The organism is Polyangium fumosum, assembly GCF_005144585.1.
Taxonomy (GTDB): domain Bacteria; phylum Myxococcota_A; class Polyangia; order Polyangiales; family Polyangiaceae; genus Polyangium; species Polyangium fumosum.
Window position 1 is genome coordinate 56443 of the sequence record NZ_SSMQ01000047.1, and the last position, 42666, is coordinate 99108.

Genomic DNA, 42666 nt, shown 5'->3' on the forward strand with positions numbered 1-42666 from the left:
CATTGGGTGCAAGCAAGGCAAGACGGAGGGCGGCGCAGCGCCGGCCCCGAGCGCATCGGTCGCCCCGAGCGCGTCGGCGGCGACGAGCGCGGCCGCGGCTCCGCCCGCGACCTCGGCGAGCGTCGCGCAAGCGCCTCCGCCGAGCGAGCCAGTGGGCTCGGGCGTGTCGTCGTTCGTCGCGGCCGCGCAGACCGAGGGGTGCAAGGCGCAGAGCGGGGACATCGCGACGTACCTGCAGCGCGGCGAGGTGACGGTCGCGGGGAGCGAGGGGTCGCTCGCCGCCGCCTGGCTCATCAAGCTCGCCGCGAACAAGCCGGGCGCGCAGCTCGCGTTCGCTGGGTTCGCCCTCGACGCGAAGCAGGTGGCGCGCGCGCGTGGCATCGGGACGGCCAACGAGACGGCGCCGCGGATCTTCGCGAACGGGGCTGGCTGGACGCTCGTGTGGTTCGACGAAAACGGGCTGGCGTACACGAAGCCGCGCTGGGAGACGGCGCCGGCGCCCGTGATCGAGCACCTGAGCACGGTGAACGCCGCGAACGCGGACGACGTGGCCCTCGCCGCGACGCCCGCCGGAGCGATCGTCGCGGTGGCGCCGTTCAACATGGAGAAGGCGCAGCTCGGGCTGTTCCAGTTCGCCCCGACGGACGCAGCCGCGCCGGCCGTGCAGGCGCTCGGCGCGACGCACCACGCCCACGAGCCGCGCAGGCCCGCCGTCGCCGCCGATGGAACTGGCTACACGCTCGCCTGGCACGAGGGGGACGGGCGGATCGTCGTGTCGCGCTTCGATCTCGCGGGCAAGGAGATCGACGAAGCCTACACCCTCGCGGCGGCCCCGCCGGCCGGCGCGCCCGCGCGCGAACGCGTGAACCTCGTGGCCACGACGAAAGGCGCGATGGCCGTGTGGATCGAGGGCGACAAGATCCTCGCGCGCGCCGTCGACGCCGCGGCGCGCCCCGGCGAAAAGACGTGGCTGGTCGGGCGCGGTCGGGCTCCGGCGCTTGCGCCGATCGGCGACGGCGCGCTCGTCGTGTTCCTTGGTCAAGAGGGCGGCAAGGACGATCAGGTCCTCGCGGTGAAGCTCTCGGAGAGCGGCGAGCCGTCGGCCACGGGCATGCGGATCAGCGACGGGACGGGCGCGGTGAAGGACGCGGCGGCGGTCACGTCGGCTGGCCCGCGGTTGGGCTTCCTGTGGGCCGAGCCCATGAGCAACGGCGTGAGCACGAAGCGCGCGATCCTGCGGACGCTCGAGTCGAGCTGCGTCCCCTGAGCGCGGAAGAACGTGTCGTTCGCGCACGCGCGCAGGGCGTGTCGTCTACGCGCGCGTGACGAGCGCTCGGCCTGTCGCGCCGCGTGATCAGGACGCGAGGAACGCCGACAGCTTGCCGCCGGCCGCGACGTGGGCCTGGGCCGCGCCGAGCTCGCTGAAGTCGAGGCTGCGCACGGAGAGATCCCGGTACCGGTTTTTTTCGACGAACCGGAGCTCGTCGGGGCGCGCCCAGTCGATCACGTGGGGCGACTTCGTCGAGACGATGAGCTGCCGGTGATCGGCGCAGGCCTCGATCACGTCGAGCAGCGCGACGATGCTGCCGGGGACCGCGGCGATCTCGGGCTCCTCGATGAGCAGCGCCGTCGCCTCCGGATCCACGAGCGCGACGAGGAGCTCGAGCCTTCGGATCACGGCATCGGACAAACGACCGAAGTCCACGCCCTCGAACGTGATGCTGGCGCGGTCCTGCGGCGCGACGTCCGCGCGCGCGGAGGTGTCGCGCGTGATCTGGACGGCGAGCTCGCCAGGCGCGCCGATGCGCTGGCAGAGCTCGACGACCTTGTTGTACCGATCGCGGTGGAGCTCGAACCAGATGACGAGCGTCGACGCGAGCGAGAGCAGGCGCGCGTCGAGGCCCCGCGACGTCCAGAGGACGCCTGATCGGCCGGTGAGCGTGACGCCTGTGCGATCCTCGATCGGGGGGCGCGCGAGGGCGAGGCCGAGCCAGCGGATGCCTTCGAGGTAGGCGCGGATGCGACGCAGGTCCTCGGGGACACGATCGGCGGAGTCCCCGGCGAGCGCGAGCGCGCCGACGCCCGAGGGGAGCGAGATGCGGCTGCCGTCGCCGAAGACGGCGCGTCGATCACGCACCGTCCAGAGATCCACGTTGGCCTCGTCGGTCCTCGCGGCGTGTTCTTCCCAGCGCATCGAGGGCGGGAAGGGCTCGTCGTCGTCCTCGAGATCTTGGAAACGCCGATCGTAGCCGTAGACGAGGTGCTCGCCGGCGTCGCCTTCGAACTCGCAGCGGAAGTGGCGCGGTTTTTCCGGGTCGCTCAGGGCGTGGACCGCGATATGCGCGCCTTCGGCGATGCCCTGGACGAGGAGCGACGCGAGGGTCCCGCCCTTCGCGACGAGCACGGTGCGACGCGGGGCGATGGCGAGCTCGATCGTGCTGCTCCCGATCGCCTGGTAATCACCGATCGTCACGGACACGAGCCGGGCGGCCAGGGCTCGGGGAAAGACGGAGGTGCGGGCCGGTTCGATCATGAGAGGGCACCTTCCTCCTACCACGCTGCGTGGGGGGTTGGCGTATCCCTTCTGCACGGGCGGGACGCTTCATTCCGTCCATCCTTGGTTTGCGAGCGTAAGCGAGATTAGGCGCTAGAATTCGTGGGTGAGCGAGGCCATTTCCCCGAGGTCCGCGCTTTCGCGCGTCGCCCGAGCCGAGGGCCCGACGGAGCTCCCTCCTCTCTCGGACCCGTACCTGCGGGGGCCGAGGTCGCCGCACAAAAAGCCGCTCTCGACGCTGGCATTGACGTCGATCCTGGCGCCGTTCGTGGGCGGACCGCTGGGCTCGGTCGCCGCCATCGTCTTCGGCTGGGCCGCGCGTCGCGAGATCGACGGCGTAGGCACAGGACGCCGCGGGTATGTCCTGGCGACACTGGGGATGGGCCTCGGGATTTGCCTGACGGTGGCTTGGGGCGCGGCCATCGCGTTCGGGGTGTGGACGATGGAGCGGCGCCACGAGGCGCAGCTCGATTCGATCGCCAATGTCGTGACGGTCGGGGATACGCCGAGGCCGCTCGAGGGTTCGGTCGAGGCTGCGGAGCCTGCGTCGCCGCCTTCCAAGGCCGTGCCGGTTCTCCAGAAAGAGACGGCCGTTCACAAGGAGGGCAACGTCACGATCGTGGATGTTGGGATCTCGGTGTCGTCGCTCTCGCAGGAGCTCGCGAAGCAACGCGCGGCCGCAGCGGCGGCGGGCGAGACGATCGTCGTGATGACGACGAAGAGCGAGTGTGTCTCGTGCCGCAGCTTGTCGACGTCGCTCGAGCATCCGCTCATGCAGACGGCGCTCGCGCGGGTGCGGCTCGTGCGTGTGGACATCGACGCGTTCGACGAGGACCTCACGGGGCTGAAGATGCCGCACGAGCGGGTGCCGAGTTTTTTCCTCCTGGCGCCGGATCTCTATCCGCGCGACGCGATCGACGGCGGCGAGTGGGACGAGGACGTGCCCGCGAACATGGCGCCCGTGCTCGGCGCGTTCGTGCGCGGAAAATACGAGACGCGGCGGCAGAGCTTCGAGCCGATTCAAAACGGCGGGATCAAGCTCTGAGACAGGCGCGCGCTGCGGCTTCGGATCTCGGGCGCGAGGCTTCCCTCCGCTGCTAGGATGCGCCGCCATGAAGCGCGCCGGGCAGATCTCGATCTTCGTCCTCTGCGTCTTGTTCAGCGTCTCCGCCGCGGTGAACGTGATGTCGGACAACAGCGAGGTCGAGCGCGCAGCCGCGGCCGTGGCGTGTGGGGAGCAGGGGCCGAATTGCCGCGCGCAGGTGACGCGGCACGAGCGGACGCCGTTCGGGCAGACGTTCGAGATGGTGACGCCGAAGCGGACGGTGGACGTGGTCTGCCGGCGCGCATTCGTGATGGTGGGCGACTACGCCTGCAAGCTTCGCTGATGGGAAGGCCCTCGCTTCGGTCCTTGACCGGGCTCGTTTGCCCGCGCTGCCGCGACCCGAAGCCTGCGCCCGTCGAGACGACGGAGCCCGTGTTTTGCCCGCGCGACGGGCTCGCGCTCGTCGCCGCGGCGGTCCTCGCCGACGCGGATGGAGATCCGTTCCTCGGGACGACGATCGCGGGGCGGTACGTGGTGCTCGGTCGGATGGGCGCGGGCTCGATGGGGGCGGTGTACCGAGCGTGGGACGCGGCGCGGGGGCAGGACGTCGCGGTGAAGGTGTTTCGTGGGGATCGGGGGCTCGGCGCGCGGGCGCTCTCGCGGCTCGATCGGGAGGCGCGGGTCCTCGCGATGCTGCGATCCCCGCACACGGTGCAGGTGCTCGACGTGGGGGAGGTCGTGCACGGCGGGCAGGACGCGCTCGTCTCGCCCACGGTGTCGCGGTTCCTCGTGATGGAGATGCTCGAAGGCGAGCCGCTCGGCGTCCGGCTGCGGCGGGAAGGGCGGCTCTCGATCGTGGAGGCGACGCGGCTCGGGACGCATGCGCTCACGTCGCTCGCCGAGGCGCACGAGAAGGGGATCGTCCACCGGGATCTGAAGCCGGACAACGTGTTCATTGCCCGCCTCGGCGGAGGGGCCGAGGGGGCCAAGCTGCTCGATTTCGGGCTCGCCGACCTCGGGCCCTCGCCGCGCGACCCGAACGACGCGCTCGGGTGCGGGGGGGGTCCTGTCGGTACGCCTCGGTACATGTCGCCGGAGCAGGCGCTCGGGGAGCCGGTCGATGCGCGCAGCGATCTGTATGCGGTGGGCGCGCTCCTTTACCAGATGCTCGTGGGCAGGCCCCCGTTCGTCGAGCGGGACGCGGCGCGGGTGATGGCCAAACACGTGCACGAGCCGCCGATCGCGCCTCGCGAGGCTGCGCCGGAGGCGGGGATCCCGCGCGCCTTGTCGGACCTCGTGGTGCGGGCGCTCTGCAAGCGGCCGGAGGATCGGCCGGAGAGCGCGCGGGCGTTCATCGAGGCCCTCGAGGAGGCGTGCGCCCAAGGCGCGGGGCCCGGCGCGGCGCGGCATGCAGCGGACGGGCGCGAAGCGGTTGTACGGCGCCCGGAGAGCCGTGTACCTTCGCGCACGGACAACGATGGATCCTCGTGAAATCGAAATGCTCGTCCAGCGCCTGCTCGCGAACCCTCACGATCAGGAGGCGCTCGCGTACGCGCATCGTGCAGGCGCGCAGGACCCTCGCTCGTACGCCATGTTGCTCGAGCGCGTCGGCACGCAGACGCCGGATCCCGCCTACGGCGCACATTGGCTGAGCGAGGCCGCGAACGTCTGGCAAGCGGCGTTCGGCGACATGAACAACACCGTGCGCACGTTGATGCTCGCGGTCGACAAGGATCCGATGCATCGCTCGGCCGAGCGGCTCGTGCAGATGTTTCGCGAAAAGGGCGACGTCATGTCGCTCGTCCAGCTTTACGAGCGGCAAGCGAAGGGGCTCGCGCCCGCGGCAGCCAAGCCGGAGGTGCGCGCGATGCTCCTCAAGCTGCACGAGGAGCTTGGGCGGATGTGGAGCGAGCCGCAGCTCGCGCGGCCCGAGCGCGCGGTGGAGAACTGGCGCAAGGTCGCCGAGCTCGATCCGCGCAACGTGTATGCGATCTACGCGGCGCGCGAGATCTTGAAGGCGCAGCAGCAGTACGCGGAGGCGATCCCGTACTTCGCGATGGAGCAGGCCATCGCCGAGGATCCCGAGCGCAAGCTCGCGCTCTACCGAGACGAGGCCGACATCCGCAAGCGCGCGGGCGACATGCCGGGCGCGACGCAGGCGCTGCGCTCGGCGCGCGCGGTGCGTCCGACCGACGTTGCGTTGACGCAGGAGCTCGGCGTGAGCGTGCTCGAGCGCATCAACGCGGGCGAGAACGTGCCGCAGCCGGAGCGCGACGAGACGGCGGCGATCTTCGTGCAGCTCGCGGAGACGTACGACGGGGAGTACGGGCTCTCGTACTCGTTGTCGGCGCTCGGCGCGTCGCCGGGGCACGACCGCGCGATGCAGCTCGCGGATCACTTCGGGGCGCTGCTCGGTCGTACGGGGGAGCTCGGTCCGCAGTACGCGGCGTACTTGAAGGCGAACCCGAACGGGTTCATGGCGAACGTGGCGCGGATGAAGGTGGGCAACGCGCAACCGCCGCCGCCGCCGCAGCCCGCGGCGCAAGCCGCGCCCGCCGCGCCGCAGCCGGTGCAGCCGGTGCAACCCGCGCAGCCCGTGTCCGCCGCGCAGCCCTCGCAACCGCCCGCAGCCGCGCAGCCCGCGCAGCCCCCGCAATCTGCGCAACCCGCGCAGCCCCCGGCGGCCGCGCCCGCGTCCGAGGGGCGCGCGCCCTCGCCTTCGGTCGTCGCGATGCAAGCGCAGGCGGCGGTGCCGGCGGGGGATGTGCACGCGCTCCTGGAGGAGGCTTCGGCCGAGGCGCAGAAGGGCCGCAAGCCGCAGGCGTACACGAAGTACCGCGAGGCGCTGAAGATCGATCCGGCGAACTCCGAGGCGCTCTCGTGGGTCGAGGAGTACCTGCGGCAGAAGCGTATGTTCGCGGATCTCCGCGACGTGCTGCTCGCGGCGTCGCGCGTGCCGACGGTCTCGCCCGAGACGCGCAAGGCGCAGCTCCGCGACGTGGCCGGCATGTGCGAGTCGCAGCTCCGCGACATCGACACGGCGATCGCGGCGTGGAAGCAGCTCTGCCAGATCGATCGCGGCGACGAGCAGGCGCGTGATCAGCTCCGCAGGTTGCTCGAGCGCGCGACGAAGTGGGACGACCTCGCGACCGTGCTCGAGCAGGACGCGATGAGCACGCCCGACACGGAGCAGAAGCTCGCGATCGAGAAGAAGCTCGCGGGCCTGCACGAGGCGAAGCGCAAGGATCCGGTGGCCGCGGCCGAGGTGTGGACGCGGATCGCGTCGCTCGTGCCGGAGGACGAGGCGGCCGTGAACACGGCCGTCAAGCTCTACGAGAAGGGCGAGCGGCTCGACCTCGCGGCGCAGGCCATCGCGGACAACATGAGCGGGTTCACGGACCCGAACACGCGCGCCGGGCTCTTGCAAAAGCTAGGCGAGCTGCGGCTCAAGCTGAACGATGCCGGCGCCGCGGGCGACGCATTTGCCGAGGCCGCGGAGCTCGGCAAGCAGGCGAAGATTTGGGAGCAGGCCGAGAAGGCGTACACGGCTGCGGGCCGCATCGCCGATGCGGCGAACGCGATCGAGCAGCGCGCCGAGCTCGCCGACGGCAAGCAACAAGCGACGCTGCTCGCGCAGGCGGCGGATCTCTTCCTCAAGGCGGGGGATGCGCCGGGCGCGGTGATCCGGCTGGAGCGCGCCTCCGAGATCGACCCGACGAACGACGCGTACGTGCAGGGCCTCGAGGAGCAATACCGCGCGGCCGGGCGGCTGCCGGATCTCGTGCACCTCTTGCTCGGGCGCGCGGAAAAACTCTCCGATCGCGGCAAGCGCGTGGCGTCGCGGCGCGCGGCGGCCGAGGTGCAGCGCTCGCTCGGTGACAACGAGGGTGCGCGTGAGAGCCTCTTGCTCGTGCTGTCCGACGGTGACGACGAGGGCGCGCTCGCGCTGCTCGTCGAGGACGCGGCGCAGCGCGGCGATCACCAGGAGTGCGTGGAGCTGCTCCGGAGGCTCGGCGGGATCACGAAGGCGCCGGCCGACAAACTCAACCACGCGCTGCGTGAGGCGAGCATCCTGGCCGAAGGGCTCGACGACGTGGACGGCGCGATCGAGCGGTACGAGGGGATCCTGAAGTCGCTCGATCCCAAGAGCCGCGTCGCGCTCGCGGCGATCGCAAACCTCGAAGAGCGGCGGAACAACCCGCAAGGCGCGGCCGCGGCGCTCGAACGCGAGGTCGTGCTCGCCGAGGGCGAGCAGAAGGTCGAGCTCGCGCAGCGCCTCGCGCAGATCTACGAGGGCCAGCTCTCCGATCCGCGCGGCGCGATCCGCGCGCTCGAGATCGTGCACGCGGCCGACGCGGAGGACTTCGACGCGATCGGCCGGCTCGAGCGGCTCTGCGCCGAGGTCGAGGATTGGCCGCGCGTCGCGCACTTCCTGCAGATCCTGGTCGAGGTCGAGGGCGACGAGGAGGAGCTCTCCCGCATGACCCGGAGGGTCGCGGACATCCTCTTCGACAAACTCGGCCGCGGCGACGAGGCGCTCGCGGCGCTCGACAAGGTCGCCGAGACGGGCGACGAGCCGTGCCGGCGCGCGTACGTCGAGCTCGGTGACAAACTCGGATGGAAGGGGCTCGTCGCGTCGAAGCTCGTCTCGTGGAACGAGTCGGGCACGGGCCCGGCCCGGAACGAGGCGCTCCGCGGCGCGTTCGAACGGTTCGTCGAGGTCGGGCGTGAAGCGGACGCGGCGCGCGTGGCCATGGAGCTCGCGCGCTCGCGCGGCGCCGATCGCGGGCTCGCCGAGCAGCTCGAGCAGCTCGCGATCAAGCTGAAGGATCTCGACGCCCTCGGCGTCGCGCACGACCTGCTCGCGAAGGACGTCTCGGGCGCGGGCCGCGCGGCCGAGATGGTCCGGCAGGCCGAGGTGCAGATCGCCGCCTCCGTGCCCGCGAACGAGGCCATCCAGCACGGCGAGGGCGCGCTGGCCAGCGTCCCGCCGGGCGAGGTCGAGCCCTTGCTCGCGCGACTCGCGGCGCTCGCGCCCGACGTCACGCAGCTCATCGACGTGTACGAGCGTCAGGTCGGGCGTTGCCGTTTGCCGGCGGATCGGCTCACGGCGCTCGCGCGCGCGGCGCAGGTCGCCGCCGAGCGTGGCGCGAACGATCGCGCGCGCAGCTTCTTCGAGCTCGCGCTCAGCGCGGGCGTCCAGGAAGAGACGCTCGGCGCGCTCGAAGCGGCGGCGGCCGCGGGCGACGAGCGCGCGGGCGGCACGGGCCTGCGCCGCATCCTGGCCGAGGCGCTCGCCGGCGGCGGCCAGGGCTCGCGCGACGGCGGGCGCACGAAGAGCGCGCTCCTCCGGCGCGCCGCGACGATCGCGCACCGCGCGCTCGGCGACGTCGAGCGCGCCTTCAAATGGATCGGCGACGCGATCGTCACGCATGTCGACGACGCTTCGCTCGACGCGCTCGAAGCGCTCGGCCGCGAGCTCAATGATCTGCCGCGCGTCGAGGCGACGCTCACGCGCGCGCTCGAAGAGGTCTTCGACGGCCCGCTCGTCCGCAAGCTCCTGCAGCGCCGCGCGCGCCTCCGCCGCGACGCGCTGAACGACAAGAAGGGCGCGGGCGTCGACTTCAAGAAGCTCCACGACCTGTCGCCTGCCGATCAGGACGTGATGAACGAGCTCTCGAACCTGCTCACCGAGCTCGGTGATCACCGCGGCATGATCCAGCTCTACGAGGATCAGATCCTCCGCGGCCGTGATCCCGCCGTCCGCGCCGAGCTCGCGCGCAAGGTCGCGCGGATCTGGGAGGAAGAGCTCGGCGACGCGCGCGAGTCGGCCGACGCCTGGCGCCGTGTCCTGCGCATGAAGGCCGGCGACGCCGAGGCGACTGCGGGCCTCGAGCGCGCCAAGACCGGCAAGCTCAAGCGTACGCCGCCGCGCTCGACGATGGCCTCGGTGCCGCCGCCCGCCGGCGCAGGGCCCTCTGCGCCGCCGCCCGCGTACACCCGTACGTCCACGCCGCCGCCGCCCGCGTACGCCCGTGCGTCCACGCCGCCGCCGCCTGCATACGCGGCTCCGTCGGTCCCGCCGCCGGCTGCGGTCCCGCCGCCGTCTGCGCCGCCGCCTGCGGTCGCGACGCCGTCCGCGCCTCCGGCGTGGCAGGCCCCGACCGACAACGAGCCGACGCCCCTCGCGCCTGCGGCGGATCTGCCTGCGCCTCCGGCGATGGTCGCGCCTCCGGCGTACGTCCAGGCCGAGCAAGCCCCTGCATACGTCGATCCGCACGCGCAGCAGCAGGCCTACGCGCAGCAGCCCGCGCAGACGCCGGAGGCGTACGCGCAGCAGCAGGCGTACGCGGCGTACTACGCGCAGCAGCAGGCGTACGCGCAGCAGCAGGCCGCACAGCAGCAGCCCGCGCAGACGCCGGAAGAGGCGTACGCGCAGCAGCAGGCGTACGCGGCGTACTACGCGCAGCAGCAGGCGTACGCGCAGCAGCAGCAGGCGTACGCGCAGCAGGCGCAGCCGCCCGCCGCGCAGCCTGCTCCGGGCGAAGAGCTCGAAGAGGCCGAGCTGCTCGACGACGAATCCTGATCCACGCGAGGGGGCGGTCCCGCCGCCCCTGCCTCACCAGAAGACCGACTTCCGCTCCTTCAGCCCGCGGTTCAGCATCGACTGGATGGTCGCCTTCACGCGGAGGACCTTCTCCTCGATGATCGCGTCGTCGTCGTCGGGATCGCCGTCGAAGCGCATGGGCTCGCCGAACGAGAGCCTGTAGCGCGTGGGCAAGGGGAGGACTCCGCCGGGCAAGAGGAGCTGCGGCAGGATCGGGAAGCTCGGCAAGTGCAGCGTCTTCGCCACGCGGTGGAGGTTGCCGAGCGAGACGTACTGCTCCTCGGCGCCGATGACGGCCACGGGCACGATCGGCGTGTTCGTCTCGAGCGCGAGGCGCATGAAGCCGAGCCCGAAGTCCGTGAGCTTGTAGCGCTCGGCGAACGTCTTCGTCACGCCACGCACGCCCTCGGGGAACACGAGGATCGCCTCGCCGAGCTCGAGCAGCCGCCGCGCGTTCTCGGGCACGCCGACGACCTGCCCCACGCGCGAGAAGAACGTCGAGACGAACGGCAACGTCTGCGACCACTTCTCCACCATGCTCCGCACGATGCGCGGCGGCTCCGCGTCGAGGAACATCGAGGCCGCGATGATCACGCCGTCCATCGGGATCTGCCCCGAGTGGTTCGCGATGAGCAGCACGCGCGACGCGGGCACGCGCTCGATCCCGCTGACGATCGTGCGGAAGTAGAAACGGTGGAAGAACGCCGCGCCGCCGATCGCGTACTTCGCCCAGGAAGGATCGAGCCCGAAGGGATCGACGCCGCCGCCGCTCAAGGGGATCGGCACGCGACGCAGGCGCTCTTCGAAGTCGCGACCGAGCAGCTTGATGCCGAGCTCGTCGATTCCGTCTCGGGCGACGCCGAAGGCCGAACGCGCGATCGGCAGGGCCTCGCGTGTCGTGAAGGTCGAGAGCCTGCCGAGGGTGCGCGCTGCTCCATCCAGCATGCATGCGAACGTAGCAAACCGAGTGCATCGCAGCACGACGCGAAGTGCTTGACGTGACGTGCTCCCGAGCTTCACGGTGAACGTTGGGGATTGGGGGGATGCGTGTGACGAACGGGGGAGGCGAGGCGATACTCGTCGCGCCGCGGCTCACGATGCGGCCGCCGCGCAGGGCGAGCGTGAGCGTGGATGTGGACTCTTCGCGCGAGCCGAGCGTGGAGAGTGATCGTTCGCATTTGCCGGTGCTCATCACGGGCATCTGCGGGCGGCTCGGGCGCAGGCTCGCTCGGCACTTGCATCGCGAGCGGCCGGTGATCGGCATCGATCGTCGATCGTTCGAAGACAAACCAAAGGACATCGTCCACCACCAGGTCGACATCCGCCGCAAGAAGACGCAGGACGTCTTCCGCCACGAGCGCATCGCTGCGGTCGTGCACCTCGGCGTCATGCACGATCCGCGCGTGGACCAGGCCGAGCACCACAGTTGGAACGTCGTCGGCCTGCAGCGCCTGCTCGAGTACGTCGCGCACTACGACGTCCCCAAGCTCGTCGTGCTCTCGAGCGCCAACGTCTACGGCCCGCGCCCGGACAACCCCCAATTCCTCACGGAGGACGCGCCGCTGCTCGGCGGCGCTTCGTTCAGCGAGATCCGCGACCTCATCGAGGTCGACATGCTCGCGCAATCGTTCTTCTGGAAGAGGCCACGCACCGAGACCGTGATCCTCCGGCCGGTCCACATCCTCGGCGCCGTGCGAAACGCGCCTTCGAACTACCTGCGCCTGCCCGTCATCCCCACGTTGCTCGGCTTCGATCCGATGGTGCAGGTCATCCACCAGGACGACGTCGTCAGCGCCATCGCGCGCGCGCTCATGCCCGGCGCGCGCGGCATCTACAACATCGCGGGCCCGCCGCCTTTGCCCTTGTCGCGCCTCGTCGGCATGACCGGACGCACGCGCGTCGCCGTTCCCCACGGGATCGCGCAGGGCGTCGTCCGTAAGCTCTGGCAGTACCGGGCCACCTCGTTCCCCGCGCCCGAGATCGATCACATCCGTTACGTGTGCATGGTCGACGATACGCGCGCGCGAACCGATCTCGACTACGCGCACAGACACGACATCACGCAGACCGTCGCCGCGATCGACGACGTCTTCTGAGGCGCCGCGGATGCGTGCACGCTTCCGTCGTTCGTCCGGGTGTCACGCGGTGGTACGCTCGGCGTCCATCTCCCGCCATGTCTCTCTTGCCCGCGCTCCTCGCGGTGACCACCCAGGCGGCCACGCCGCACCTCACCGCGACGCGTGTCTCCACGCCGCCGGTCCTCGACGGCCGCCTCGACGAGCTCGCCTGGAAGCACGCCAAGGGCAGCGACGCCTTCACGCAGAAGCTCCCCACGCCCGGCGAGAAGCCGCGCCACCGCACGCTCGTGCGCGTCGTGTACGACGACGAGGCCGTCTACGTCGGCATCGACTGCGAGCAGACGAACGACGAGATCATCGCGCGCCTCACGCGGCGTGACAGGCAGGTCGAGGCCGACGCCGTCACGGTCACGCTCGACACGCGCGGCGATGGCAGGAGCGCGCTCGAGTTCGAGGTCAACGCGGCCGGCGTCCTCTCCGACGCGCTCCGCTTCAACGACACCGAGCTCTCGCGCGAGTGGGACGAGATCTGGGACGCGCGCACCACGCGCACCACGCACGGCTGGTCGGCCGAGTTCAAGATCCCGCTCCGTATCCTGCGCTTTCGCGACCTGCCCTCGCAGAGCTTCGGCCTGCAAGTCCGGCGCCGCGTGTCGATGCTCCAGGAGCTCGACGAGTGGACGTTCATCCCTCGCGACGCGGGCGGCGAGGTGTCGCGGTACGGCAAGCTCGACGGCCTCTCCGGCCTCCGACCCAAGGCCTCGCTCGAGCTCCGCCCCTTCCTCGTCGGCGCCCTCCGCTACAGCGAGAGCGAGGCCGAGATCCGCGGCGCGAGCGTCTTCCCCGCGGGCTCGGCGGGGCTCGATCTCAAGTGGCATCCTTCGCAGAGCCTCACGCTCGACGCCACGATCTTTCCGGACTTCGGCCAGGTCGAGGCCGATCAGGTCATCCTCAACCTCAGCAACTTCGAGCGGTTTTTCCCGGAGCGCAGGCCGTTTTTCCTGGAGGGCGCGGACAACCTCGCGACGCCCTTCAAGCTCGTCTACACGCGCAGGATCGGCCGCGCGCCGGGCATGCCGGCCGTACGAGACGACGAGGAGACCGTGGGCTCGTCGTCCCCGGCCACGGTGTACGCCGCAGCAAAACTCTCGGGCGAGCTCGCGGAGGGCGTGTCGGCGTTCGAGCTGCTCGGCGTCACCGCGCCCGTCCTCGTGAACGTGAAGCGCGCCGACGGCAGCTTCGCCTCGCGTGTCGCCGAGCCCCTCGCCGCGTTCAAGGTCCTCCGGCTCCGCAAGGATTTCGGCTCGCGCGCCTCGCTCGGCTTCATGGCCACCGCGAAGAGCCGCTTCGAAACACCAACCGTGTACCCCACCGTCGCGCCCGCTCCCGGCAGCGGCCGCGCGCGCGTGCTTTGCCCGAAGGAACAGGTCGTTGCGCACGGCGCTCGTTGCTTCCACGACGCCTACGTCGCAGGTGTCGACGGCCGCTTTCGTTCGCCGGGCGGCGACTACGTGATCAGCGGACAGGCCGTCGCCTCGCTCGTGCACGACGGCCCGCCGCGCACGCTGCCCGACGGCACCGTCGTCTCCTCCGGCGACATCGGCCCTGCGGTGCAGGCGCGTGTCGCGAAGGAGGGCGGCAAGCACTGGACCTTCAACGCCGAGTACGCCGGGCATGGCCGCAAGGTCGACTACAACGACGTCGGCTACATGCAGCGGCAGAACCTCCACGCGTTCACCGCGTCCGTCGGCTACCGGACGCTCGATCCGTGGTGGGTGACGCTCGAAACGCAGACGACCATCGACGTGGTCGAGCGCGACACGCTCGACTGGCTCACGCAGGAGCGCATGCTCTTGCTCGGCAACTACACGCGCTGGGCGAACTTCTGGGAGACCTTCGCCGGAATCCACGCCAAACCCTCGCGGTTCGACGATCGCGAGGTCGGCGACGGCACGGCGCTCGAACGCGCGCCGCTCTTCGGCGGCGAGCTCTGGATCGCGACCGACGGCCGGCGTGTCGTCAACGGCGAGGCGTGGGTGATGGTGCAGGGCATCGAGACCGGCCTCAACGTGGAGGCCGACGGCCGTTTGTCCCTGCGCATCCTGCCGCAGCTCGATCTCGATCTGATCCCGACCTTCCTCTACACGCGCGGCGAGCCGCGCTACGTCACGACGATCGGCGCGGGCCACGTCTTCGGCCGGCTGCGGGCGCAGAGCCTCGGGCTCACGATGCGCGCGACGTACACGTTCTCGCCACGGCTCTCGCTGCAGGCCTACGCGCAGGCCTTCCTCGAAGCGCAGAGCTTCCACGACCTCACCCTCTCGAAGGCGCGCGGGGCGGGCCGTGTCGCGCGCCTCGCAGAACTCTCGCCGCTCGGGACGCCACTCGACGACGATCCGGACTGGGAGGGCGGCTCGATCAACGCGAACATCGTCCTGCGCTGGGAGTACCGCCTCGGCTCGACCTTGTTCCTCGTCTACACGCACGCGCAAGGCGACGGACGCGCGCCCCTCGCTCGCCGCGGCGCGGGCTTCGACTTCGGCTGGCTCGGCCCACGCGCCTCCGAGGAGACGTTGCTGGCCAAACTATCGTACTGGTGGGGCTAGCTTTCACAGGCGCCCCGCGCCCGGGGCGCTGCCCCGGACCCCGCGGGGGGCTGTCCGCCCCCTCGACCCCGGACCAGCCAGGGGCTGGACCCAGGATCGATGAACTGCGCGGTGCGCAGTTCATCGAACAGGCCCGGTCAAGACCTGCAGCGGCATTGCCAACCAAGACAGCCGCGCTGCTGGTTCGATTGGCAACCCGGCTTCTTCGTCGGCCTGTTTGAAAAACTGCGCGGAGCGCAGTTTTTCAACCCTGGGTCCAGCGCCTCGCTGGTCCGGGTGCAGGGGCGGACAGCCCCTGCTGGGGCCTGGGGCAACGCCCCAGCGCTACGCCTCAGAGCCCCGTACAGGCCGTGGGCGTCGGGTTCGCCTTGCAGTATGCGGCATCGTTCGGCGCGCCCACGATGAGCATCGCGTCTTGCGACACGAGCCGCGGGCGCGCGTTCGTCACGGCCTTGCATGTCTTGCCGTCGGACGTCTGCGGCTCGGCCAGCGCGCACACGCCGGCCTCGTTCGGCACGCTCCACGCCTGTCCTGTCGGGTAGACGAGGTTCATCGAGTACTGCCCTTCCGGCAGGCAGCCGTAGACGATGTCGAAGGGGCGGCCGAAGCGCGCCGCGAGGCTCTGCTTCAAGGCCTCCTCGTCGGCGATGATCGCCGTCCCGTCCGCGGCCGTCTTGCGGCTCAGCACGAACACGCCCTTCTTCGACGGATCGACCGGATCGATGCACAACGCGGCTGGCCGCACTGCGACCGTCACCTCGGGCTCGGCCGATTGGAACGGCGGCACCGGGTTCATTGGGTCCGGCATCGCGGGCGGCAGCTTCGTCGACGTGAGCAGGAGGTTCTTGAGGAGCGTCAGACCCTGCATGATCACGCGCGGCCGCGACTGCGTCTCGATGCGCTTGTCGTTCGCGAGCCGGGGCGCGTTGATCTTCGAGAAGACCGAGGTCGGGTAGAGCTGCGGCACGTTCACCGACTCGACCACGTGATCCTCGTTGTTGAGCAGGCCGTCGCCGTTCACGTCCTCGACCGCCATGTAGAGCGTCGCCGCCGGGTCCTTCACGGGCAGGAAGAACGGCGTGAGCGCGGCGGCGTCGACCTCGGTCGGATCCACGCCGGCCGTGAGCGTGATGCGGATGAATGACGTGTCGGTCGGCGGGAACGTCGCGAACTCGAAGTCCGACGGCACCACCACCTTGCGCGGATCCGTGTTGCCCGCGACGCTGTCGGCCACGGCCGACGGGTAGAACACGGGGCGTTCGAGCGGGAGCACCTGCCCGAGCGTCACGCCCACGCCGAGCACACGCACGCCGACGGCCGGGATCACGAGGTTTCCGTTCCCGTCGGGCTCGCCGATGTTGACCTCCGTGTACCGCGGCGCTGCGCCCATGAGCACCTCGGCGGCGTTGTCGATCGCGCCGCCGCCCACGTCGCCGGCCGTCGGCAGGTTCGAGATGGAGAAGGCCGGGTTGAAATCGCCGTCGCGATCGTAGAACCCGCGGAACTGGTACGTCCCGCCGCTCAGCGGCGCGATCGTCCACGTCCCGCTCGCGGTGACGTTGGGCGCCGAGGCGTCGGGGCAGCGGAGCTTGCCGTCCTTGTCGAAGACGAGTTTGTCGCGGATGCTCGCGAAGAGCACGTCGCCCGGGATCGCGTCGAGGCTCGCGGCGCCCGTGCCGAGGCCTGAGGGCGGCGGCAGCAGGCGCTTGTCGAACGCGAGCACGAGGGCCGCGCCGACGACGTGGCCCTTCTCCGTGCACGGCGGCGGACCCGTGTAGGTCAGCGTTCCTTCGACGACGCCCGCCGGACCGCTGAACCCGGGGATATCCGGGACGAAGGTGTCGGGGTCACCGCACCCGGCGGCGAGCGCGAGGAGCAGGGCAGGGAAGGGAAGCGCGAGGGAGCGGCGCATCCGAGATAGGGGACCTCATCGACGCACGGCCGTCAAGCCGCGCCCCGTTTGTCGCTCGTGGCGTTCAGCCCGCCCTGCGCTTCGACATGGCGTCGAGCACCTCCTGGAGCTCGGGGAACCGGCCTGCCGACTGCTTCGAGAAGATCAACTCGCCGTCGACGATCACGTCGAACTGACTGGGCTTTCCGATCTCGAGCTTGCTGTCGACGTCGAACGCATCCTTGATGGCGGCCGCGAAACTCACGGCCCGGGGCTTGTAGTTTCAAACGTGGCAGTACTTGATCACGACGTTCATGGACGCCTCCTCGGAAATTCATGGAGGCCGGCGCGGCCGAGCGCAAGGGGCGCTTCACGCCGAGGGGCGTTCGTCCCGCGCGAGCCAGAGAGCAAGGGCGACCGTGAACACGAGGGCCGCGGCGGCCGCGATGGCGTTTTCCGTGCGCTTCGAGCGTGAACGGGCGCGCGGCTTCTCGCGTGGGCTCTCCGCCGCGGGACGAACCTCGGGCTTTCCGCTTGGAGCCGAGAGCGTTCCCGGCGCGCCGTCCGCGGGCAGATCCTCGCGATCGAAGAGCGCGTCCTCGGCGAGCGCGCGTCGCACGTCTCGGTCGAGCCAGTGCGAGATCCACAAGCGCTTCCCTTCGGGCAGCCCCATCCCGCGGCGGAGCTCGGGCGCCATGGCGCGCGCCACGTCCTCCGGTTTCGCCTCGAAATCGTGCAGGAGGCGCGCCGATGCGGGCGGATCTTTCCACACGTACCGCGAGGACCCGACGAGCACGAGGTGCGTGCGGCGCGCAGGCGTGCGCGGCGGCTTGAACGCGAGATCCGCGGAGAACTTCCAGCCCTCGTCCGTCCGCGGGAACTGCCGTGCGCGCAGGATCTTCACGACACACGTCGCGAACGCGCGTGTCGCCTCTTCGCCCTTCTCGCTCGGAGAGCGCAGCGACGCCGTGTCGCCCTTCGGCCGGATCGAAGCCTCGATCGTCACCTTCGTGGCCTCGCCGGGGCGGCGCTCCAGGAACGTCTCGTAGCAGTCGAGCAAGGGGCCACTGCGCGCCCGCAGCACACGCGCGATCGCTTCGCTGCTCGGCGCGATGGCCTTCGGCTCGGCGCGCACCGACTCCACCACGAGCGGGATCGCCGCGCCTTCCTGCGCTTCGTCCACGGGTGGCTCCGCGCGCGGCGGCTCGCGGCGCGCGACGATCACGCGCGGCGCATCAAACGAGATGTGCGCGGCCGGCGTCATGATCTCGAGAGGGCCTCCCGGCGGCGTGACCACGTCGAGCACGGCGAACGAAAAATTCCGATCGACGTAGCCCTTCGTCCACGACGCGTCGAAGGGCTGCTCGCCCGCGGAGGGGGCGACGACGAAGCCCGAGAGCGTCGATCGATCGAGCACCCACGCCGCCGGAGGCGCCGGCGCGCGGCCGCGGGTGCGTCGCTCGTACGGCTCGACGAGCGTGTGCACGAGCGCCGCGAGATCGAGCTTGGGCAGCGGCTCGATCGTCGGCGTGCTCGGCGTCGGCAGGCCCATGAGCACGCGCGGCGCGGCGGGCGCGAGGCGCGCGGCGAAGAGCACGTGCTGCCGCCCGCTCGCCTCGTCGTGGCTCACGATCAGGTAGTCCTCGTGCACCACCGGCGACGGCGTCGCGCCACCTAGGGCGACGGCGCCGGCCGGGGATACGAGCGCCCCGATCGAGAGCGCGACGAGCGGGCCGAGCGCCTTCATGAGGCCGGAAACCAGCCGTGGCGCCCTTGCTGCTTCAGCTCGTTCATCGTCCGCTGCATCGCGCTCCGTACACGTTCGAAGAGGTCCTCCACCGCCTCGGGATCATCGGCGGCGGAGGGCGGCAGATCGGTGTGGATCGGCGCGAGGATACGCGTGTGGATCTTCACGGGCGGCGGCAGGTGCGGCAGCGGGATGCCGGCGATGAGCCCCCAGGGCAACGCCACGCCGATCGGCGCCACGTTCGATCGCGCGAGCAGCGGCAGCCGGAGCGCCTCCGCGATGCGCCGCCCGTCGGTCCAGATGTAGAGCGAGTGATGCGCGCCCACGCTCACCACGGGCACGATCGGGACCTGGTGCCGCAGCGCCGTGCGCACGAAGCCGCGGCGCTTGCCGAACTCGATCTCGTACCTTCGCGAGAACGGCTTGCACGCGTCGATGTCGCCGCCCGGGAACACGAGCACCGCCGCGCCACGATCGAGCGCGCGCGCCGCGTTCTCGGGGCTCGCCGCGATCGCGCCCGCGGCGTTCAGCCACGCGCCCGCGCCGGGGAAGCGGAACGGCACGTCGTGCATGAGCCCGTACGAGATCCGATCGGGCGAGTAAAGCCTCCAGAACGCGAGCATGTGACAGAACATGTCCGGCGTTCCGGTCATCGCGTTGTGGTTGCCGACCACGAGCGCGGGCCCGTCCGTGAAGGGCGCTTCGAGCTCCGTCTCGGCGCGGAAGTAGTGGTCGTAGAACATCCCCAAGAGCGGCATCGCGCGCTTGATGAAGTGCGGATCACGGCTCGCGAGATCGTTCGGGCGCACCGTCACGCGCGCCTTCTCCGCGAGCGCGGCGAGCCCGTCTTTCAGCACGTCGACGGATGGGACTGGCTCGTGTGGAACGACGAAAGCAACCACGCATTCCTCGTATACCGAAACCAACAAAAGCGTGCCAAGCCCCGCGCCCTGTGGGGGGCTCGAAAGGCGTCGCGCGCCTCGCCCCTTCGTCCTTTTTTCCTCGAATTCATGCGACGATAGGTCGTCGATACCCCGGCGCCGCGCCCCATCGCGCGGCAGGAGGAGACATGATGTCCGCGCGTTCGATCTTCGTCATCGCTTGCTCGTTTCTCGCGCTCAACGTGTTCGCTTGCGCCACAGGCTCGACCGGCGGCGTGGGCGGCGGAGGCGGCGAGGGAGGCGATGACTGGGGAGGTCCAGGACCCAGCTCGAGCTCGAGCAGCAGCAGCAGCGGCTCGGGCGGCAGCGGTGGCAGCGGCGGCGGCGTCCCGACGACCATCTGCGACATGACCTCGAGCGACTGCTCCACGTGCTCGTCGTGTTCGCGCGAGACCGGTCTCTGCACGTCGGAGTACGCGGCCTGCGTCGACAGCTTCGATTGTGGTTACTTCCTCGACTGCGCCAACGGGTGCGCGAGCGGCGATTCGGCCTGTTACACGGACTGCGAGGCGAGCTACCCGACCGGGGCGAGCATCTTCAACGACTACGCCTCGTGCGTGATCTGCAACGACTGCTACGTGCTCTGCGACGGCGCGGGCTCCTGCAGCTAGCGCTAGATCCCTTCGAGACGCACCTTCTGGCCGGCGCGCACCCCATGCCGCCGGCAGTACCCCGCGTTCACCTCGATCACGTACCGCGACGCGCACGGCACCGAGAACGTCGAGTCGTTCATCGTCGGCGTGTTCTCCTCGATCCCCACGATCGTCCCGTCGTCGTCGACGAAGAGCATGTCGAGCGGGATGCACGTGTTGTGCATCCAGAACTGGTGCACCTCGCGCCGATCGAAGACGAAGATCATCCCGCGCGCCTCGTCCATCTGCTTGCGGTACATGAGCCCGCGGGCGCGATCGTGCTCCCGCTGCGCGATCTCCACGGCGACCGCCTCGTCCTTCGCGTCGACGAACACCACCTTGCCCTCGCGCAGCAAGGGCGGCTTCGCGAGATCGTCCGGCGGGCACGCCGGATCGGCGCCCGTCCGCGCCAGCGTGCGCTTGGGTTTGTCCTCCGTCGGGTGGATGCACCGCGCCTTGGCGTTGTGATTCTCCAGGGCCTCGGGTCCTTGCACGATCGGCGCGGGGCGCGCGTCTCGTGAGGGCGGCACCGGCTCCTCGACGCGCGGCTCGCAGGCGACGACCAGAAACCCGAGCGACAGGGCGACGGAGAGCTTCGTGGCGGGCATGGCTCGTGCCCCTTCGTAGCACGATGCGCGCCCGCGCTTGACCTTCGCCGCGCCTCGCCGCAAGGAGAAACATCTCCTATGAAACTTCCCTCGCTCCAAGGTCCTCGTTTCGCCGCGTTCACCGCGGCTTCTGCCCTGGTCGTCGCCGCCTTCGCGAGCGGCTGTGAGTCGAGCCCGCCCGAGCCCACGGCGGCGCCCGATCGCAAGCCCGAGGCGCAGACGCAGGCGAAGGACACGAACGGCCTCCTGACCGAGAAGACCTCGCGGCCGCGCATCCAGCTCCCGAAGCCCACGAAGAAGAAGGTCTCGGCCAAGCCCGTCGCCGAGGTCAAGCCGAGCGAGGACGACCCGGTCAAGGGCAAGTGGACCCTCGCCGACGCCACGAAGGGCCTGCCCGAGGGCAAAGCGCTCACGGCGACCCTCGAGACGGACCAGGGCACCCTCGAGTGCGCGCTCTTCGACGACAAATCCCCCATCACCGTCGCCAACTTCGTCGGCCTCGCGCGCGGCGTTCGCCCGTGGAAGACGCCCGAGGGCAAGTGGGAGAAGAAGCCGGCCTACGACGGGACGATCTTCCACCGCATCATCAAGGGCTTCATGATCCAGGGCGGCGACGCCAAGAAGAACGGCACGGGCGAGGCCGGGTACGTCATCCCCGACGAGGTATGGGAGGACGCGAACCACGATCGTCCGGGCCTCCTCTGCATGGCGAACCGCGGGCCGAACACGAACAGCGCGCAGTTCTTCATCACGGACGAGGCAGCCTTCCACCTCGACGGCGGCTACACGATCTTCGGCGAATGCGCGCCCGTGGACGTCGTCCACAAGATCGCCTCCGTTCCCACAGTCCGCGAGAAGCCGGAGACCGCGCCCGTCATCAAGAAGGTCACCATCACCCGGAAGTGATCTTTTCTGCGCGATCTCCCCCTCGTCCTCGCAGCACGCGCAAAAAAATTCGGTTACCCTTCGGGCATGCAGAAGCGGCTTATCTTGGTGGCCGCCGCGCTTGGCCTCGTCGTCCCGGCCGCGGGTCTCGGCGGGTGCGGCAGCTCGATCGTGCGAGAGACCGAAGGCCAAGGCGGGGGCGGCGGCGAGGGCGGGGATTCGTCGAGCAGCACCTCGACAGGCCCCCTCTGGGATGCAGGCAAGGACGCCTTCGACGAGTACATCGATCCCGGCTGTCCCTCCACGCCGCCACCCCTCGAAGACTTCCAGTGTGATCCCTTCGATCAACTGAACAGCGGCTGCTTCCCCGGCGAAGGCTGCTTCATCTTCGTCTCGTACCCGAGCGAGCCCTGCGGCCAGGAGGTCTACGGCGCATTCTGCTCGCCCGCAGGCTCCGGCGTGCAAGGCGATCCCTGCGGCAGCGGCTCGGGCCTCTGGTGCGCAGGAGGGTTCGCCTGCGTCGTGACCGGAGCAGGCACCCAGTGCGTGCAGCTCTGTCCGCTCGATGGCAACGACGGCTGCCCGTCCGGGCTCGTCTGCGAGCCCATCGACGTCGAAGGATTCGGCGGATGCCTGTGAAGCGTTTGCGGAAGGCGCAGGGCGGTCGAAGCCTGCTCGGACTCTCGCTCGCCGCGCTCTCGGGCACCCTCGTGGCCGCAGGAATCGTGGCGGGCGGCTGCGGCGCGCGAACGCCGCTCGACGTGGGCCCGCCCCAGCCCCCGTGTTTCGTCGACTCGGATTGCCCCGGCCACAAGAACCTCTGCGAGCCCGTCTACTGCGATCTCGCAGCAGGCGCAGAAGCAGGGGCCCCGCGGAACGGCGGGCTCTGCGTCGACCTGCCGCCCGTCACCTGCGACGACAACGATCCCTGCACGGACGACGCATGCGTCCCGAAGACAGGGCAGTGCACCTACGAGATCGCGACACGCGACAACGACGGCGACGGCTTCCGCGGTCCGCGGCCCGGGACGCTCCCAGGCGATCCCAACGCGTGCGGCGACGACTGCGACGACAAGAGCGATCTCGCATATCCAGGCGGCACCGAGGTCTGCGACGGCGTCGACAACGACTGCAACGGGATCGTCGACGACGGCGCGACATACATCCCGCTGCTGAACGAGCCCATCCGCCTCTCCGGCGACATCGCGCCCGCAGGCCCCGGCGGCATCGCGTGGAGCGGCTCCTCGTACGCAGCCGCCTACACAGGCACGATCTCCGGCTTCTCGATGCGCCTGAACATGCTCGCGCCGACAGGCCTGCCGCTCGGCCCCGAGTCGCCGATCGTCTTCCAGAACGGCGACAACGCCGGCGGCCCGATCGTATGGGTCGGCGATCGCTACGGCATCGCATGGCAAGATCGTCGCAGCGGCGACTACGAGGTGTACTTCACGCTGCTCGACGAGGCCGGCGCGAAGGTCCTCCCCGACACGCGTCTCTCCTTCGCCGAAGGCTTCTCGATCAACGTCTCCCTCGGCTGGACCGGCGGAGAGTTCATCGTCGCATGGCAAGACGAGCGGGAAGGTCTCTTCGACCTCTACGCGCAGCGCCTGACCATCGACGGCGCGCCCATCGGCGGGAACGTCAAGCTCACGCAAGCCTTCAACGTAGGCAACGAAGCGCCACAGATGGCCGCCGGCCTCTCGTCGATCGGCGTCGGCTGGGCACCCGGCGACGCCCTCCAGCACTTCATCCAGTTCCAGGTCTTCAACCAGGACCTGACGCCACGCTCCCAAGCCGTGTCCCTGACAGACGGCTTCTCCGACTCGGTCTACCCCACCGTCGTCTGGAACCAGAACCAGTACGTGATCGCCTGGTTCGACCGAACGGCGAACCCCAAAGCCATCTACGGCGCCGTCGTCGACGAGGACGGGAACATCCTCGTCCCCCCCAAACCCCTCACGAACCCCGGCTCCTTCCGCTCGCGCTACCCAAGCCTCAAAGCCCTCGGCGATCGCGTCCTGCTCGTCTACGCCGACGACCGAGACCAAAACGACGGCTACGAGCTCTACGCCCTCATGCTCGACCAGGAGCTCAAACCCTCCGGCCCCGAGCAACGCGTGACCTTCGCCAAGCGCGACAGCATCTACCCCATCGCCACCTTCGGCCCCGACGGCAACGTCGGCATCCTCTTCCGCGACGACCGCGAAGGCGAACAACACGTGTTCTTCACACGCCTCGGCTGCATCGTCCCGTAGGCGCGAAGCCCCGGGCCGTTGCGCTGGGGCGTTGTCCCAGACCCCAGCAGGGGCTATCCGCCCCTGCACCCGGACCAGCCAGGGGCTGGACCCAGGGTCGATGAACTGCGCGATGCGCAGTTCATCGAACGGAGAGGGGAAGACCGGAGAGGTGTTTGCTCGTCGAGGCCGCAGCGTTGGTGGTTCCACCGCTGACCGTGCCGGTTGCCGGCCTGCACCCGAGCGGTGAGCCGTGGTCGTTGCGTCGCGGCATGCTCGACAGGGGGCATCGGTTGTCGTCCTCGTTTGTTCGACGGCGCGACAAGTCACGTCGTCGTGCGTGGGACATCGGGCACGAGCCGAACAAGGTTCGTCCGCGCGACAGGGCAAGTGTCTCGCCGCCGAACACGTGGGGACGCGTGTTCCCAGGGGAAGGTCGAGCCCGAAGACACGGGCCGGAGGCGGCCGAGGGTCCTTGTCGCGCTGCCGAGCACGTACCTTCCGCCGTCGAAGGCGCTTGTCACGGGCGAGGACCGGCCAGAGCCCAGGCCAACGTCAGGAGGCGGGCAACGCCCCACGGTCGGTCCCCCACCGCGGACACCTGCCGCGCTGCTAAACACGCGCTGTCGACCCCCAAGGGCACGTGTCCGCCGCGCCAACGCGCCCCCAGCCGCGATCCCAGCGCCACTGTCGTGGTCGGCAACGTCGTCCCCGACCCTCCCCTGACGTGTCTCGATGAACTGCGCGCCTCGCGCAGTTCATCGACCCTGGGTCCAGCGCCTCGCTGGTCCGGGTCCAGGGGTGGACAACCCCTGGTCGGGGTCCGGGGTGAAACCCCGGCTCCGCGCCTCCAACCTCAGCTCGGCCGCCGCCGGAAGGCGCCTGCTTTGTGCACCTTGCCCGGCAACGGACGCCCGAGCACCCGCTCGGCCACGTTGCCTGCTTCGATGAGTTGGTCGAGGTCGATCCCTGTCTCGATCCCCATCCCTTGCAGCATGTAGACGAGGTCTTCCGTCGCCACGTTTCCTGCGGCGCCTGGCGCGTAGGGGCAACCTCCGAGACCTCCGACCGACGCGTCGAAATCTCGCACCCCGAGCTCGAGACCCACCAGGATGTTTGCCAGGGCTGTCCCGCGTGTGTCGTGCAGGTGCAGCGCGAACTGATCCACCCGCATCGCGTCGAGACATCGCAGCACGATGTCGCGTGTCTGCTTCGGCGTCCCCACGCCGATCGTGTCGCCCAGGGATACCTGGTAGCAGCCGAGCTCCAGGAGCTTCTTCGTGATCTCCACGCTCCGCTCGGCGGACACCGGGCCCTCGTACGGACATCCCCACACGGTCGACACGTACCCGCGCACGCGTAGACCTGCTTCGATCGCGGGTGGCACGATCTCCGAGAACACGCCCAGCGTTCGGTCGATCGACTTGTTGATGTTCTTCTGGTTGTGCGTCTCGCTCGCGCTCATGAAGACCGCGATCTCGGTGAGCCCTGTGGCGAGCGCGCGCTCCAGGCCTTTTGCGTTTGGACAGAGCGCGCTGAACGTCACGCCCTCGGGCGGGCGCATCCCGCGTGCCAGCTCCTCGGCGTCGGCGAGCTGCGGCACCCACTTCGGCGACACGAAGCTCGTGATCTCCAGCCGCTTCACGCCGGACGCGACGAGCGCTGCGACGAGCTGCTTCTTCGCTTCGAGGGGCACCACGACTGCCTCGTTTTGCAGGCCGTCGCGTGGGCTCACCTCGTAGATCGACACCCGATCGGGCGTGTGGGCGAACAGATCGTGCGGGGCGGCGCTCGGGCTCGAGGGGCGATCCGTCATGGGGTGACCATTGTTCGGCATGCGCGCGCATCGTCAACGCGCCGCGCGCGCGCCGTGATCTTAGCCGTGGACGAGCCGCAGATGCCGCGATTTCGGGCTCGGCGAGAAGGGCACCGGGTAGGTGCCCGAGAAGCACGCGGCGCAGTAGCCGTTCTCGGCCGCCTCCCCGTTCTTCGTCGAGGGCGGAGGGCTCGCGGATGCCGCTTGCTCGATGGTGCGCACCGATGTCACGAGCCCTTCGAGCGACAGGTATCCGAGCGAGTCGGCGGTCACGTACTTGCAGATTTCGTCGAGCGTGTGCGTCGCGGCGATGAGCTCCGCGCGTGTTGGCGTGTCGATCCCGTAGAAGCAGGGCCAGCGTGTCGGTGGGCTCGAGATCCGGAGGTGCACCTCGCGTGCCCCGGCGTCGCGCACCATCTTCACGATCTTCCGGCTCGTCGTGCCTCGGACGATCGAGTCGTCCACGACCACCACGCGTTTGTTCGCGAGTGCGGCGCGGTTCGGGGAGAGCTTCAGCCGCACCCCGAAGTGCCGGATCGACTGCTGCGGCTCGATGAACGTCCGGCCCACGTAGTGGCTGCGGATGAGGCCCATCTCGAACGGCGCGCCTGCGCGCTCGGCGAAGCCGATCGCCGCGGGCACCCCGGAGTCGGGCACGGGCACCACGACGACGTCGCCCGCGTCGTTCCCGCTCGGGATGGGCACCTCTTCGGCGAGCTTGCGGCCGAGCGCTTTGCGCACCTCGTACACGCTCGCGCCTTCGATGAGCGAGTCGGGGCGCGCGAAGTACACGTGCTCGAAGATGCAGAGCTTGCGCGTGCGCGGCGCGAAGGGCCGGAGCGAGCGTGTCCCGGTTGCGTCCACGATCAGCATCTCGCCCGGATCGAGGTCGCGCACGTACGTCGCGCCGATCAGATCAAATGCCGTCGGCTCGCTGGCGACCACGATCGCCTCGGCGTTTCCGTGCGTGAGGCGCCCCATGCAGAGCGGGCGAAAGCCCATCGGATCGCGCACGGCGATGAGCTCGCGCTCCGTGAGGAACAGGATCGAGTAGGCGCCTTCGACCTGCCCGAGCGCCTCGGCGACGCGGCTCTCCACGGTCGCCTGCGTGCTCGCGGCGATGAGGTGGACGATCACCTCCGTGTCGCTCGCGCTCTGGAAGATGCTCCCGCGCGCCTCCAGCCGATCCTTCAGCGCCTCGAAGTTCGTCAGGTTGCCGTTGTGCCCGACGGCGATCGAGCCGCGCGCGTAGTCCACGGCGAACGGCTGTGCGTTGCGGATGTGCGAGCCGCCGGCGGTCGAGTACCGCACGTGGCCGATCGCTCGGTCGCCGCGCAGCGCTGCGAGATCCGTCGGGGAGAAGCCTGCTTGCACGAGGCCCATCGACCTGTGCGGCGTGAGCCGCTCGCCGTCGCTCGTGACGATCCCCGCCGCCTCTTGACCTCGGTGCTGCAGCGCGTGCAGCCCGAGGTACGTGATGTTGGCGGCCTCGGGGTGGCCATAGATGCCGAACACACCGCACATGCGGCGTCTCTTTAGTACGAAAGCAGGAGCCGGCCACGCGAGGTGGCCTTTGCGGGGCGGGGAGGGGTGGAGAGGGCGGAAAGGCGAGGAGAAAACCTCGCTTGCGGGCGAGCGCTACTTCTTCGCGATGCCCCAGACCTTCGTGATGATGTCGCCCTCGAAGGGGTCACCGTGGCACGTGCCGCACTCCATGTCCTTCTTGTCGGCGCGCGTGAGCTTGTCCTCGTACTGCTCGTCCATGAAGGTCTCGAGCGCCTTCTTGTCGGCGTGGTTGAGGTTGTGCTCGTTGCCGTCGTGGCACGTGTCGCAGAAGACCGCGCCGCCCTTCTCGTCGCGCAGCGCGACGACGAAGTTTTTCCACATGCCGCGCGTGATCTTGATCTTGCGCGTCTCGGCCTTGAAGTCGCCCTCGACGTGGCAGCCGTTGCAGTCCTTGTAGCCGAGCGCCTTCTGGAAGAGCGGCATCAGCTTCTTCTTCTGCGCGAGGCCGATCTTCGGCAGGTCCTGGAGCTTGTCCGGGGCGAGGCCGATCTTCTTGATGTCCTCGAGCATCTGGCTCTGCCGGATGTTCGTCGACGGCTTGCCCGCCGCGGCCGGCGGCGTGGCGGCCGTCCCGCCCGTGCCCGTGTCCGCGGGCTTCGCGTCGCCCGGCTTCGCGTCGCCGCCTTCGGGCTTCGCGTCCGTGGCGCCGCCCGGATCGGCGGGCTTGTCGGTCGAGGTCCCGTCCGTCTTCTGATCGTTGGCGGTGTCGGGCGGAGGCGTCGAACCGCCGCCGCAGGCCGCGGCGACGCCCGACAGGGCAAGAGCAAAAACGAGGGCGAGGTGCTTCGTGGCTACCATGGTGTCTCGGCCAGACACTACACGACCCGCCTCGCAGGACGGAAGTCCAAGGCGCGAAACCCGCGCCGGCGTCGTCAGAATTTGCCGGTGACGGTGAGGAACGTGAGCTTGTCGTTCGTCTCGCGGAGCCGTTGCGTCAGCATCCGGACGAAACTCCAGAGCACCTCGTAGGCGAGGTCCTTGTGCAAAAACAGGAGGTCCTCGAAGGCGTCCTTCGGCACCGTGAGCAGGCGGCATCGCTCGTGGACACGGGCGTCGGCGGAGCGCGGCGCCTCGTCGAGCAGGCTCATCTCGCCGAACACCGAGCCCGGGCCGAGCACCGCGAGCGCCTCCTCGCCCATGCCCGGCACCTCGCGGCTGATGCGCACCTTGCCTTCGAGGATGATGTAGAGCTTGTCGCCCGGATCTCCGTGCTGGAAGATCTTCGTCCCGAGCGCGTGGGACTCTTCGTTGGCGACGCGCGAGATCAGCTCGAGCGCCTGGGTGGTGAGCCCCTCGAAGAGGGGCACCTTGCTGAGCTTTTCGATGCGTTCGGCGACGTCCACGGGTGCGCCGAGGATAATGAGGCGCCGCGCGGAAAGGAAGCGCGGCCGCGGGCGATGAACGTCAGCGGGTGAAGCGCACGCGGATCGGCGGGGTCGCGGCCACCATCGGCGTCCCGGTCCGGTCGAGCGCGGGCGTGTAACGCCGCGACAGGGCGCAGAGGCGCGCGGCCCGGCCGAAGCCGTAGCCCGGATCGTTCACGACCTTCACGGATTGCGGCGAACCATCCCCCCGCACCGTCACGATGATCGACACGACGGCCTGATCGATCTGCTCGGCGTCGGCCTCGGGCGGGAAGGGACAATCCCAGGCGGAGCTGCCGACGAGGCCCGCGGCCTTCGACAGATCCGGCCCCGTGGGCGCCGGCGGCGGCCCGCCTTTGCCCGTGCCGGTGCCGCCTTCTTTCCCGTCGAGCGAGGCGGCCTTGTTGTACGTCGGGGTTTTGCCGGTCCCCTGCGCGCTCACCATCCCGTAACTCGGGCCGCTCCCCTCGCCGCTCACGAAGCCTTGCCCGGTCATGTCCACGGGCTCTTCTTCGTCCGGCTCCTGCGTGAGCACCTTCGCGGCTTGCGAGGGCGGCGGCGGCGGACTGTTGTCGGGGACCTCTTCTTCCGGCGCCTTCTCGGCCTTCGCCTGAGGCACGGGCGGCGGGGCTTCGGGCTCGGGCTCCGGCTCCGGGGGTTTTTCCTCGGGCTTCGGCTTGTCTTCGTTCTTCGGCGTCAGGTCGATGTCGTACTCGGTCCAGAAGAACTCGTGCAGACCTTGACGCATCTCGCCGACCGCGCGGCGCATGTCGAAGAGGGCCGTCATCGCCTGCGCGGAGGCGTAGCCGTGCGAGAGCAGCGCGAGCACGAGCCCGATCGCCGTGCCCGTCTTCGCCGCGCGATCTCCGAGCGCGACGACGGGCGCGAGCGGATCACGGTCGCGCTCGGCGGTGTGGTGGAACGGGCCTCCCCCCATCACGACTCTGTTCGCCGCCGAGCTCATGATCGATGCATCTCCAAGGTTCTAACGTGGAGCTCCGCGTGGCCTGGCGGAGCCCCTCAAGTTCGAGCGAAAGGTATCACGGCGTCACGGGCGTGGGCGGCGGGGCCGGGGCCGCCTTGCCGTCTTCGGCGGGCACGGGCGTCACGCCGAAGGCGATCTTCGTGATTCCGGCTCGCTTCAGGAGATCGAGCGCGTGAAGCACGCGGCCGTGCTGGACCGTCTGCTCTGCGCGGATGACGGCGCGCAGATCGGGCGTCTTCGCCTGCGCCTCCTTCGCGAGCGGGAGCGCGGCGTCGTCGTTCGGCAGCTTCTTGCCGTCGATGACCATGTCCCCGTTCGCGCGGAGCTCGACGCTGAAGACCATCTGCACTTCTTGCCCCGACGCGGCCTTCGGCAGGTCGAGCGGCAAGGCCTGCGACACGATGATCTTCGCCGTCACCATGAAGATGATCAGGAGCACGAGGGTGATGTCGACGAGGGGGGTGACGTTGATCCCCTCGACCATGTTCTCCTCGTTGTTGGAGCTCGACCCAGCCATCAGCCGTTCTCCTCGCTGGACTCGTCCTCGTCCTCGCCCTTCTTGGCGGCCTTCTTGTTCTGCGCGCCGTTCGTCTTCGCGGGCTTCGCCTCGGCCTTCCTGTTCGCGGACACGGCGAGGGCGATGTCCTCGACCGCCTCCTCGAGCGCGCTCTCCTTCTCGCCGTGCAGGTGCGCGAGCAGCACGCGCGTGAGCGCGTCGGTGTTCGCGATCGTCGAGCGGATGAGCCGCTGGAAGTAGTTGTTCGCGGCGACGGCCGGGATGGCGACCGCGAGGCCGACGGCCGTGGCGACGAGCGCCTCGGCGATGCTCGACATGACCTGCTGCGGCGCCATCGCCGCGGAGGCGGCCTGCGCGAGCGGCTTCTCGGCGGCCTTGCCGAGCGCGTCGAACGCGCCGACGACGCCGATGACGGTGCCGAAGAGGCCGATGAACGGAGCGTTGTTGCCGAGGGTGCCGAGGTAGGCGAGGCGCCGCTCGAGCTTCATGCGCTGGAGGGCGAGCGCGCCGGCCATCGCCTCCTCGGCGGCCTTCGGCCCGCGATCAGCCTCGACGAGGCCTGCCTTCACGACGGCCGCCTCGGCCGAGGGCGAGGCCTCCATGCGCTTCTGCGCGGCCTCGATTGAGTCCTTCAGCGCGTTCCGCAGATCCCGCGCCAGCACGACCACGTCGTCCCGCAGCGACCAGAAGAACCAGGCGCGCTCGAGGATGATCGCGACGCTCACCACGGAGAGCCCGATCATGAGCCACATGACCCAGGCAGCGCCGAAGCCGACCATGATGCGCTGCAGCCACTCGATGAGATTCATCTTCCGGTTGTGCCTTTCCGTCGTGGGCCGTTGCAGCCCTGGCTTTTGATCTGTTCACACGCCCTCTCGACGAGGCTCGAGGTGGGCGCGAAGGGGCGCTAAGCGGAACCCGAAGGCTCGGAGGAGGACTCGTCGCCTTCTTCGCCACTGTCCGCGTCGCTTTCGCGGAACGTCGCATCGGCGATCTGACAAGCGGTGGCGAGGACCGTTGTGGCGTAGCCACCCTTCGGTAGCACAAAAGAAACGGTGAGCCCGCCGGATGCGTCAATCGGACGCACCGAGAGATCAGCGACCATGAGCCGCAGGGGCCTTCGGGTGCCCTCGCCGAGGGCGCGGAAGGACTCGAGTCGGCTCGCGTCGGGCAGCACCGTGGCGAGCACCTCCCGCTCGATGTCGCGCGGCGCGCCCTCGGGCCAGCGCATCTTCGCGCCGAACATCGGCCCGGTCGGTGAGATGGCCCCAGCCTCGGCCCGCGCCTTCGCGTCGTCGAGGTCCCGCCCTTCCGCGGGCACGGCAAAGATCCCGCCAGAGTCGTGTTTCTTCGCGATGTCCCCCGGGAGCACGGCGGCCCATGTTCCGGCCGCCACGCGCCGCGCGAGCACGTCGTTGAACAGGATCGACTGCAGGGCCGAAAACAAGAACCGCTGCTCGCGCCGGTCCCTCGGCCCGCGCTCTTCGCCGCGCAACCAGGCGAGCGCCCGCGTCGGGTTCTGGCCGTCGCGCCCGAACCGTTGCGGGCCAAACGAGTTCGGCACGCCCACGCGGCCGGCCTCCACGAGCCGCTCGCCGACGCGGGCAGCGTCGTCGCCGGCGAGACCTCGCAGCGTGATCGTGAACCGGTTTCCCACGAGGTGCCCCGGCTTCAGCTTGTTCCCGTGCCTGCTCGCGCCGAGGATCTCGACGCCCGGCAGCGACACCTGCGCGAGCTTCGCCTCCGCGTCCTCCGCGATCGGCACCTGGATCGAGATCGTCTGCGTGGTGATCGCGTGACGGTCCTTCATCCCGGCGAAGCCCGTGCTGCGGGCGTCGGCGCCGAGGGCGCGGGAGAGGTCACGCACGACGTCGAGCGTGTTTTTTCCGGTCTTGCGCAGGGTGACGTAGAGGTGCTCGCCCTTGCCGCTCGGCGCGTACGCGGGGATCTCCTCGACGACGAAGTCCTCGGGGCTCGTACGGATCTTGGCGATCGGGAGGGGCGCCTGCATGGGCGGCAGAGGTTGACCGAAAACCGGGGCCCGTCCAAGCGGCCACGGCGCATTTGCCCCCGCCGGAAGCTTTCGGTATGAGTCGACGAGGCGGCTCGCTCGTCCTTCGTGGAACCATGAAGCCCAGCGTCTTTTTCCACTCTCCGCGAGCTTTGGGCCTCGCGGCTGTCGCGCTCCTCGCGGCGACCTTGCCGGCGCCTTCGGAGGCGGAGGCCAAGGGCAAGAAGTGCCCCGAGGGCATGGTGAGCGTCGCCGGCAAGTACTGCATCGACACGTACGAGGCGCACGTCGTCGAGATCGTCGGCAAAAACAAGACGAAGGGGCACTCGCCGTACCAGTCCGTCGCGGGCCTGCGCGTGAAGGCCGTGAGCAAGAAGGGCAAGGCCCCGCAGGCGTACATCAGCCGCAATGAGGCCGAGGAGGCGTGCAAGAACGCGGGCAAACGGCTCTGCGTGGACGACGAGTGGATCGGCGCCTGCAAGGGCAAGAAGCCCACGACGTTCCCGTACGGGAGCGATCGCGTCTCCGGCAACTGCAACGACGGCGGGTATTCCTCGTTCAACGCGCTTTACGGCGTCGCCGGCGGCCCGCCGCCGCAGGAGGCGTACACGTTCGCGAACATGAACGACGAGCGCCTCAACCAGATGAAGGGGACGCTCGCGAAGAGCGGCGCGTACAAGAAGTGCCGGTCGAGCTACGGCGCCTTCGACATGGTCGGCAACCTGCACGAGTGGACGGCCTCGAAGACGGGCACGTTCCGCGGCGGCTACTACCTCGACACGCACCAGAACGGCGACGGCTGCGACTACAAGACGACCGCGCACAACGCGCGCTACCACGACTACTCGACGGGCTTTCGCTGCTGCCAATAGCGGGCTGCCGAGACGCTTGCTGCGCGCCTGGCGCTCGCGGCGCTTCTCGACAGCCTGCTGGGGTCAGAGCTCGTGCGGCATGAGATCGCGCGGGCTGCGCCAGTACTGCAGCGGCGAGTACGCCAGCATGTTCGACACGCGTGACGTGTAGATGCAGGCGAACTCCTCGACCTGATCGCCGAAGCTGCTCGGCTCGATCGACTCCTTGAGCAGCGAGCCCCAGTAGGGGTGGAAGCGCTGATCGATCTCGCGTTCGAGCTTCGTCGCCTCCGCGTCCACCGAGCGCAGCATGCCGCGGATCCGCTCCACGGCGCGCTTCGCCCGGCCGCGCTCGGCCTCGTACGAGATGCCGCTCCCGCTTCCGCTCCCGTGCCCGTTCTTCGCCGCCTGCGCCGCGTCCTCGATCTTGCGCGTCAGGTCCTTGTACCGCTGCTGGTAGTACCGGAGCTGATCTTCGAGCTCGTCCCGTCGCTGCTCGAGCTCCGCGCTCTTCTGGTGCTCCTCGCGGCACATCTCGTGCGCGATCACCTCGGCTTCCATCTCCTGGATGATCATCGCCGTGCGCCAGGCCGACTCTTTTTTGGACCTCAAAATGTCGCCGTAGATGTGATCGCCGACGTAGAGGATCCGGTCGCCGCCGATGCCGAGCGCGGCTTCGAGGTCGTGCAGGTTGCCGCCCTCGTAGATCACGCCTCGTTCGAGCGGGTACGTCGCGGGGCGCAGGTTCTCTCCGTCCCGCTCGAGCAGCGGCCTGCGCTCCTGGAAGAACGCCGGCTTCTGCGCCGCCACGATGATCAGATCGAAGTAGTGGCGGAAGCTCGGGTACTCCGGCATCGCGTCGCCGAGCAGGTACGTCATCATCCGCTCGGTGTACGGCCAGCGCGAGTTCGTCAGCAGAAACAGCCGTTTGCCCGCGGAGCGGAGCTTGTGCAGCGTCGGCGCGAGCAAGGGGTCGCGCTCGATGAACCGCGGCAGATCGGAGAGCACCACGTCCAGGATGGATCCGTCGCGATGCGCCTCGTCGATGCACTCGCGGATGTCCGTGAACAAGGTCGCGTAGTCGAGCTCGATCCGTCGCGCCTCGAACGCCTCCACGATCCCCGTGTAGAGCGCGACCTCGCTCAGCGCGTAGAGCGTGTCGATGAAGTGGTAGCGGCCGGTGTTCGGCTTGACGCGCTTCTGGTGGTAGAGCGAGCGCAGCTCCTCTTTCGTGAGCTCGCGCAGGCCGTGGTAGCCTTTGTGGACCACCTTGAAGCGGTCCATCTTGAGGACGTTCCCGGCCTTCTTGTCGATCAAGAGCCCGCGGATCGGGAAGTCGATGGGCCAGGTGATCCCGCGGAGGACGTCCTCGTCGTAGCCGCGCCTGGCGAGCTTGGGGATCACGGCGTCGATGGACAGCTTGTCCATCTCGACCTGGTTGTAGATCGCCAGGGTGTAGTCCATGTCGAACCCCACCCAGTCGATCCCCGCCATCTTCAGATTGCGGTTCACGAACACCCGCCGCGTGCGCGGGATTCGCGCCGGCGCGGTCGGGGTGAGATGCCCCTCGAACGGTAGAGAGAGCTGTTCGAACGCCACGGGACCCGCAGCCATCCTACCTCATCCGCAGCACATAGGCGCGCCGTCCACGTTGCACGCGTGCGTTCTTGTTCCAGCCCGCTCTTCCTCGCTTGCTCGTCCGCCTTCTCCGTGAGCCCGTGCCCGTTCGGCCTGCGTGCGCTATCGTCCGCCGGCACCTCCGTCCCAGGCAGCGATGACGAAGAACAGGGAGAGCGGCCCGCTGCGGCGCCCCACCTCGTGGTGGCTCGGGATGCTGCGCAAGCGGGCGGAACGGATGTACGAGGAGAAGCTCGATCTCGGGGAGCCCATCGTGTGGACCTCCGAGGCGGAGCGGCAGGCGGCCATCGCCTTCTTCAACGCGGCCTTCCGCGCCGAGGAGTCGGGCCTGCGCCAGGCCCACGAGCTCGCGGACGAGATCGCCACGTGGGATCCCGAGCTCGCCGCGTGCCTGCGCCTCTACGGCGACGAGGAGGGCTGGCACCGCGCGCTGCTCACCGAGTTCCTCGCCTACCTCGGCGGCGAGGTTCGCCCCATGGGCCGCGTCACCGGCACCTTTTACCGCATCTACGGCCGGGCCAAGCGGATCGAGACGATCGTCCTCACGAACCTGATGTTCGAGACCATCGGCTCGACGACCTACCGCCTCGCCTTGCGCCGCGCGCGCCACCCGGCCGTGCGCCACATGCTGACGATCCTCACGCGCGACGAGTCCTTCCACGTCCCGCTGAACGTCCACTTCCTCCGCGAGACCCTCGCGCGAAACCCCGGCACCTCGCGCCTGCGCCTGCAGGTGATCCACGACGTTCTCTACGTCGCTCTCTTGCTCTCGTCGTACGCGAGCCGCCGCCGGGCCGAGGCCTTCGACCACATCCCGTTCCGCGTCCTCTGCCGCGCCTACGCCGAGCACCTCGCGCGCCTCTTCGTGAAGGAAGACGACCTCCGCCTGCGGCCGCCGCGCCTCCTGCTCTGGCTCTTCGGCTTCACGGACGAAGCGCTCCGCGAGGCCGAGGACACGTCGGCCGTGAGCGTGCGCGCCGCGGAGGCCGCCGTGGATCGCGAGCGCGTCGTGGTCTCGGCGTTGTGAACGTCGCGGCCATTCGCACCCGTGGCCTCGGCCGCGTGCACGACGGCGGCCGCGACGCGCGCCGGGCCCTCGTGGACGTGGAGATCGTCATCGAAGAGGGCGAGTTCGTTTGTGTCCTCGGCCCGAGCGGATCGGGCAAGAGCACCCTGCTCGCCGTGATCGGCGGGCTCGATCGTGGCTACGAGGGGCAGGTCGAGCTCTACGGGCAGGACCTCGGCCGGATGAGCGACGCCGCCCTCGCGCGGCTGCGCGGCGAGCGCATCGGCTTCGTCTTCCAGCACTTTCACCTGCTGCATCACCTCACCGTGATCGAGAACGTCACGACGCCCGCGCTCTTCGATCCACGCGGCGACGAACATGCGTGCCTCGCCCGCGCGAAGCAGCTCCTCGAGCGGCTCGGCCTCGCCGATCGTGCCGGCGACACGCCCGCGGAGCTCTCGGGCGGGCAGCGGCAACGTGTCGCGATCGCGCGGGCGCTCCTCCGCAAGCCCAAGCTCCTCCTCTGTGACGAGCCCACGGGCAACCTCGACGCGGACACGGGCGCGCGCATCATCGAGCTCTTCGAGGAGCTTCACCGCGAAGAGGGCCTCACGATCGTGGCCGTCACGCACGAAGAGCGCCTCGCGCGCGCCGCGACACGCATCCTCCGTTTGAAGGAGGGCCGCGTGGACACCTCGAACGAGGAGCCTGCATGAAGCTCGCCGCCCTGGTCCGCCTCGTGCGCCGCGACCTCGCCCGCGCGCGCCGCGCGCTCGCCGGCAGCGCGTTCGGCATCACCGCGGGCACGGCCACGCTCGTGTTTTTCCTCGCCCTCGGCCTCGGCGTGCGCGCCGTCTTGCTCGGCGAGGTCTTTCCCATCGATCGGATCGAGCTCGAACCACCGAAGGCCAAGGATCCAGGCTTGCTCGGCTTGCTCCTCGGCGGCGGCGGCGAGCCCCCGGGCATCTCGCCCGACGACGTCGCCAAGCTCGGCGCGCTGCCCGGCGCCTTGCGGGTCCGCCCCAAGCTCTCGTTCGCCTTCCCCGCGAGCGCGCGTGGCGGCCGCGAGATCATCGGCCACGACGTCGGCGCCGGCGAGCTGCCCGGCGACGGCATCGATCCCGCGCTCGCCGCGAACGACGTGAAGCCCGGCCTCTTCGTGGATCCGCTCGACACGCCCGGGCCCGCCTGCACCGACGACGCCGTCTGCACGGGGGGCGCGTACTGCGAGCGCGCCACCGATGCCGCGGAGGGCCGTTGCTCCGCGCCCGTGCCCGCGATCGTCAGCCGTTACCTCGTCGAGATCTTCGACAAGAGCATCGCGCCTGCGCACGGCTTTCCCGCCGTCGGCGAGACGCTGCTCGGCCGCGCGCAGGGCCTCACCTTCACGATTCGCCTCGGCGAGAGCCTGCTCGGCCGGGCCAAGCAGGGCAGCCCTCGCACCATCAAGGCGCGCATCGTGGGCATCTCGGGCAGCGCCACCGACCTCGGCCTCACGTTCCCGCTCGGCGTCGTGCGCCGCTGGAACCGCGAGTTCGGCGGGCAGCGCGCGGCCGAGCGGTATTCGAGCGCCGTCGTGGAGGCGAGCTCCGGCGCCGAGGTCGCGGGCATCATCGACGCGGGGGCGCGCATGGGTTTGTCCCCGAAGGACACCCGCGCGCGGGACGTAAGCGTCCTCGTCTCCGGCGTGATGGCCTTGCTCTCGCTCGTCGCGGGCATCGTCCTCGTCGTCAGCGCGTCGAGCATCACGCAGACCTTCCGCGCCCTCGTCCTCGAGCGTCGCGCCGAGATCGCCCTCTACCGCGCGGTCGGCGCCACGGCGGGCGAGATCGGCGCGTGGACGGTCTCGCTCGCGGCCGTCGTGGGTCTCTTCGCGGGCGCCGTGGGCCTCCTCGTCGCGCGGATCCTCGCGTTCCTCGCCGACGGGGCCGCGGCCGAGAAGCTCCCGGACTTCCCCTTCAAGCCCGACACCTTTTTCGCGTTTCCCTGGTGGCTCTGGCTCCTCGGAATGGGATTTTCCATTCTGTTTTCGGTCCTCGGCGCCATCGGCCCTGCGCGGGCCGCCGCGAAGGTCGATCCGGCGCGGGCGCTCGCCGGCAGCTAAATCGACGCGACCCCGTCACACTTCACCGCGCTCTGCCGATGAGGGGATAGCACCATGCTTCGATCCCTCTGGCTCCTCCTCCTCGCCTCGATCCTCCTCGTTGCGACCTCGGCCCAGGCTGCTGAGCCGCTCGTCGTCCACGTCGTCGTCCCTCTTTGCTCGAATGAGCAGATTGATTGCGGCAGCAACGTCGCCGGTGATCCCGACCGCCTCGACACGAACCTCTACTGGGGCGCCGCCTTCGGCCATCGCCGCTTCTTCGACCGCAAAAAGAGCGGCTTTTCTCGCGTCGACGTCATGGGCGCCGAGGGCGCGCGCCTCGAACGCGTGGTCTATCGCCGCAACGTCTCGGCCGAGCCGTTTGGCGGCAAACCCGGCGACACGATCGAGCAAATCATCGTCCTCGACGCCTACCACGGCGATTCCATCGACCGCGCCGTCGAGGCGTTTTGGCGCCTCGCCACCCGCGGCGGCCGGATTCGTTTCCGCGACGGCAGCAACGAGCGCGACGTGCGCATTTCGGTCGCCGGCTACGCGGGCCACAACCGCCTCATGGATGGCGTGCGCCTCTCGCCGCCGCCGGGCCCCGAGGAGCGCGCCCGCGCCATTCCTTCGTTCGTCCTGGCCTGTGACTCCGAGCCTTATTTCGGCCCCGCCTTGCGCGCCGCCGGGTCGGAGACGTGGCTCATGACGCGCTCCCTCATGGCCCCCGAGGGGTACGTCCTCGACGCCGTCGTCACCGCGATCGGCGAGCATGCGTCCCCCACCACCATTCGTGAGCGCGCCGTCGCCGCGTACGCCAAATGGCAAAAGCTCTCCCACGGCGCCGCAGGCACCATCTTCGCAAAACCCCAGTGATTGCCGCCCGCCCCGCGGATTCGAGCCTATCGATTCCCTTTTTTGACCTCGAACAGATGCGCGCCGTACGCCGGTAGCTCCACGTAGAGCCCGCGCCGATCGTCGAGCAGCTCGTCCCCGCTGCGCCGGTATTCCTCGCCGCCGATGCGATCGACGAGCCGCACGTTCCTCCCCGCGATCCCCGCCAGATCCAGCGTCAGCGTGCAATGCCCGCGGGACGGGCCGAGGTTCACCACGACGACCACGGCGCTCGTCCGCGCATCCCAGCGATACGCGACGAACGAGTCGAAGCTCGTGCTCCCCGGCCCCGCGGCGCGCGGCGAGAGCAGCGCGAAACGACCGCGCCGGAGGACGTCGAGCTTCATCGCGTCGAGCAGCGCGTGGTGAAACGCGAGGCTCGCCTCGTCCACGCGTTCGTCCGCGCGCCGCGCGAGCTGCACCGGCGCCCGGATCTTCCGTCCTTCGAGCTGCCCGTCGTGGAAAAACCGCATCCCCGGCGTGGTCCCGAGCAGCACCGTGGCCGCCTTGCGCCGATCGGGCGGCAACGCGGACGCGATCCGCGGCTCGTCGTGGTTCTCCAAGAATCGCGCCGAGCGCGCCTGGTAATCGAACGACCCGGAGAGGTGCCCGCGCACCGCGCGCGCCGAGCCGTGCAGGAGCCGGTCGTACATGCTCTTGTCGTACGTGTAATCGAACCCGAGCGTCTGCAGCCGCCATTCGAGGTCCCAGTACGCCTCGGCGAGCAGCACGAACGTCGGATATCGCTCCCGCACGGCGTCGATCGCCTCGGCCCAGAACTCGCCTTCGGCCTCCCGCGTCCCCTCGGCCCGCCGCGCGTGGGCCCACGTCCGCTGAAATACGTCCGAGAGCACGAGCATCGCCATGTCGCACCGCACGCCGTCGCAACGCGACGCGACGTCGAGCAGCGCGTCGATCGACGCCTGCCGCGTCTCGGCGGCGCGGAAATCGAGCTGCGCCGTGTCGGTCCACGGCGGGAAATACGGGTCCTTCCCGCAGGCGATCTGCCCGTTCGCCTCCCGCACGAAGAGCTCTGGCCGCTCCGTGATCCAATGGTGATCCCGCGCCAGATGATTCGGCACGAAATCGAGCAGGAGCCCGATTCCACGCGCCCGGAGCTTCTCCCGCAACACGGCGAGCGCCGCGTCCCCGCCGAGCGAGGGATCGACCGCGTACCGCGCCACCGCGAACGGCGAGCCGATCACGTCCGCCTGCCCGAGATCGGGCAAGGCCCGCTCGTATTCGGCGCGGAGCGACGGCATCTCCCGCGCGATCTTCGGCCCCACCTCGCCGAGGGTCCACACGCCCATCAGGTACACGTAATCGAAGCCGAGCCGCGCGAGCCGATCGAGCTCCTCGTCGGGCACGTCCGCGAGCGTGACGCGCGCGCCCTTCACGCGGCCGAGATCGTAGAGCCACATGCGCGCGAAGATCTCGTAGAGGGCCGGGCTGTGGACGCTCGTATCACCAAAGATCATCGGTTCCTCCCCCCGAGCAGGGCGCCATTTCCTGCGCGACCTCCGCCGGGACATACCCCTCTTCGTCGAGGCCACGCCGCGCATGATAAGCCTTCATCGACCGGGCGAACCCCTCGCGCTCGATACTCCGCGCCCTTCGCCGCGTCGCGTCGTCGAGCGGCACGTGTTCTGCGCACCGGCGGCCGAGGTCGACGTGCGGGGTTCGACGCCCAGGGCGGCGAGCGCTTCGCCGAGCGAGCGCGCGACGGCCTCGATACGCCGCACGTCCAGCACGCAGCCGCGCCACGCCGTCGTGCTCGATGGTCACCACGCGGCAAACCTACCAGCACACTGCACACGCCCCTCGATTCTCACGAGGTTTTTCCTCGCCAGGACCTTTGACGCATCCCGTCACGAACATCCTTGGAAATTCGTCGCTTGACGATGCGTGGCTTCTCATGGTTTCACGTCCAACGAAGGCCGTGGGTCATTCCGGCAGCCCGCGCACGCGTTTTCGCGGGCCGGGGCGGTCATGAAAGCCACCACCCCCATCGGCGGAGGTCAGCGCGATGCAACTTCGTAGGCGACAGCTTCCCCTCTTCCTCTCGATCCTCGCGGCTCTCTTCCTGTTCGGCGGCAGCGCCTTCGCCGAGGACTGGAAACTCACGGGCTCCGGGATCCGGGTCAAGACCGTGGTCCTCGTCGACGTGAACGTCTACCAGATCTCGCACTTCATCAAGGGCGCCGTCGAGAAGTCGAAGAAGGCCGTGATCGACGCGGACATCGACAAGAAGTTCGAGTGGACGATGAAGCGCGACGTGGATCACGAGAAGGTCGTGCAGACGCTGCGCGATGCGTTCGCGATGAACGGCTACGCGGACAAGGGCAAGATCGACAAGTTCCTCGCCGCCTTCTCCCGCGAGCTCAAGGAGAACTCCAAGATCACGATCGTGTACGACGCCGCGAAGAAGGCCACGACGGTCTCCGTGGGCGGCGGCGGCAGCGCGACGGTCGACGGCGTCGACTTCATGAAGGGCGTTTGGGCCATCTGGTTCGGCAAGATCGACCAGCCGAAGCTCGGCGACGCGCTCATCAGCAAGCTGTGAACGAAGACGCGGCGCCCTCGGCTCCGCGCAAAGAGGCCGGCTGCTCGTCACGACAAGCGACGACGCCGGCCTTCGTTTTTCCCGGCCTCCTTGCCCGCCGCGGCCCACGGCGACAAGCTCCGCGCCTCGCATGGCCCGCGCCCTCTTTTCACACTCAGGGCTACGCTCGGACGAGCCGAGCTGCGCCCCGAACCCCTTCACCCAGCGAACCGACTGGGATCGCACCGAAAATCCGCTGACCACGCTTCTCGCCGCCGCCGCGCGCGCGGGTCGCGAGCTCACCGACCTCACGGAGTCGAACCCCACGCGCGCCGGGATCGTCGACACGGAGCCGCTCGTCGCCCTGCTCGGCCATCCCCGCGGCGCGACGTACGCGCCGATCTCGCTCGGCCACCCGAAGGCCCGCGCGGCCGTCGCCGCCTCCTTCCACGAGCGCGGCCTGCCTGCCCGCGAGGATCGTGTCGTCCTCAGCGCGAGCACCAGCGAGGCGTACACGTGGCTCTTCAAGCTGCTCTGCGAGCGCGGCGATCGGGTGCTCGTCCCGGCGCCCTCGTACCCGCTCTTCGAGTTCCTCGCGCGGCTCGAAGACGTCGAGCTCGCCGCGTACCCGCTCGTCCGCGAGGAGGGGTTTCGTATCGATCTCGGCGCGCTCGATCGTGCCGCCGAAGAAGCGCAGGGCCACGCGCGTGCGATCGTCCTCGTGCACCCGAACAACCCCACGGGCACGTTCGTGCGTCGCGACGAGGCGGCCGAGGTCGGGAGGATCGCCGCGCGTCACGGCATGGCGCTCATCGTGGACGAGGTCTTCGCCGAGTATCCGCACGGCGCGCTGCCCGCGGATCGGCTCCCGAGCTTCGCGGGCGAGCGCGAGGCGCTCACATTCGTGCTCGGCGGCCTCTCGAAGAGCCTGCTCCTCCCGCAATGCAAGCTCGGCTGGACGCTCGTCTACGGCCCCGACGCGCTTTGCGACGAGGCGATCGCGCGGCTCGAGCTCATCGCGGACACGTACCTCTCAGCCTCGACGCCGGTCCAGCTCGCGCTCCCGGAGCTGCTCGCTGCGCGCGCCTCGGTGCAAGGGCCCGTCCGCGCGCGGACCGCGGAAAACCTCGCGGCGCTCGACCGCGCGCTCGTGGCCGCGGGGGAGGACGCCGCGGTCCGGCGCCTGCCCACGGACGGCGGCTGGTACGCGATCCTCGAAGTGCCGCGGACGCGCGACGAGGATGCCTGGGTCGAAACGCTCGTGCGAGAGCACGGCATCGTCGTGCATCCGGGGTATTTCTTCGACATGGAGCGCGAGGGGTTTCTCGTGGTCAGCCTGCTCCCGCGCCCCGAGGTCTTCGCGCGGGCGATCGAGATCGTCGTCACGTCCGTCGCGAAAGGTTGAGCGCCGCGACGGATCGCCTAGGATGCGCCGCATGGTGCGTCGTGAGGAGATCGACCAAACGGCCGGGACACCGGTTCGAGGGTCGGTCTTGCGCTGCACGTCTCCAACGGGTGAGAGTCCCGTCCGGGTAAGCGCCGGAGCGCCCGGTAGCAGGCCC

34 protein-coding genes and 1 pseudogene (1 of these 35 only partly in view) are annotated in these 42666 nt (G+C 69.7%); 18 read left to right on the plus strand and 17 right to left on the minus strand.

From position 1 onward, the window contains the following. Positions 1-1267, plus strand: the 3' portion of a protein-coding gene (locus E8A74_RS34620) for a hypothetical protein (protein WP_136933351.1). The gene continues 92 nt to the left of window position 1, outside the view; the window shows 1267 of its 1359 coding nt (coding positions 93-1359); its start codon lies beyond the left edge, outside the window; the stop codon is at positions 1265-1267. Positions 1268-1354: 87 nt separating this feature from the next. Here the strand turns inward: E8A74_RS34620 and E8A74_RS34625 are convergent, their stop codons facing one another. Then, complete coding sequence (locus E8A74_RS34625; protein ID WP_136933352.1) at positions 1355-2533, minus strand: AAA family ATPase; 1179 nt, start codon at positions 2531-2533, stop codon at positions 1355-1357. Positions 2534-2660: 127 nt separating this feature from the next. Here E8A74_RS34625 and E8A74_RS34630 point away from each other — a divergent pair, with 127 nt between their 5' ends. The 4 genes from E8A74_RS34630 to E8A74_RS34645 all read left to right on the plus strand — a co-directional run bounded on the left by E8A74_RS34630 (position 2661) and on the right by E8A74_RS34645 (position 10185). Next, on the plus strand, positions 2661-3599 hold the full coding sequence (locus E8A74_RS34630) for a thioredoxin family protein (RefSeq protein ID WP_136933353.1): 939 nt from the start codon (positions 2661-2663) through the stop codon (positions 3597-3599). A 67-nt stretch (positions 3600-3666) separates the two neighbouring features. After that, positions 3667-3942 (plus strand): hypothetical protein, encoded by a 276-nt coding sequence (locus E8A74_RS34635; protein ID WP_136933354.1) that lies wholly within the window; start codon positions 3667-3669, stop codon positions 3940-3942. Beyond that, positions 3942-5090: a serine/threonine-protein kinase gene (locus E8A74_RS34640; RefSeq protein ID WP_136933355.1), complete on the plus strand. Its 1149-nt coding sequence runs from the start codon at positions 3942-3944 to the stop codon at positions 5088-5090. The genes E8A74_RS34635 and E8A74_RS34640 overlap by 1 nt, the downstream gene beginning before the upstream one ends. Beyond that, complete coding sequence (locus E8A74_RS34645) at positions 5077-10185, plus strand: hypothetical protein (protein WP_136933356.1); 5109 nt, start codon at positions 5077-5079, stop codon at positions 10183-10185. The genes E8A74_RS34640 and E8A74_RS34645 overlap by 14 nt, the downstream gene beginning before the upstream one ends. Positions 10186-10218: 33 nt before the next feature. On the opposite strand, the gene E8A74_RS34650 is transcribed toward E8A74_RS34645, so the two are convergent. Further along, complete coding sequence (locus E8A74_RS34650; protein WP_136933357.1) at positions 10219-11151, minus strand: lysophospholipid acyltransferase family protein; 933 nt, start codon at positions 11149-11151, stop codon at positions 10219-10221. Positions 11152-11249: 98 nt separating this feature from the next. On the opposite strand from E8A74_RS34650, the gene E8A74_RS34655 reads away from it, so the two are divergent. Together E8A74_RS34655 and E8A74_RS34660 are read left to right on the plus strand one after the other, a co-directional pair. After that, positions 11250-12302 carry an NAD-dependent epimerase/dehydratase family protein gene (locus E8A74_RS34655; protein WP_232379889.1) on the plus strand — a complete coding sequence of 351 codons (1053 nt, stop codon included), beginning with the start codon at positions 11250-11252 and terminating at the stop codon, positions 12300-12302. Between the two features lie 77 nt (positions 12303-12379). Continuing rightward, positions 12380-14890: a DUF5916 domain-containing protein gene (locus tag E8A74_RS34660; protein ID WP_136933358.1), complete on the plus strand. Its 2511-nt coding sequence runs from the start codon at positions 12380-12382 to the stop codon at positions 14888-14890. Between the two features lie 331 nt (positions 14891-15221). Here E8A74_RS34660 and E8A74_RS34665 read toward each other — a convergent pair whose 3' ends face one another. From E8A74_RS34665 to E8A74_RS34680, 4 genes and pseudogenes are all read right to left on the minus strand, one after another. Then, positions 15222-16802, minus strand: a complete 1581-nt coding sequence (locus E8A74_RS34665) for a hypothetical protein (protein ID WP_136933359.1) — start codon at positions 16800-16802, stop codon at positions 15222-15224. A 64-nt stretch (positions 16803-16866) separates the two neighbouring features. Beyond that, positions 16867-17052 (minus strand): annotated as a pseudogene (locus tag E8A74_RS34670) (Rdx family protein); the annotation flags it as partial. Between the two features lie 99 nt (positions 17053-17151). Further along, positions 17152-18528 (minus strand): hypothetical protein, encoded by a 1377-nt coding sequence (locus tag E8A74_RS34675; RefSeq protein ID WP_136933361.1) that lies wholly within the window; start codon positions 18526-18528, stop codon positions 17152-17154. After that, on the minus strand, positions 18525-19430 hold the full coding sequence (locus tag E8A74_RS34680) for a lysophospholipid acyltransferase family protein (protein ID WP_232379890.1): 906 nt from the start codon (positions 19428-19430) through the stop codon (positions 18525-18527). Before E8A74_RS34680 ends, E8A74_RS34675 begins: the two co-directional genes overlap by 4 nt. Before the next feature lie 167 nt (positions 19431-19597). Here E8A74_RS34680 and E8A74_RS34685 point away from each other — a divergent pair, with 167 nt between their 5' ends. Beyond that, positions 19598-20080, plus strand: a complete 483-nt coding sequence (locus E8A74_RS34685; protein ID WP_136933362.1) for a hypothetical protein — start codon at positions 19598-19600, stop codon at positions 20078-20080. Between the two features lie 2 nt (positions 20081-20082). Here E8A74_RS34685 and E8A74_RS34690 read toward each other — a convergent pair whose 3' ends face one another. Beyond that, positions 20083-20709 (minus strand): DUF192 domain-containing protein, encoded by a 627-nt coding sequence (locus E8A74_RS34690; protein ID WP_136933363.1) that lies wholly within the window; start codon positions 20707-20709, stop codon positions 20083-20085. Between the two features lie 78 nt (positions 20710-20787). On the opposite strand from E8A74_RS34690, the gene E8A74_RS34695 reads away from it, so the two are divergent. From E8A74_RS34695 to E8A74_RS34705, 3 genes are all read left to right on the plus strand, one after another. Further along, positions 20788-21615: a peptidylprolyl isomerase gene (locus E8A74_RS34695; protein ID WP_136933364.1), complete on the plus strand. Its 828-nt coding sequence runs from the start codon at positions 20788-20790 to the stop codon at positions 21613-21615. Positions 21616-21681: 66 nt separating this feature from the next. Further along, complete coding sequence (locus tag E8A74_RS34700; RefSeq protein ID WP_136933365.1) at positions 21682-22233, plus strand: hypothetical protein; 552 nt, start codon at positions 21682-21684, stop codon at positions 22231-22233. After that, the gene (locus E8A74_RS34705; protein WP_136933366.1) at positions 22224-23849 is read left to right on the plus strand and encodes a putative metal-binding motif-containing protein; all 1626 of its coding nucleotides are present in this window, start codon (positions 22224-22226) and stop codon (positions 23847-23849) included. The genes E8A74_RS34700 and E8A74_RS34705 overlap by 10 nt, the downstream gene beginning before the upstream one ends. 835 nt (positions 23850-24684) lie before the next feature. On the opposite strand, the gene E8A74_RS34710 is transcribed toward E8A74_RS34705, so the two are convergent. The 8 genes from E8A74_RS34710 to truD all read right to left on the minus strand — a co-directional run bounded on the left by E8A74_RS34710 (position 24685) and on the right by truD (position 32087). Then, positions 24685-25644 carry a hydroxymethylglutaryl-CoA lyase gene (locus E8A74_RS34710; protein WP_136933367.1) on the minus strand — a complete coding sequence of 320 codons (960 nt, stop codon included), beginning with the start codon at positions 25642-25644 and terminating at the stop codon, positions 24685-24687. Between the two features lie 60 nt (positions 25645-25704). Continuing rightward, complete coding sequence (gene purF, locus E8A74_RS34715; protein WP_136933368.1) at positions 25705-27168, minus strand: amidophosphoribosyltransferase; 1464 nt, start codon at positions 27166-27168, stop codon at positions 25705-25707. Positions 27169-27282: 114 nt separating this feature from the next. After that, positions 27283-28008 (minus strand): cytochrome c3 family protein, encoded by a 726-nt coding sequence (locus tag E8A74_RS34720; RefSeq protein ID WP_136933369.1) that lies wholly within the window; start codon positions 28006-28008, stop codon positions 27283-27285. A 74-nt stretch (positions 28009-28082) separates the two neighbouring features. After that, positions 28083-28553, minus strand: coding sequence for a cyclic nucleotide-binding domain-containing protein (locus tag E8A74_RS34725; RefSeq protein WP_136933370.1), 471 nt, complete (start codon positions 28551-28553; stop codon positions 28083-28085). A 61-nt stretch (positions 28554-28614) separates the two neighbouring features. After that, positions 28615-29538: an energy transducer TonB gene (locus tag E8A74_RS34730; protein WP_232379891.1), complete on the minus strand. Its 924-nt coding sequence runs from the start codon at positions 29536-29538 to the stop codon at positions 28615-28617. 76 nt (positions 29539-29614) lie between these two features. Then, positions 29615-30076: an ExbD/TolR family protein gene (locus E8A74_RS34735; protein WP_136933371.1), complete on the minus strand. Its 462-nt coding sequence runs from the start codon at positions 30074-30076 to the stop codon at positions 29615-29617. Next, positions 30076-30885, minus strand: a complete 810-nt coding sequence (locus tag E8A74_RS34740; protein WP_136933372.1) for a MotA/TolQ/ExbB proton channel family protein — start codon at positions 30883-30885, stop codon at positions 30076-30078. Before E8A74_RS34740 ends, E8A74_RS34735 begins: the two co-directional genes overlap by 1 nt. Before the next feature lie 98 nt (positions 30886-30983). Further along, positions 30984-32087 carry a tRNA pseudouridine(13) synthase TruD gene (gene truD / locus E8A74_RS34745; protein WP_136933373.1) on the minus strand — a complete coding sequence of 368 codons (1104 nt, stop codon included), beginning with the start codon at positions 32085-32087 and terminating at the stop codon, positions 30984-30986. A 116-nt stretch (positions 32088-32203) separates the two neighbouring features. On the opposite strand from truD, the gene E8A74_RS34750 reads away from it, so the two are divergent. Further along, positions 32204-32959, plus strand: coding sequence for an SUMF1/EgtB/PvdO family nonheme iron enzyme (locus E8A74_RS34750; RefSeq protein ID WP_170229589.1), 756 nt, complete (start codon positions 32204-32206; stop codon positions 32957-32959). 63 nt (positions 32960-33022) lie between these two features. Here the strand turns inward: E8A74_RS34750 and E8A74_RS34755 are convergent, their stop codons facing one another. Further along, entirely contained in the window at positions 33023-34537 is a 1515-nt protein-coding gene (locus E8A74_RS34755) for an HAD-IG family 5'-nucleotidase (RefSeq protein ID WP_136933375.1), read from the minus strand. Positions 34538-34712: 175 nt separating this feature from the next. Here E8A74_RS34755 and E8A74_RS34760 point away from each other — a divergent pair, with 175 nt between their 5' ends. From E8A74_RS34760 to E8A74_RS34775, 4 genes are read left to right on the plus strand one after another with little or no spacing between them, the layout of a single operon-like run. Then, positions 34713-35603 carry a ferritin-like domain-containing protein gene (locus E8A74_RS34760; RefSeq protein ID WP_136933376.1) on the plus strand — a complete coding sequence of 297 codons (891 nt, stop codon included), beginning with the start codon at positions 34713-34715 and terminating at the stop codon, positions 35601-35603. After that, positions 35600-36298, plus strand: coding sequence for an ABC transporter ATP-binding protein (locus tag E8A74_RS34765; protein ID WP_211365512.1), 699 nt, complete (start codon positions 35600-35602; stop codon positions 36296-36298). Before E8A74_RS34760 ends, E8A74_RS34765 begins: the two co-directional genes overlap by 4 nt. Next, positions 36295-37686 (plus strand): ABC transporter permease, encoded by a 1392-nt coding sequence (locus E8A74_RS34770; protein WP_136933377.1) that lies wholly within the window; start codon positions 36295-36297, stop codon positions 37684-37686. The genes E8A74_RS34765 and E8A74_RS34770 overlap by 4 nt, the downstream gene beginning before the upstream one ends. Positions 37687-37740: 54 nt before the next feature. Then, positions 37741-38544: a hypothetical protein gene (locus tag E8A74_RS34775; protein WP_136933378.1), complete on the plus strand. Its 804-nt coding sequence runs from the start codon at positions 37741-37743 to the stop codon at positions 38542-38544. A gap of 26 nt (positions 38545-38570) precedes the next feature. Here E8A74_RS34775 and E8A74_RS34780 read toward each other — a convergent pair whose 3' ends face one another. Next, positions 38571-40040: an alpha-amylase family glycosyl hydrolase gene (locus E8A74_RS34780; RefSeq protein WP_136933379.1), complete on the minus strand. Its 1470-nt coding sequence runs from the start codon at positions 40038-40040 to the stop codon at positions 38571-38573. Positions 40041-40588: 548 nt separating this feature from the next. Here E8A74_RS34780 and E8A74_RS34785 point away from each other — a divergent pair. Further along, positions 40589-41125, plus strand: a complete 537-nt coding sequence (locus E8A74_RS34785; RefSeq protein WP_136933380.1) for a chalcone isomerase family protein — start codon at positions 40589-40591, stop codon at positions 41123-41125. 130 nt (positions 41126-41255) lie between these two features. Then, positions 41256-42509 (plus strand): pyridoxal phosphate-dependent aminotransferase, encoded by a 1254-nt coding sequence (locus tag E8A74_RS34790; RefSeq protein WP_136933381.1) that lies wholly within the window; start codon positions 41256-41258, stop codon positions 42507-42509. The last annotated feature ends 157 nt before the right edge of the window (positions 42510-42666 follow it).

Coding starts and splice junctions, on each gene's coding strand:
- E8A74_RS34625 (WP_136933352.1), bottom strand. CDS start 2,533: ATGATCGAACCGGCCCGCACCTCCGTCTTTCCCCGAGCCCTGGCCGCC.
- E8A74_RS34635 (WP_136933354.1), top strand. CDS start 3,667: ATGAAGCGCGCCGGGCAGATCTCGATCTTCGTCCTCTGCGTCTTGTTC.
- E8A74_RS34640 (WP_136933355.1), top strand. CDS start 3,942: ATGGGAAGGCCCTCGCTTCGGTCCTTGACCGGGCTCGTTTGCCCGCGC.
- E8A74_RS34645 (WP_136933356.1), top strand. CDS start 5,077: ATGGATCCTCGTGAAATCGAAATGCTCGTCCAGCGCCTGCTCGCGAAC.
- E8A74_RS34650 (WP_136933357.1), bottom strand. CDS start 11,151: ATGCTGGATGGAGCAGCGCGCACCCTCGGCAGGCTCTCGACCTTCACG.
- E8A74_RS34655 (WP_232379889.1), top strand. CDS start 11,250: ATGCGTGTGACGAACGGGGGAGGCGAGGCGATACTCGTCGCGCCGCGG.
- E8A74_RS34660 (WP_136933358.1), top strand. CDS start 12,380: ATGTCTCTCTTGCCCGCGCTCCTCGCGGTGACCACCCAGGCGGCCACG.
- E8A74_RS34665 (WP_136933359.1), bottom strand. CDS start 16,802: ATGCGCCGCTCCCTCGCGCTTCCCTTCCCTGCCCTGCTCCTCGCGCTC.
- E8A74_RS34675 (WP_136933361.1), bottom strand. CDS start 18,528: ATGAAGGCGCTCGGCCCGCTCGTCGCGCTCTCGATCGGGGCGCTCGTA.
- E8A74_RS34685 (WP_136933362.1), top strand. CDS start 19,598: ATGATGTCCGCGCGTTCGATCTTCGTCATCGCTTGCTCGTTTCTCGCG.
- E8A74_RS34690 (WP_136933363.1), bottom strand. CDS start 20,709: ATGCCCGCCACGAAGCTCTCCGTCGCCCTGTCGCTCGGGTTTCTGGTC.
- E8A74_RS34695 (WP_136933364.1), top strand. CDS start 20,788: ATGAAACTTCCCTCGCTCCAAGGTCCTCGTTTCGCCGCGTTCACCGCG.
- E8A74_RS34700 (WP_136933365.1), top strand. CDS start 21,682: ATGCAGAAGCGGCTTATCTTGGTGGCCGCCGCGCTTGGCCTCGTCGTC.
- E8A74_RS34705 (WP_136933366.1), top strand. CDS start 22,224: ATGCCTGTGAAGCGTTTGCGGAAGGCGCAGGGCGGTCGAAGCCTGCTC.
- E8A74_RS34710 (WP_136933367.1), bottom strand. CDS start 25,644: ATGACGGATCGCCCCTCGAGCCCGAGCGCCGCCCCGCACGATCTGTTC.
- purF (WP_136933368.1), bottom strand. CDS start 27,168: ATGTGCGGTGTGTTCGGCATCTATGGCCACCCCGAGGCCGCCAACATC.
- E8A74_RS34720 (WP_136933369.1), bottom strand. CDS start 28,008: ATGGTAGCCACGAAGCACCTCGCCCTCGTTTTTGCTCTTGCCCTGTCG.
- E8A74_RS34730 (WP_232379891.1), bottom strand. CDS start 29,538: ATGAGCTCGGCGGCGAACAGAGTCGTGATGGGGGGAGGCCCGTTCCAC.
- E8A74_RS34735 (WP_136933371.1), bottom strand. CDS start 30,076: ATGGCTGGGTCGAGCTCCAACAACGAGGAGAACATGGTCGAGGGGATC.
- E8A74_RS34740 (WP_136933372.1), bottom strand. CDS start 30,885: ATGAATCTCATCGAGTGGCTGCAGCGCATCATGGTCGGCTTCGGCGCT.
- truD (WP_136933373.1), bottom strand. CDS start 32,087: ATGCAGGCGCCCCTCCCGATCGCCAAGATCCGTACGAGCCCCGAGGAC.
- E8A74_RS34750 (WP_170229589.1), top strand. CDS start 32,204: ATGAAGCCCAGCGTCTTTTTCCACTCTCCGCGAGCTTTGGGCCTCGCG.
- E8A74_RS34760 (WP_136933376.1), top strand. CDS start 34,713: ATGACGAAGAACAGGGAGAGCGGCCCGCTGCGGCGCCCCACCTCGTGG.
- E8A74_RS34770 (WP_136933377.1), top strand. CDS start 36,295: ATGAAGCTCGCCGCCCTGGTCCGCCTCGTGCGCCGCGACCTCGCCCGC.
- E8A74_RS34775 (WP_136933378.1), top strand. CDS start 37,741: ATGCTTCGATCCCTCTGGCTCCTCCTCCTCGCCTCGATCCTCCTCGTT.
- E8A74_RS34780 (WP_136933379.1), bottom strand. CDS start 40,040: ATGATCTTTGGTGATACGAGCGTCCACAGCCCGGCCCTCTACGAGATC.
- E8A74_RS34785 (WP_136933380.1), top strand. CDS start 40,589: ATGCAACTTCGTAGGCGACAGCTTCCCCTCTTCCTCTCGATCCTCGCG.
- E8A74_RS34790 (WP_136933381.1), top strand. CDS start 41,256: ATGGCCCGCGCCCTCTTTTCACACTCAGGGCTACGCTCGGACGAGCCG.